The sequence below is a fragment of the Noviherbaspirillum agri genome (genome assembly GCF_054780595.1).
The window spans coordinates 173,015-230,685 of sequence record NZ_BAAGWA010000001.1 but is presented as its reverse complement, the minus strand read 5'-3'; the positions used below and the strand labels follow the sequence as shown (position 1 = coordinate 230,685).

Genomic DNA, 57,671 nt, shown 5'->3' with positions numbered 1-57,671 from the left:
AGATGTTGCCCGCATGGATGACGTCTCCCGCGTCGCGCGGCAGATCATCGACACGCTCGGCGAGCCCTTCACCCTCGGCCGGTCTGCCGGCAACCGCGTCCAGGCCTCGATCGGCATCAGCCTCTACCCGCAGGACGGCGACACCGGCGAAATCCTGCTCAAGCATGCCGACATTGCCATGTACGCTGCCAAGGCCGCCGGCAAGGGCCGCTTTCACTTCTACCACACGCACCTGTCCGACCGGCTGGTGCTGCGCCTCAACCGGGAACAGGCACTGCGCGAAGCCATCGCACGCGACCAGTTCGTGCTGCACTACCAGCCGCGCGTCGACACCCAGACCGGCAAGCTCGCCAGCATGGAAGCGCTGGTGCGCTGGATGCACCCGGAGCGCGGACTGGTGCCGCCGCTGGAATTCATTTCCGTCGCAGAAGAAACCGGCCTGATCGTCGCCCTCGGCCGCATGGTCATCGAAAAGGCCTGCGCGCAGATCGCGCAATGGAAGAAGGAAGGACTGCCCGTGGTGCCGGTCTCGATCAATGTCTCCGCGCTGCAGCTCAACGAAGGCAACGTCAAGGACATCCTCGCCGCCTGCCTGCAGCAGCATCAGGTGGAACCCTCACTCATCGGCGTGGAACTCACCGAATCCTGCATGGCCATGCAGGATGAAACCGTCTCCGGCCAGCTCAACGGCCTGCGCGAGCTCGGCGTGAAGCTGCTGGTCGACGACTTCGGCACCGGCTACTCGTCCTTGTCGCAACTGCAGCGCCTGAACGTCGACATCCTCAAGGTCGACCGCGCCTTCACCGTCATGCTCGGCGAAAGCGACGAAGGCAAAGCCCTGTTCAAGGCCATCGTGTCCATGGCCGACGCGCTTGATATCTGCATCGTCGCCGAAGGCGTGGAGACGCCAAAACAGCTCGGCCTACTGCAATCACTCGCCTGCGACGAAGTCCAGGGCCACCTCGTCTCCGAACCGGTTCCGGCAGAGGCAGTTTCCAACCTGATGCAGAAACGCTTCCTTTTCCCGCCGGCAGTGCAGCGGCATAAGTTGATGCCGATTTGATGCGGGAGTCGTTTTCTGCCCTCAGCCTTACGGGCATGGTCGGCAATAGGAGCTGAAAGAGCGGCTTACACAACGCACCAAACTAGCTCCTTCCCCCTTGTAGAAGGTTGGGATGGGGGTAGAGTGTTGGCGCCATCACCAACATTGCTGCAGCGCTCCCCGAACACGAGGCGTCCTTGCAAGGCGAGGGCGCCGTCAATCCAAATTTTCGACGCAGCACTACTACTTATTCACCACCTCCAGCACCTCCGAATTCGCCGCAGTCTCCGTCGCTACCACCACATCAACATTCGACGCGCGCTGAAAACCCTCACGCTCTTCCGGCACCACACGCGCCGGAAAACCACGATCCACCCGACGGCGTTCGCCATCCCCCGGCAACCAGCGTTCTTCCCAGCGCATCCCAGTGAAGGATCCATCGATAGGAAGCCGCTTGTAAAAGCTGCCATTCAACTGCGTATGTTCAATCACATAACTGCGGAATCGGTGGAACAGCTCTGCATCCACCTTCTCGTTCTCCGCAGCCTGCCAGAAGTCGTCCAGGCGTCCCTGGTACGTCATGCCCTGGATGTCGTAGATGGCGTTACCGCACACCTTCAGCGGCGTCTTGTGAAACAGCGCCGACAGCCCCACCGTGCTATTGATCACCACCGCGCCGCGCGCATGGTCCAGCAAGCTCGGCAAGTGCTGGTCGTGGATATACATCAACCGCTCCCCCAGCTGGAACTCCGCGCGCAGGTCTCGCAAGAAGCGCGTGTAATCGCTATACCCACGGTCCATCGGATGATGCTTGATCACAAGCACCGTCTCCGCCGGCGCGTTGGCGGCAAAGGATGACACCACGCGCCGGATGAACTGCTCCACCGAGTCAAACCGCGAATGCGTATGCACCTGCGCGTCGGTATGAACCTGCAACGGCACAAGGAAGTACTGCTTTGACATTGGGCCGACAAGCATCTCCTGCACGCCACGCTCCCTGAACCTGTACAAAGCCTTGCGCCAGATCGCCCTCACCCACGGCCCAGCTTCAAGCACTGTCAACGGTCGATGATGGCGATAACGAGGAAAGATCGGCCGCAGCAATTGCGCAGCCATGTAATACAGGCATGCCCACAGCACCGCATGCCAGAAGGTATTGCCGACACGGTCGGTACGTACGCCTTTGGACGGCACCCTGTTCAGGTAAAAGAGCGCCTGATCCGGCAACGGCGAAAACCCATTGACCCCATCCCGCTCCAGCGTCACGTAGTCCGGCCGCACATAGCCTTCTTCAAACACCCCGACTTCCAGCCCCCTGGCGCGTGCAACACCGTGTGCGATCCGGTGATACGCACGGCAGTCGCCAAACAGCATCACCACATCAATCCGCTCCCGGTCCAGCAGGTCTTCCATGAAGCCCTGCCATGTGTCGAGGCCGCCCCGAAAGGCAATCGCATTCTTCCGGTAGAAAAGCCAGTCGCCCCCGTTCAAATTGACCTTGAACACCTGTGCCCCTGCAGCCTCCAGATCAAGCGCAAGGCGCCGGAAAAACGGCCCCACCGGCCCCTGCAGGAGCAGGACGCGCTTGTTGCGAAATGCTGAAAGCCCACGGGTGATCATGATTCAATCCTTGCGCAACAGACGGGCAACAATACGCCGCAACAACGGCCGGCGAGCCGGCGCCTCCTGCCGCCACGCGACCAGCTCTTCCAGCGCCCGCTCCGGCGTGGTGAACTTGCCCGTCGTACGGCTCACGTAGGTCGGATACAGGATCAGCGTCGCCGCAACCAGCTCATCCAGCAATAGACGCCGCTGCCTTCTTGGATGCGGCGCCAAGTCCTCGGTCAATCCCCAGCCGCTATAAAACGGCTGTCCGTAGCAAACAACCTTCTTGCCGCGCATAAGCGCCTCGAAGCCGGCGAGCGAGGTCATCACATGCACTTCATCCACGTGCTCAAACAAGCGGTCCAGCGGCACATCGCCCAGCACCTCGTCGCACCAACGGTATGCCTCACCTTCGCCGTCACCAGCGCGACGCAGCGCCGCACGCACATCCGGGTGCGGCTTGTACAGCACATAGGCATCGGGATTGGCTATGCGCACGGCTTTCAGCAGATCGACGTTGCGGCGGATCTCTGCAGCCCCCAGCCGGATCGACGCATCCGTCTCGACCTGACCGGGGACGAGGATCACCTGTGCCGCAGTGGCCGGGCGCGTCCACACCTCGCCTCCAACGTTGTACTTTGTCACGCCGCTCGCACAGATCGCCTCGCGTAAAGCGGCCGCACGCCCAACCAATGCTTCGTCAAACGTTGTCGTCCGCAGCAGTGTCTCCAGCCGAGAAGGCCTGGACGCATCGTAATAAATGCCTTCCGTGTCAATGACCCAAGACAGCGGTCGCACCAGCTCCGCACCGAGACCTACGGAACGCAGGAAACCATCCTCCAGGCGAATCAGCGACACACCATCAGCCAGCTTGCCGGGAATCGTTTTCGTTCCCCACGAGATCAACGATGCGCCTGCGGGCACTGCAGCTGCGTTCCGAACAAACTGCACTGTTGATCCCTGGAAGAAATCACGCACGATCGGTTTCTTCCAGCGCGAGAAACCAATGGCGTACAAGTCAGGTACAAAGCGCTCGCGCATGGCGCGCTGCCGTCCCATCCATTCAACGACGCGCTCCACTTCGCAGCACTTCCCGGTTTCAGGATCGATATAGCGCGGATAGTCCACTAACGCGGCATGCACGAGGTTCTCAAGCGGCACCGGGCATCGACGCTCTGGCACTGGCAGATCATCGACAGTAAGGCCCCATCCTGCATAAAACGGCATGCCGAAGGTGCGGACCGGCTTACCCCATAGCAGTCCTTCGAAACCCATTTGCGATGTGACGACATACACAGCTTTCGCATGTTCGAGCAACGAAACCGGATGCACGTCCTGTCCTAGCACCAGCACGCGTGGATTGCGAGACAAGGCTGCAATGTCGAAATGCCCTTTCTTTCGACCAGCCATTACCTCCGGGTGCACCTTCAAAATGACCTTGCACTCCGGGTTTTCAGCCAACGCAGCATCAAGCATTTTTTGAAAGCTAGACGCACCAGCCAGGCCGTAGCGAATAGACGCGTCCCCCAGAGTCTGATCAATTGCAAGCACATAAGGCTGGACATTGCTCGCAACATGGCCAGGCATATCTGAAAGACCAACATGGCCCCAGTCCACTTCGCGCGTATGGTTGTACTTTGATACTCGGGCACGGCGCCACGAGGCGATCAACTCACGAGCGCGCGCACGGCGCGACTCATCGCACGGCGAAAGAATGCACGACTCCAGCCGTGACGCCGTGGACGCGTCATAGTAAATGCCGACATCATCCAGCACCATAGAGAGCGGATCATCCGTCTCGCCCAAGCCGATAGAACGAAGAAACCCGTCCTCAAGCATGACGAATGGCAGCCGGTGCTCTGCAGCGTAGTGCCGTGCCTTTTCCGAAGTCGGCCGCATGCCCCATCCCGCCACACGATCGCAAGCAGGTGCCGACCGCGCAGACAGTAATGTCCACGACTCACCAAGGAGTTCAGACAGGCCGCCGATGCGCGAAATGCCACGGGAAAGGACACCAATCATGATCGCTGCTTAACTCTGGCGGAGGTAGTTTGAGAACGCCTTGCCGATTTCAGGATGCTTCTCACCAAACCGAACCGTCGCCTTCAGGTAGCCAAGCTTCGAACCGCAGTCGTAGCGGGTACCAGTAAACGGATGCGCCAGTACTGGTTCCTCTTGAAGCAACTCTGCAATACCATCCGTCAGTTGAATCTCGCCACCAACGCCAGGGCGGACCTGTACAAGCTTGTCAAAAATCCGTGGCGTAAAGATGTAGCGCCCAACCACCGCAAGATTCGACGGCGCCACATCAGGATGCGGTTTCTCGACAATTCCGAAAACGCGCTGGCATCCGTCATCCCGCTGTGCCGCCTGCACGATCCCATATGAACCGGTCTCCTCCCGCGCCACCGTTTCCACACCGAGGATGGAGCTCCCTGTCCGTTCGTAGACGTCGACCATTTGCGCCATGGCTCCCGGCTCGCCATCAATCAGGTCATCGGCCAGAATGACGGCAAACGGAGCATCGCCAACCGCAGGACGCGCGCAAAGCACTGCATGTCCCAAACCGAGTGCCTGCGCCTGCCTGATATACAAGCACGACACGTGCGAAGGCAAAATGTCCTTGGCCAACTCAAGCAGCTTGTGCTTGTTGTTCATCTCCAGTTCGGTTTCCAGCTCATATGCCTTGTCGAAATGATCCTCGATACTGCGCTTGTTGCGCCCGGTAACGAAAATCATCTCCGTAATGCCGGCAGCGACTGCCTCCTCCACGGCATATTGAATCAATGGTTTGTCCACGACAGGAAGCATTTCCTTGGGACTGGCTTTTGTCGCAGGGAGAAAGCGCGAGCCCAGGCCAGCAACCGGGAATACTGCTTTGGTGATTTTTTTCTGCATTTTTATTGCTCTCTGATACATAGGAAACGTTCTCAGGCAGCTAGCGGCGCAAGTCGGATGGCCGCCCGCGTATTGGGTCGTAAAGCACCGCATGCATTCAGGCAGGTTTCAATATCCTGGTGCGGAACAACAATCGACTGCGGTGCCGGAAATCTTCTTCCACCGAGGAGATCCACAGGAAGACGAGGCTTGCGACCAGCGCGCAACTCGTCGATATGGAAATGCCCCCAGCTCTCCCAATAGGCCAGTCGCGTTGGAGATATTCCGTTTGGGTTATAACCCGTTGCTGCGGCGTTCATCAGCGAATCCGGCCGGTGAGAGCCGATCGTAAGTGGCAGCGCCACACGATGCATCGCCTTGTTCCCGAAGACCAGCTTCAGCCTTGCCAAAAACTCGCTGTCAGCACCTGTGCGGACGGGATCCCAGCCCCCCGCTTTCTCTAATACCAAGTCTTTCCGGAACAGCGGCGACGCTGGATTCAGGCGTTTGAGCGGATGCACTGGCCGTGCGTAATACAGTCCATCGTCCTGCACGCGAACCCATTCAGAAATGGAGAACACGACCCGCCTGTCTTCAATCAAAGGGCGAACCTGTCGCTCGATCCTTTCAGGATGTGCCCAGTCATCCGAATCATGACAAGTAATGAATTCGCCTGACGCATGCTGCAATCCGATATTCTTCGCTACATAGGTGCCGACGTTACATGGCAAGCGCAGATACCTGACACGCGCGTCCGTTACGGCAATTGCCTGCACTACACTGCCTGTGTCATCACTACTTGCGTCGTCCACAACGATCACTTCAATGTCGCGGTAGGTCTGATCCAGCAGCGACTTGATCGCATGTTGGATACGGCTACCAGCACAGAATGCCGTCATTAATACCGTTACCAATGGCCCACGCATCGCGCGCCCCTTCTCGATAGTCGGCACCATATTAGCTGGGCAAGGTGGCAGCGACGGATCTCGTAGCGCCACCGGTGAAAGCGAATAGCTGGTAAAAAACGTATTCAGATGAGCAAGCTGCTGTTGCGGCACAGGTGCTTCGGCATTACTCAAGAAAAGATTGAGCTCCGGCCTCTTTATCCCTGCTCCAGCAACGATCGCTTCACGCAACACCTCCGTAGCCTCATCGCTCCGCCCCATCCGCAGCAGGAGTGCCGCCCGCAGTCCAGCCGGCGGACCGCAACCATCCAGAAGCGACAGAGCGAAGGCCGGCATAAACGGTGCAAGCGCATCCGCCAATGCGACCTGGTTCTCCCCGAGCATGCGGCGTGCCACCAGATTGCGTGCGATATCGCTCGCTTCCACATGTCGCCCACAGGTAGCCAAAGAAACTGCGCGAGCAAAACCGGCACGCCAGTCGCCATCACGGCACTCGCTGTTAGCGACCGTTTCGTACAGGCCCAGCCGGTACGCCGCATAAAGCTCCTTGGCACTCCGTGGAACGGCGTCCGCATTACACCGGGCCAGCGCCGCAGCAAACCGGTTTCTGGAAAAGAACCAATTGAACTGCAGCTTGCGCATCATGAGTCGTTGCCAAACAGATCCCGGCTATACACCTTGTCCGCCACGTCCTGAATCTCATCGGTAAGGCGGTTCGCAACGATCACGTCCGCCTCCCGTTTGAACGCCCCCAGGTCATTTACGACTCTCGAATGGAAAAACTCCGTCTCCGTCAGCATCGGCTCGTACACGATGACCTCGACACCCTTTGCCTTGATGCGCTTCATGACACCTTGCATGCTGGACGCTCGCAAATTGTCAGAACCGCTCTTCATGATCAAGCGATGAATCCCCACAACCTTTGGCTTGCGCTTGAGGATGCTTTCGGCGATGAAATCTTTGCGCGTCGTGTTGGAATCCACGATAGCGCGAATGAGCGTCTGCGGCACATCCTGGTAGTTGGCCAACAGTTGCTTAGTGTCCTTTGGTAAGCAATAGCCGCCGTAGCCGAATGACGGATTGTTGTAATGGTTGCCAATGCGGGGATCGAGACAAACGCCCTGGACAATATGTTCAGTATCCAACCCGTGGATAGCTGCATAGGTGTCCAACTCATTAAAGTACGCCACCCGCATGGCGAGGTAGGTATTGGCGAACAGCTTGATCGCCTCTGCCTCGGTGGAATCGGTATACAACACCGGAATGTCTTGCTTGATCGCGCCTTGCTTCAGCAAACCTGCAAACACTTCTGCACGCTCCGACCGCTCTCCCACGATGATGCGCGAAGGATGCAGATTGTCGTACAAGGCGCGGCCTTCACGGAGAAACTCGGGCGAGAACATCAAGTTTTCGCAGCCCATTTCCTGTTTTATACGCGCGGTAAACCCCACCGGGACAGTGGACTTAATCACCATTACCGCGTCTGCATTAATGGCCATCACATCGCGTATCACGGACTCGACAGATTTCGTGTTGAAGTAGTTCGTCTCCGGGTCGTAGTCCGTTGGCGTAGCGATGATCACAAAATCTGCCTCTGCATAGGCTTTATGCTTGTCGAGCGTGGCATGAAAATGCAGGGGCTTGTGTGCCAAATAGTCTTCGATTTCGGTGTCCACAATCGGCGAACGTTTCTGGTTGAGCAATGCTACCTTGGCTGCATCAATGTCTAGCGCAACAACCTGATTGTGCTGCGCCAGCAGCATGGCGTTCGACAGACCCACATATCCTGTTCCAGCGATGGCGATCCGTTTCATGTAGAAGAGACTTCCTTATTCAAACAAATCAGCGGCATCAAGAGCTAATCCGAGTTGGTCTTTAGCCGACAAAATCGGCATCCCCTCATATCCCCATTCGATACCGATCGCCGGATCGTTCCATGCAATACAACGCTCGTGCTGTGGCGCATAGTAATCGGTGGTCTTATAGAGAAAATCCGCCGAATCGCTGAGAACCACAAAGCCATGTGCGAAGCCTGCCGGCACCCAAAGCTGCTTGTGGTTTTCTTCGTTAAGCTCGACGCCGACCCATTTTCCGAATGTCGGCGATCTCCTGCGAATGTCGACCGCCACATCAAACACTGCTCCGCGCACAACCCGAACGAGCTTGCCTTGTGGCTGTTGCACCTGGTAATGCAAACCACGCAGCACTCCTTTGGCACTGCGACTGTGGTTATCCTGTACAAAGGACTCATTCAGTCCCGTCAGATCGTTGAATGCCTTCTGATTGAAGCTCTCGAAGAAAAACCCTCGGGTATCACCAAAAACCTTCGGTTCGATCACGAGCACATCAGGTATCGACGTAGCCGTGGCCCTCATGAAAACACCTTCTCATTAAGGATGCGCATCAGGTAACGACCGTAACCATTCTTTCGCAGCGGCTCAGCCAGCGCCTCCAGAGCGGCGGTGTCTATCCAGCCATGGCGCCATGCGATTTCTTCCGGACAGGCGATTTTCAGGCCCTGACGGTGCTCCAGCGTTGCGATGAACTGCCCGGCCTCGAGCAGGCTCTCATGTGTGCCGGTATCCAGCCACGCATAACCACGCTCCATAATCTTGACATTGAGCTGCCCCATATCCAGGTAGGCTTGGTTGACCGTTGTAATTTCGAGCTCGCCCCGTGCGCTCGGTTTCACTGCCTTCGCGATTTCGACGACCTGATTGTCGTAGAAATACAGGCCAGTTACTGCATAGCTGCTCTTGGGATTTGTCGGTTTTTCTTCAATGCTGGTCGCCTTGCCATGCATATCGAACGCAACGACGCCGTAACGCTCCGGATCCTGCACGTGGTAAGCAAACACAGTCGAACCAGACTCCTGTGCATTGGCGTCAGCGAGTAAATGTGTAAAGTCGTGGCCATGGAAAATGTTATCGCCCAATACCAGTGCACTCGGGCAGTTACCTACGAATTTCTCGCCGATGATGAAGGCCTGTGCCAAACCGTCCGGGCTAGGTTGTACCGCATATTGCAGGTTCATGCCCCATTGGCTGCCGTCTCCCAGCAAATGTTCGAAACGCGGCGTGTCCTGCGGTGTGCTGATGATCAAAACATCCCGGATCCCGGCGAGCATCAGGGTACTCAACGGGTAATAAATCATCGGCTTGTCATACACCGGCAAAAGCTGTTTGCTGATGGCCAGGGTGGCAGGATGCAGGCGCGTGCCGGAACCGCCCGCAAGAATAATTCCTTTACGTTGCGTCATAGTCTTAGATTATTGTTGGAGAATTTCTTGCAGCATGCGCGCAACACCACTGCGCCAATCTGGTAGCGCGAGTCCAAACGTGGCTTGCAGCTTACTGGTGTCCAGACGAGAGTTATGAGGACGGATCGCCGGCGTTGGATATGCACTGGTCGGAACCGGAACGATCGCCTCTGGTGATGCCTTGAGCTCCACGCCGGCCAAACGCGCCTGCTCGAGCACGAAGCGCGCATACGCATACCAGGTCGTTTCGCCGCTTGCTGTCAAATGGTAGAGACCAACCTTGGCTGGATCCCGCAAGGTTTCACGTATGGCATGGGCAGTTACATCGGCCAACAGCTCAGCACCAGTAGGTGCACCAAACTGATCATCGATGACTGTAAGACTGTCACGTTCCTTCGCCAACCGCAGCATCGTCTTGGCAAAGTTCCCGCCGCGCGCAGCATAGACCCAGCTGGTACGGAAAATCAGATGCCGTGCGCAATGCTGCGCAACCAATCGCTCACCTTCCAGTTTGGTGCCTCCGTACACGTTCAGGGGGCCGGCGGGATCGCTCTCCCTCCAGCATTTGTCGCCACTGCCATCGAAAACATAATCAGTCGAGTAATGCACCATCAGCGCACCAATTTGCTGCGCAGCGCCAGCAACTGCACCCGGCGTGGTGGCATTCACTTTCCGGGCAAGTTCTGGTTCGCTTTCGGCCTTGTCCACGGCAGTGTGTGCTGCGGCATTGACGATTACGTCAGGTCGCACCTTCAGCACAGTTTCGGCGACCTTTTCCGGATGGCTGAAATCAGCACAAAACGCCGTACTGTCGAAATCAAGCGCCACCAGTTCACCCAGCGGCGCCAGACTGCGCTGTAACTCCCAGCCGACTTGACCGCCCTTGCCCAGCAGAAGCAACTTCATACGACCACCTCAGCCGCTACCGTGTCGTATTGCTTCTTCACCCACTCGCGATACGCACCGCTTTGCACGTTACTCACCCATTCGCTGTTGGCCAGATACCATTCGACTGTCTTGCGAATACCGGTATCAAATGTCTCTGAGGGCTTCCAACCGAGCTCCTTTTCGATCTTGCGCGCATCGATCGCATAACGGCGATCGTGGCCGGGGCGGTCGGCCACGTAGCTGATCTGCTCGCGATAACTCTTTCCATCACACCGTGGGCGCAGCTCGTCCAGTAAAGCGCAAATAGTGTTGACAATCTCGATGTTCGGCTTCTCGTTCCAGCCGCCGATGTTGTAAGTCTCTCCGAGCCGCCCTGCTTCCAGCACGCGGCGAATCGCACTGCAATGGTCTTTCACGTAGAGCCAGTCGCGCACCTGCATGCCGTCGCCATAAACCGGCAACGGCTTGCCTGCCAGCGCATTAACGATCATCAGCGGGATGAGCTTTTCCGGAAAATGGTAGGGCCCGTAATTGTTGCTGCAGTTTGTAGTAAGCACCGGCAGACCGTAAGTGTGATGCCATGCTCGGACCAAGTGGTCGCTTGCAGCTTTGCTGGCGGAATACGGGCTGTTAGGCTCGTAGCGATTGGTTTCGGCAAACGGCGGATCTTCCTTGCTTAACGTTCCATAGACCTCATCGGTACTAACATGCAAAAAGCGGAAGACTGCCTTGTCGGCGTCCGGCAATGCCCCCCAGTAATCACGCACCGATTCGAGCAAGTGAAAGGTACCGACGACGTTGGTCTGGATGAAGTCGCTAGGGCCATGAATGGACCTGTCCACATGGCTTTCGGCAGCAAAGTTGACAACTGCGCGCGGCTGATGTTCTCGCAACAGGCGTTGCATGAGAGTGGCATCTCCAATATCACCCTGCACGAACACGTGTCTCGCATCGCCCTGCAGGCTGCCCAACGTTTCAAGGTTCCCCGCGTAGGTCAGCTTATCGACGTTAATGATCGGCTCATTACCTGATCCAATCCAGTCAAGTACAAAATTGGCACCGATAAAACCAGCACCACCGGTTACTAAAATCATGAAATTCCTTTCAGCTCCTACAATAGGCACTAAGAGTTAGTATGTAAGACAAGGTCGAACATATAGTCACAGTTCAGGTCTGTTGATACACAGTCGCGTAGTTTATCGACGCTCATTGCCTTAGGTAGTGGTTGGTAGGACGGCGTCTCGCATTCAGCGGCAGCAGCTGCAGGCGCACAGAATGCAAACAGCGCCGTGACGCGGATAACTACCAGCGCGCTGTGTAGCCTTAAGTCGGCCCACTTAGGTGACGCTTCATCGCTAGATTGCTGCTGCATGCACATCATGTACTATCCCCGAGCAGGCGGCGCTCGAATACGGCATATGCACTGTCCCAGTCATACTTGGCAATCGTGGCAAACGCTTTCTCGCGTATGCGTGCCATGGCGGCTTCGTCGCTTAGTACGTCCAGAATACGCTGCGCCGCAATCTCAGGAACAGGTTCGACTTGTACTGAGTTGTGCTCGTCGAGCAGCCACCGATTCGCCTCGTTAACGTTGGTCGCCACCAAGCAGCCGCAGGCCATGTATTCAAACGGCTGGTATGACGGATGGGGCGTCACCATGAACACCAAACCAACATCGGAACTGCGGTACAGGTCAGCCACTGCCGTCAGACTGTTAAGAAGCCCCCAGTTGTCGACCACGCCTTCTAGACCGTATTCCTTGACGTCCCACTCGGCGCCGACCGAGATGATTTCTACCCTATCTTTCATCTTGCGCTTTAAGGCCTGCAGTGTCATGACGCCAAGCGAAAAGCAATTTCGGGCGTTGCCTGGTCTGCCGTAGAACACCACCCGGCGCACGGGCTTGAGTTTGACTTCGCGCGACTGCGGATAGAACACGTCCTTGTCGATACCAGGAAAAAAGCTGACCATGTCCGGCGAGTACGCCAGATACCGGTTGCCTACGCCTGGCGTATTGGCAATGCAGCTAAATCCAAACCGATAGGTCTGCTCGATTGCAGCGTACACAGACCCGGCCTCATAAAACAATGGTTCGTAGTCTTGCATGAAATAGAACTTCTTGATGACGCGGTTGTACTTCAGCAGTAGGTAGGCCGTTGTCCACAAGGTGCAAAACGCCACTTCGCTGCGTGGCAGTTCGTTAATCGAGGTCTGTCCGTTGACGAACTTACGCACCACAAACCGCATCCGCGGAAAATGCTGGGAAAGTGACTCAGTGATCTCCCGGACATCGAAATCGACGCCATTGTGCGCATACATTATGAGCATATTGACGGTGCCCCACTTGATGCTCATGCGCTCGGCGAACATGAAAACAGTTCGTACACCGCCCTTTAATGCATGGGTGACAACCGGCAAGAACCATGTCGCCGTATTAACGCTAGACAGCTTTTTGCCCTTGCCCGAGTTGATAGCTGCCTGGTTTGCACGAATGTCGTCAATGGACGCGTGGGCCAAACGGACTAATCCCTTATCTTTCAACATGTGGTTTGCCGCCCTTTTCTTTACACCGATACCATTTTGGAATAGGGAACTTCCAGCGCACTTGGATAGCCACTGTTTTTTCCGTGCCCCAGATACGCGAAGTCAAAGCTGTCGCGTAGCGTGATCTTTTCTTTGAAAAGCGGCAGCCATTTGACACCATGCTTCCAAAGCACATAATTCAAGCTAAGCTGGTCGCGATGGCTTCCAGCCTCGATTTGGGCGGACCACTCAGCAAAGAGGACTGCCGCATCCGGATGACGCAAATTGGCGACGAAGAAATTCGTCTCGATTAAGCCTTGTCCTTTCGGGAATCCTTCCCTGCGATACCGGTTCAGCTGCACGTCAACCTGTTCGCGCGTATCTTTCTTCCCAGCCACCACGGATTCGCCTTCGTCGTACAGACAATTACGCTGGGCATGCGGAATACCGAAAAAGGCCACATTTGGGTGCGCAAGTGCGAAATCGACATACTTGTCGAGCTCGCCCCGAATGACCACATTCGCATCGATCCACACCACGACATCGTACTGCTGCAGGTATTTGTGCGGATTAACTTTGATGTGCCGTGCACGGCGCACGGTACGCTCGTTGGCGTACTCGATCGCACGCACTTCCCAGAAGCCGCGGTCGTTGACCAAAGAGTCGGTATAGAGCAGATAGTCGAAACGTTCATCGAGCTTTTCGTGAAACACGGGCTGGTCATAACCGCCAGTCATGGCGGTGTAGACGGCATAGCGCGCACGCCGGTTCGGTTTCGCGGCCCGATAGTCTTCCACGATCCGTCGCATCTGATCCTGCCCGAAAGGCAGCCGATATGGCCATTTGTGCGGATGGTAAAACATTAGGCTGTGCTGCTTTTCCGCCTTGATCTGCAGGAGCTCATAGCCATGGGCGACAACGATCTCGCCCAGCAGCCGCTCTACTGCGTGCGCGTAGGTGCCGTCGACCTGGCCAGCCTCATCGGGGAAGTCCTCCCATGTGAGTGGCAGATTCAGCAGACATGCGAGCGATTCCTTGCGCGCCCAGAACATCGATCCGGCGGGGAACAAGGCGAGCTCCTCCTTATTGATCTCAATGCCGAGTCGACTAGCAAGCTTTTGGCAGATATCGTAATTGGTTCCCCACGAAATCTGGCCGCGCAGCGAATGATGGTATTCCGGAAAAAGCATGCCGATGTTGGCACTTTCCCCGAGAATATTGATAGCCGCGGCCACTAAGGCGGGTGAGCCCAATAAGTTATGCACGAGTTGACGACGCCAATCGGCCTTGGCATGGTTATGCGGACTGCGCTTCGAGTGGATATGGCAAATGATGTCATGCCTAAGTAGGCGCTTGCCAAAGCCCACTAAAAACGGCGCGATATCCCGGCCGCGATTGCGGTGCACTTCGACGACCACCCGTGCTAACGGCAGGTCCGACATAAAGCGCTTTTCCACGGTGGCGCGGGAGTACTCATCCACCACGGACACATACAACGTAAATGGATACGGTATATTTTTCAGGAAATATGCGAATTCGGTCGCAAGGTCGGCGTAAAACAGGTGCAGATGCACACCTATACTGGGCAACGCCTTTGGTGAAAGCGCCGGTACTGCGTCAGGCATGTCGTACGGCAGCACTAGGCATGGACCGAAGTGAGAAGGATCAACTTCGAAGTCTTTTGTCCCATACGCCGGTGGTGGCAGCAACGTGACCGCCACGCCGTGCATGTCCTTAGTCAGCACGCGAGTAACGTTCGTGCGACTGCACCTTGGCGCGGACTGCGCGGCGCAGGCTGCTCCGGCCTGTACAATCCGGTCGGCTAGTTCGCGGCGGATCGGGTCGAGTTGGAGCGCTTCCTCACCGATACGCTTTAGCAACGAGTTGAACCGGTCTGCGCCATGCTTCTGGCGCAGCAGATCGTTTGCCTTGCGTGACAGCTCTGTCCTGCGCTCATGACCAAAGCTCTTCGATTTAGCATGAAACACATACGCGTCATCGGCCACGGCGAAGGAAAAGCCCGCATCTGCCGCGCGCACGCAGAAGTCGTTTTCCTCGCCATATCCCATAGGGAACGTTGCTTCATCCATGAATCCTATGGCATCCAGCACTTCGCGGCGAATCAAAAAGCAAAAGCCGTTGATGAAGGACAAGCGAGGATAGCGCTTGCTCGAATACTTTCTGACGAACGCTGCGAACTCGTCGGCGGTCATCCCTTGTGGGATATCGTTGATGGCAAAGTTGCCATTGCCGTCGCGCAGGGCCGGTACATTTTGCCAGCTTGCGGCATTCGATAGTGGCCCAACCACGCCCAATCTCGGATCGGATTCGACGCACTGCACGAGGCTGCGCAACCAGCCACTAGTAACTATGGTGTCACTGTTTAAGGTCACGACATACGGCGCTCGACTTGCCCGCAAGCCTGAGTTCACTGCAAACGTATAGCCACGGTTGACGGAATGCTCGATCAGACGAAAGTTCGGGTGCGCGTGGCAGAATTGACGAAGCCATGCCGTTGTGTCCTCTCCCGAACCGTCATTGACTACATAAACGCTAACGGTAAAGCCATCAGTGCGATACGCTACGGCTTCTAGGCAGCGCTTGGTGTCCTCGAGCGCGTTGAACACCGGCACGACGATATCGACCATCCGCGGTCTTGGCACTGGTGACGATGTCAGTGTGCTGTCGTCGTGCAGCAGTGCGCTTAGCAGCATGCATTCGACGGCGTCGCCCTGGGCCTGCTCGCTACGCGTCCGCACCAGCGCACGCATGAGTGCATTAAGCCGGCTGTCAATCTCTTTCCGCGAAAAGGCCGCTTCCACCGCCCCGCGTAGGCGTGGCAAGTTCGCCGCAAAGGAAAATTCACGCAAAAATAAATCACGCGCCGTATGCTGGGCCGACACATTGCCAACCATTGTTCGAAGTGCGATGTCCAATGCTTCAGGCGCATCCGACGACCGTATCAGCTTGAGCGCCGGCTCGTTGGCGAACTCTGTCAATGCGAGCGAATCAGTTGCCAGCACATGGAATCCCATCGCCAGCGCATCCGAAAGCTTGGCAGGCACCTGGAATGCGGTGATTGCAGACTGCTCATCCGAGAACAACAACGCAAGGTCACCCATGGCAAGCAACTCCGGCAATGCGTCAGGACGCTGATTACCGAGAAACTTGAAGTCGACCGCGTGCCGCTTTTGTAATTCTTGCTTAAGTGCCTCGTCCGGGAAATCACCCGCGATAACGAACACCAGGTCCGATCGCCCCAGCGCTGTGATCGCGTCGGCTGCCTCGATTAATCCCTTGTGCTTGCGCGGAGTGCCGCAGAACATGACGACGATCTTATCTTGAGCAATGTCGTGCTTTTCCCGGCTTGCACGACGTAGTTGTGCCGAACCCTTGAATTTTTCCTCATCCCGCGCGTGGCGTATGATCGTGCCGCCATAGCGCTTTTGCAAGGCCGGGTTGGACACAGTGATGCCATCAAAGGCGTCGGCCATACCAACCGCGATTTCGGTCCACACTTTGCCGTCGAGTCCTTCTAGAGCAATCCGGTCGCCGGAGGCGGCCAAGTACTTGTCGAGCGCGACGCCCGATTGCGAACCTACGAAACTGAGCTCTTCGTCGTCGATGTCAACGAGGACCGTCGCTCCCCACAGAAGCTTGTACAGGATGCCGAAAAGGATATTCGGGCCGCGCGGCTTGGACAAATGCACCAGATCGACCGGATGGGAAGCGACCAAGGCGATTGCCTGCTCCAAAAAACGCGCGTGATCCTTCACAATAAAGGCATGGCAAATAAGTCGGTCGTGCCGGAGTGGCTCCCATACCTGGGTACCAAACGATGGAAATATCGCGCCGACCAGCTTGACATCTGCGAATCGCTCATACAGCTTGGCTAGCGTGTATGCGCGCCCGGCAGCGTTATGGGATAGTTCCCAGCCGCATACCGCAACGCGCTGGCGACTATCGGCTTGGCGCTGCAGTCGATAGCGCGCGCGCGCAATCTCGATGTTGCCGGCGAGGATGCTTGCCATGGCAGGCGCGGCATAAACGGCCTGGAGGTAACAGGCAATGGCGCGGTCATATTGCTTGTTGCGCAGTGCCTCATTGCCTTGGGCGACACTGGCGGCGGATGCCGGGCGGGACGAAGCAGCGGAAGTAGGGTTCATACGGGCGAAGTCACTCAATACGGAAGTCGGCCAGCCAGACCGGCGCGATATGTTTGCGGTGATCAAGGTCACCGTCAGGTTGGTGATTGAACTGCAGGAGCATGGTGAGCACCTGTTCGGAACTCCGACGAGTTCGGTCGATGACCGGCTCGGCGAAGCCTACGCCATCCTCCCAAAGCACCGCAGTGGGGAGATCCACCTGGACAGCCAAGTCTGCCGACAGCAGGCGCCTGTTGTGTTTTCTCAATTGCGTAATGCTCATGCGGCCCTGCGTCAGGTCGCCGCGGTAGATCGCGTAGGCATCATCGGTTTTGGTGATGATGATTTCCGGGCGACTAATCGGGATCTGCAGCGTACCGCCGCCCTTGAGCACGAATGTATCGGTGCGACAGGAGAAATACTGGTGCTGCCACGTATGGCCATCAAACCAGATGTGCTGGTATTGAGGCACCCCATTCGCATCGTTCGAATAAAAGGCTATGTGCGGTCGGTTATGACTATCCAGCGCCATGCTTGTCTGGTTAATCAAGTTACTGCCCGGCGACACGGGCCAGACGGTCTCTGCGTTCACCTGCGTGATAGGCAGCTTGTAAGGTTGGCCAAGCGAGGTAAACCAGTTGAGCCCGTTGTCGGGGGACCAGGCGTAGCCAATGTTTACGTTATTGACGAGTTGCCGCTCACCCAGTGTGTCGGTGCGCCATACGAACGAAAGATGTAGTGAACCGTCGCTGCCAATGGCAGGATGATTCCAGTAAGCGTTGCTAGTCCAAGGTTTTTGATCAGCACCTGACAGGATTGGCGTGGGGCGATCGGTCCAGCTTTGTGTGCTTTCGCTGTAGGTTTTTAGGCGCGCGCTGCCTTTGTTGTGTACGCCGTCGCGATACAGCAGTGTCAGCGGGTGACCCGCGCGCGGCAGGATAAACGTAGGATAAGTAACGCGATCTTCATTCACCCCCGTCATGGCCAGCTCCTCAGTCCAACTTTCAATGGCATGCGGTTGGCTGCTACGACGGTATCTGAGCTTGGTGGCGTGGTGATCGTAGGAGATGTGGATATAGCCGTCCCGGTCAATTCCGAGACTGATGCTGTTATGCGCATCGCGCAAGTTATAGTCGCCAGCGATATCGTGCGTCTTGAAGTGATTTGTCCCCAAGTGGCGCTGTACTACACACAGACTTGCCTCATTGCGGTAAAAGGCTGTGTACTGAAAGTCGCCCCACGTCATCACGCCATGGTGTCGAAATATCACCGTATTGACAGTGTTACCGGCCCATCCTTCACCCAGATTGAATGCGGCTAACTGTTGCACATTCAGCCCGTTTGTCTGCTGCTGCGGGAGCTGTCCACAATGATCTGACGAGTCGGATTGCGGTACGTTTAACTGGGCTGCCAATTTGGTGAATTCTGCGTCCGAAAGCTTCACTCCTACTTGCGCGAATTGTTTCTCCGCTCTGGCTAGAGTAATCAGACGTATGTCGCCACCTATAGGAGCCGCCTCAACTGCTTGCCTAAAGTGAAGAAAAGCCCTCGCATGGTCTCCAGCGAGCGCGGCTGCCTTGCCGAGTGAGTTGTGCGTACCGGATATAAGAAATTGATTGATTGCTTTCTGGCTGCTTCCCGCATTTCTGGCTAACAAAAGGCATTTCCGCGCCACGACATCATGCCCGAGCTGCAGGTTTGCGGCTGCCGAGAGTAATGCTAGTTCTGCGCGCTCACATGCCTCCGGCAAAGTATCGAGATTCAGCTGACTCAGGCTTTCCCAGTCGCCGAACTGCCATTGGGTGCGAGCACGTTGATGCAAATCGCTGCCGCCGATGCTGTTTTCGCGGCATGCTTCGGTTCTTTTCTGGAATGTAGATACGTTGCGTTGCTTCTTTCGGCGCATCACAGTTCTTGCTCCGACAAGATCAGTTCTTTTATGAGAGCGATTTGTGTTTCAGCCTTTAGAAGCTCTACTTCCATATGATGCGAGTGCAATTCATTCTCTGCACTTTGGGCCTGCATTTGCAGTAACCGCTGCTCCAATGCGGCAATCTGCGCTTGCTTTTCGCTTAAAAGTCGGTCAACTTTCTCTTTGGCTTGCAGAAGATCTGTCTTTTCTTTTGCCCACGCGGCCTTTTCAGTTTGTGCGCTGAGTACATACTTTTCTATTTGCTGCTTTGCCTCCGATAAGGCGCTTTCCTTTTCGGCTTGGGCTACATGGTGATCCTGCTTCAATGCTTCTAGCTGTGCGGCCCGTTCGGTAGCCAGCTTGTCGGCAATCGCTTTGTCGGAAGTGAGTTGCTCAATCTGCTGTTGGCGCGCATCGGCCAATTTCTCGGCAGCAGCCTGCGCCTCCTTGAACCTTTGTATCTGGACAGAGCACTCATCAGCGTGTTTCGCTATAAGGGCATCACGTGCATTCTTTTCCTGCGCGCTGCGTTGGCTCAGTTGTTCGATTTGTTGCTGGCGTTCAGAGGCCACATTCTCAGCTGCCGCTTTTGCCTCTGTAAGTTCTTTAATTTGAGCGGTACATTTCTCAAGTTGATGCCGGTGCACTTCGTCCTCAACGCTTTGGGCCTGCACTTGCTTAAACTGCTGCTCCAATGCGGTAATCTGCACCTGCTTTTCGCTTAGGATTCGGTCAACCTTCTCTTTGGCTTGCAAGAGGTCCGTCTTTTCTTTCGCCCACGCGGCCTTTTCAGCATGTGCGCTGAGCACGTACTTTTCTAGTTCCTGCTTAGCGTCCAATAAGGCGCGGTCCTTTTCGGCCTGAGCTACATGGTGATCCTGCGTCAATGCTTCTAGCTGTGTGGCACGCTCTGCAGCCAGCCTCTCGGCATTCGCTTTGGCTGAAGTGAGTTGCTCGATCTGTTGCTGGCATTCAGAGGCGAAATTCTCAGCTGCCGCTTTCGCCTCTGTGAGTTCCTTAATTTGATCCGTGGATGCTTCCAGTTCCCTGACGATGGTCGCTTGAAGCGCCAATTGCTCCGCGTACAGTTCGGCGTTGCGCGAATTTGTCGCATTAAGCTGAGCCAACTGCTGTTGGAGTTCCAGCGTCTCCAATTGTCGGTCACGTATGAACACCGCGTGACCTATGCCTGGATGGCGCCCAGGTTGCGCGGCCAAGAAGCGGTAGCCTTGTGCTGCCAAGTACGCCTTTAAAACTGGCAGATCTGCGCCATTGGATATGTGCTCGCTATCACTGAGCAGGACGCGCGCGACAACAACGTCCACTCCGTTCATCGAACCCGCACCTTGAATGATCGGCAGGGCTGGCAGGCAATTCACCAACAGCCAGTTGACAGCGGCACCTTTAAGCAGCTCGGCCAATACGATTGCCTGGCGTGTCTGTTTCTCTTCAGTCTTAATGTTGGGCCAGTGGTTACGCAGAGTCTCTGGCTCCAAGAGGCCACTTTCTGCAGGGTTGCTGGCACGGTGATAAGCGACGGTACCGGTTTCGCTTGCGACAACGTCCCCGCAGATACGCCATCCATCACGCTGCGCGAAGTTGCGCTGAAGGCGCTCAAATTGCGTCTCTTCGGCCTCGACCAAGGTAACGTTTGCTACGTCCCATTGCACCAGTTGCCGTACCCAGTCGCCAGTCCCGCCCCCCGCTCCCACCAGCAAAACGCCAGTTGGTTCGAACAGGACTTGAAGGTGGTCGAACCAAGCATTGATGTCATTGATCATTGCGACAGCCGCCCCTCTTGCTTGCGATGTTGTCTGAATTCCTTGATATCGCGTCGAAACGCAAATGGCAGTTTTGCCCAGCCGATAGGTGATTTTGCGTTTTTGATGAGCGTCGATCCCAGCCGGTAACTGAGGTGCTGCTTGACCTTATCTCCTTCCGCAGCGTCGCGATACTGGTGCAAGGGCGGCAACTTCTTACCCGCCGTTGCCGACTTCGCACGCCGGAATTGCTGCGTCTCGCGCAGCAAAGCCCACGGCAACGTGACTAGTCCGCCGACTGACCGGCTGCGTTGCACCATGAGGTATCCCAAGCGGTAAGATAGTTGTGCCTTAACCCGGTCGGCCGCGCCATAGTAAGCAGGCTTGGAGGCCTTGGCCGGCGTAGCAGCGGCTTTCTTCAGACGCTGGTTCTCGATGTAGTAGCGCTCCAGTTCCTCCTGGACCTGGTGAAGCTGACGCAGAAGGAGATCATTCTCCTGCTGCACTTCTGCACTGACTACTGGCGCAGACGTAGCCTTCTTGAGTCTTGCTTCAAGGGACTGGGCAAGCTCTGTTTGCTTTGCGAGTTGTTTCGTGAGTTCTTCGCTTTTCTTCTCACGCTCCGTTGCAAGCCTTGCGAGGCTATCCTTTTCGCTCGTCAGCTTTGACTTTTCCTGATTAAGCTGCTCGATGCCTTTTTCACGTTCTGTTGCCAGCTTGGCGAAGTTTTCCTTTTCACTGGCCAGTTTTAACTTTTCCTGACTAAGTTGCTCGATGCCTTTTGCACGTTCTGTTGCGACTTTTTCAGCGTCTTGTAATGCCTTGATTTTTTCTTTTTGCTGTTGCGCTTCGAGATAGAACCGCTCGAGCTCTTCCTGTACTTGATGCAATTGAAGGAGTAACAGCTCGTTCTCCTGCTTTTGCTCTCTCGTTGTCTCAGCCAGCTTGCTGCGGCTAGCTACTTGCTTTGCAAGTTCATCTGCCTTGGCTGAAGCCTCCTGGGTCAGGCGCTCTATTTCCTTTGTGTTCCGGTTCAACTCTTCTTGTACGGACTTCAGCCTCTCCTCTGTACCAACCAACTCGTCGCAAAGCAGCTTTTTATCTTCTTCTGCCCGCTGCAGTTTCAGCTGCCCCTGCAGACGCAGAGCAGCAAGGCCGCGCCATGCTGCCAAGGCAGGAATGCCAGTGACCGTGCCGTTTGTGAGAGGAAGGTTTGCCGCAGACTGCAGTTCTGCATAAAGCTGGAGAACCTGCGGCTGCTGGCTAACGATGGCTTGCGCCAGGTGCTGTTCGAGCGCGACCTCATCTGGCAGCGATACAAGTCCGGCTTGGCATTGCTCAAATGTCAAGTTCGTACCGCCACAGACGGTGACGTTAGAAGAGTCGAACGGACACTCGCCGACGATTGAATCTTCCGCAAAGTCTTCATCGCTCAGATCATGTTCAGAAACCGCGATGTTTTCCGTAGACGAGGAATGCGTGAGTTCTGCGAGCGGCGCACCGATACGCGCGCGAACTTGTTGCAAATATTTGTCGGCCGAGTGTTGCACCTGCCGGGCATGTACGAGCAAACAGCGCTCCGTATTACGGTAGTAGAAATGAAGCAACGCGGCATTGTAGGCCTGCCAGGCATGCACGCGTTGCTGCAGTTCTTCTTCGCTGAGAAACCCGTTTTCCTCGCTGCTTCCCAACAGTGTTTCGGGCGAGTTGTAGACAAGGATGAAGGTGATGTTCTGGTCGAGCGTTTTCCAGTAGTCAAGGAGGTACACAGACGAGGGATCGGCCCACCCCCAAAGCTCCTGATCTATGTTCCCCAGCAAAAGATCGAGCGCCATCCCATGCCAGACCGGACTGGTATCAATCTGCGCAATATCGCGACCTGTCGGCAGTTGATGCAATGGTTCTGCCTTGTATGCCTTGCGCAGCATCGTGCCGATTTCTTCGGCTGTGAGGCCTTCACGGCGAGAAGGGCGTGCTCGGCTCATTCCACAGGCATTCAAGAGCGATTCGACTTCCCGATAACCTGATTCCGGGTGCCCCACGATGAGGATCTTGTTCATAGTTTTGTAGTATCTCTTTACAGGCCCAACACCACTTTGGCGCTAACAGCGATCTGATAAATAATCTGCGTCATGTCCTTCCAGATCTGACGCGACTTCACATCCACCTTTGGCAGTACAAGCACTTCGTCCCCTGCTCGTAACGCTGGATTGGAGGTGCCTTCTTCAAAGCTGCCGTCACGGTGAGCAACAACTACGCGCGAGTTGTCTGCGTTTTGCGTGTAGCCCCCTGCGCGGCGAATGTAGTCGTCCAGCGTGAGTTGCCCGTCGTAGGCGATGGCGTTCGGGAACAGCACCTCGCCGCTGACGAGCACGAGACCGTCACGCGTCGGGACCTTGATGACGTCGCCGTTTTCCAGCAGCAGCTCGTCGCGGCTGCTTGCTTGCGCAATCAGCACCTGCCCGCTGGGTTCGATCTTTTTCGCGCGCTCCACCCATTGCAGGATGAGCTCCGCCTCTTCCTTGCGTAGGCGTGCCTCGTCGCTGGTGCCGCTGCGTGCGGTGAGCACGGTCGATTCCAGGCTCTTCATTGAGGTTTGCAGCATGAGCTTCTGGCGCTCGCGCACGCTCTGGCGGTAGAGCTGTACGCTTTGCGCGTCGGATCGGTCCGAGAACTGGATGCGGCTCATCAGCTCGCCGATTCTTGCGCCGTAGGGCAGCACATATTCCTGCGCGCTGAGGTGTTCGCCTTCTACGCGGACGGTGATGGTGCCGGGCTTTTTGTCAGCGGTGAATTCCACTTCGTCGCCGTTGCTAATGCTGACGTTGCCAGCTTCCGCCAGGGTGTAGTAGTCGATATTGCGGACGGTGCCGGTGTTGCGCACTACGCGTACATGCGTTGCCTGGGCACGCGGCTTGGCGAAGTTGGCAAGCTGGGCGATGGACAACGCGCTGTCCTTGAACTCGAAGCGTTTGGCGTTCTCTGCGAGGCCGGACACCTTGACGGTGTGATTGCGCGGTGCGACGAAGATGACGTCGCCGTCGGCAAGCTGCAGCAATGGCAGGCGGCCCTGCAACAGGAAGTCGTACAGGCTGACGCTGGCCCTTACCTGCTCGCCGCGTTTGACTTGCACATCGAGGAAGGTGCCACGCTCGGGATCGATGCCGCCGGCCTGGTCGAGGTAGTGCAGCAGGCTGTCCATGCTGGTGCCGTTGTACAGGCCGGGGCGGTTGACGAAGCCGCCGACAAATATGCGTACCGGCTGGGCGGCGGCAAGGCTGGCGTAGCTGTAGACGTTGGCGCGGAATACCTTGCGCACTGCGGTTTCCACCAGTTGCTGCAAGTCCTGGTTGCGCACGCCAAGCACTTTTACCGGACCAACGTGCGGAAGGAAGATGTTGCCCTGCGGGTCGACGGGGACGACGTTGTCGAAGGTGTAGCCGCCCCACAGGCGGATCTGTACCCCGTCGCCAATGGCAAGCATGTAGTCCGGGTTGAACTGGGTGACGCCGGGCCGTGCGAAGCTGCCGGTGAAAAGTTGTGCGCCGAATACGTCGCTGGCGGCGTTGTTGGAATAGTCAAACTGCTGCGGTGCCTCGGGGCGCACTTCCGCGGGCTTGACGCTCGGTGCGGCGGTGCTCTGCACAGGCTGGCGCGAGGTCTGTGCTTGCGTGGCTGGCATTGCAGGTACCGCGCTGCCCGGTGCGAAGTTCAGGCCAAGCGCGGCCTCAGCGGCGAAGGCGCTTGTGCTGCCCGCGAGCAGGATGAAGGCAAAGGAAGTGATACGGCGCATGGCTTAGTCCTTGTGGTCGCGGATGATGGCGGCGAGCAGATGCACGATGCCGGCCAGCAGCAGCGTGACCAGAATGAAGACGACGATGTTGTAGAGGCGGCTTGGCTCCAGCGGGTACTGGGGCAGCGTAGGCGCCTGCAATACGGAGACCTTCTTGATGGTGCGGGTGGCTTCTACCCGGCCCTTTTCCAGTGCGACGAGTGCGGTCTTGTAGACGTCTTCCGCAAAGCGGGCTGCCATTTCCAGGCGCTGGTATTCCTCGACGGTGCTGTTAAGCGTCTTGCCGGTGGGCGCGGTCAGGCGGGATTGTTCCTGCGTGATCTGCTTGTCGATGGCGGCGAGTTGCAGGTCCACTTCCACCACGCCTGGTGCCTGCGGCGCTAGGTAACCGAGCAGCGCGGTGCGTTTGGCCTGCAGCTCCGTGCGTTGCGCTTCGAGGCGGTTGATGGCGGCGGCGATGTTTTCTGCGGTGCTTTGCGGGGAAACCAGTCCCTTCTGGTTCTGGAACGTGATGACCGCATGCCTTGCTTGTTGCAGGCGATCTGCATGCTGTGCGACTTGCTTTTCGACGAAGGCAACCTGTTCCTGCGCGAGCTGGTGCGCCATGGCATTCATGGTGCGCTCACCCTCCTCGACCAGCATGGCGGCGATGGCGTGGGCGGTTTTGGCATCGTAGCCTTGTGCACGGATGACGAGCACGCCGGCGTAGTCGTCGTATTCGATGCTGGTGCGGGACAGGTAGTGGCGGTGGAAACGTTCCTGCGGTGTGTCCTTGCTCCACATGCGCGAGAGCGGATCGCGGCCTGTGTCGCTGTAGTGCGCACGCAAGTCCAGCTTTGCGTCGAGCTTGTTGAGCATGTCCACCGACAGCAGGTGGTCGCGCAGCAGGAGCTGATCGGTACGGCTGCCGGCTCCTGCACCGGCGAGCAGACTGCCAAAGTCCATGGACTGGCCGCCGGCCATGTCGGTGCGCTGGATGATGACGCGGGCTTCGGACACATACCGGTCGGACGCGAGCAGGCCCCAATAGAGTGTTGCCAGCACGCATGCCACCAGTGCGAGAGAAAAGGTGCGCTGGCGCAGGAAGGCCGGTGCCAGCAGTCGCTGCATGCGGTCCGGCCCTTGGGTCAACGTTTTGACAACGGGGTTGTTCTTGATGAAGCCAATCATGCGGCGATGCTTTCCTTGTAGTGTTTCAGTGCCTCGCCAATGTCGTCGAACCAGTGAGCCTGCCCTTCGTGCAGCCAGATACCAGCCTTGCAGAAGCGGCGCAGCGTGCTCTCGCTATGGGCGACCATGATCAAGCCTGCATGGTCGGCAACGCGCTGGAATGCCGCGGCGGCCTTGTCCTTGAATGCTGCGTCGCCAGCCGCGGTCACTTCGTCGGATATATAGACGTCGAAGTCGAATGCCATCGACAGTGCAAACTGCAGGCGCGACTTCATGCCGGAGGAATAGGTTTTGACGGGCTCGTCGAAGTATTCGCCGAGTTCGGCAAAGTCTTCGATGAAACGGATGCGGTCTGCCATGTCGTCGATATCGCCATGGCCATGGATGCGGCAGACGAACTTGGCGTTCTGCCGGCCGGTGAGCGACCCCTGCAGCCCGCCGCCAAAGCCCATCGGCCAGGAGACGCGGCACTGCCGCTCGACGCGTCCGCGCGTCGGAATGTCGATGCCGCCGATGATGCGTAACAGCGTGGACTTGCCTGCGCCATTGCGGCCGACGAGGCCGACATTGACCTTGGGCGGAATGGTGAACGACACACCCCGCAGCACCCATCGGCCGGGGCCGTGGTCGGTGCGGTAGCGCTTGTGGACGTCGTCAACGATGATCATTGCGCCACCAGACGATTGGCAAACCGCACATGCAGCGCGAGGCCGAAGAAGATGGTGACCAGCGCAAAGCCATAGAGGTAGGCCCAGCTTGCCCCGGGCGCCGGGTGAAACTGCGGGAAGTATCCGGCGCGCAGGATTTCCAGACCATGGAGGAAAGGATTGAGCAACATCCACTCGCGGTAGGGCTGCGGGATGGCCATGGCGGGGAACATCACGCCGGAAATGAAATACAGCGGGCGGAACAAGAGATTGGCGACCTTGCCCAGTTCGGGCACCAGTTCCGCGCCGACGGACAAGATGAGGCCGATGCCCATGCCGCACAGCCATAGGCCCACAACGGCCACAAGGACGAGCAACACATCATGCGGAACGACATGGAAGCCGAATAGGCCGGCACCTGCGAGCAATACCAGCGCGGTAATCAGCATAAGAAACCCTTCCAGTCCTGCGCGGACTAGCACCGTATCGACCGGCTGTACCTGACGGTAGGCGAAGAGTGCCGAGTTGGCGCTGATGCCCCCCATGCAGCGGGTCGCGGTATTCTGCGCGAGGAAAAACCCGAGCAAGCCGGTCACGACGAACATCCCGCCGTCGATGCCGTAGGTAACGCGATGGAGAACGAAGCCGAACAACGCCATCAGGAAGATGAGATGCGCGACCGGCTCCAGCAGGATCCAGAGCCATGCGGCGCGCCCGGCGGAAAGCCGATTGACGGCCTCGCGCAGGAATAATGCAGAGATCACTGCCCGTTGAATTTGCCAACTACTTCTCATGGTGCCTTCTACTTGCTGCTTTATGGCAACGGGATCGATCCCGTACTACATTGCTCTAAGAATGTCAACCCACGCAACTATCTAGTGCGTAACGCTCTGTTACACCACCAAACCTTCCCATAAGAAATATTTATTCCAAAAAATAGATCGATTGAGTAAGACAAAATCCGACTTAAGCTTCTGATATTCCTCAAATTTTATTCATTCCAGCCGTTCAAAGAAATCACCTTCTTCAGTATCCAAATCGCTCAAAAAGTGATGGCAGGAAAGCTTAAAAGGCGGTTATCCTGTAATCCTTTGTTACATTGCTGTTGGGAAATATTGCAGTGAGAAGAATCACGCGCCACCTGCCATGGCTGATTTTTGGGATTGGCGGGCTATTGAGCGGCTGGGCCAGCTGGAAGATCAGCGAAAAAATCGAGTCGGAAGCGCGCAGTGCTTTCATGCTCCGGGCTTATGAGCTCCAGTCCTCGCTGGCGATGCAGTTCCAGCGGTACGAGGACCTCCTGTTTGGCGCGGCCGGTCTCTATCGGGCGGACCACGCGGTATCGCGTGCGGAGTTTGCTGCGTATGCCGCAGCACTGAATATCGGCGCCCGATTCCGGGCGTTGTCTTCCTTTAATTACGCGGAGTACTTCGACCGTTCGCAGCGCGAACAGTTTGCGCGGGCGTTTCCGGGAAGTGTAGGTTCGGTGGAGAGCGCATCGCTCAAACTGGCTTCAGACCGTGATGAGCATATGGTGATCACACGTACGTTCCCCGACGACGCTCCTGGGCTTGGTTACGACCTGATGAACAACGGACATCGCCTGGGAAAGCATGTCAGTTTTCAGTTATCCGGCAGTCTGTACCGTCGCAATATTCCTGTCAGCTCCGGCTTGCCGCTGCTTGCACCGGGCGCGACACGCCCTGCACTGGCGCTGCGCCTGGGTGTATTTACATTGAACGGGACGGACATTCCCCGCCTGGTAGGGACCGTTGGCCTGGCCTTCCGGATTGCGGATTTCTTTCAGGAGGCGGCGCCCGCGTTTGCGGATGGCCGGCTGTTCTATCGGGTGGAGAATATCGGCCGGGTCGATGGAACCGCATACAACCCGCCGGTCGAGATCTATACCAACGCCGGCCAACAGCACCTGACAGGCACGCCCGGTGATCTCTACAAGACTTCCTTCATCCAGCCTTTTGGCGGTGCGCTGCTGCGCGTGGAGCTCATTAAAGACCAGGCGAGTCTTGTTGGCAATCGGGTTACGACACTGCCGTTTTTTGTGTTTGCAACGGGTCTTCTTTTCTTCGGACTGATCGCGACGATTGTGCGGGTTCTCGTCCATCGCAAATTTGAGCTCGCGGCAGCCGTCAACAAGAAGACCATGGAGCTGGAAAAGGAAATCCTGCGGGCCAAACAGCTGGAGCGTGAACTGGCAAACAGCGTGGAAGAGGAGCGGCGGCGCATTGGGCACGAGTTGCATGATGAAATCGGGCAGCGCCTGACCGGGTTGAGCCTGAGCTTCAAGGCGCTGTCTGAAAAACTCAGGCCGACTTCCCACGAGCTGTCCGCGCATGCGGCAAACCTTGAAGAGAACACGAGGGAAACCATCGCCAGCGTGCGCGCGCTGACACACGGGCTGGTGCCGGTACCGCAAGAGCCAGACGGACTCCGGATCGCGCTGGAGCAGCTGGCCACCGCAGCATCAACCCCTGCAACGCAATGCACCTTCGATTTTGATGACCCGGTCGATATCGATGACGCGAACGTTGCGGCGAACCTGTATCGCATTGCGCAGGAGGCGACCAATAATGCGCTCAAGCATGCGAAGGCAACGCAGGTGACGATTCGCCTCGACGAGGTGGACGGAAAAGTCACGCTCTCCATTACGGACAATGGTGTCGGCTTTGAGCGCGATAGCCATGGCGTCATGTGGAGAAACAGCACTGCGGGCGCCGGCCTGCGAATCATGAGGCACCGGGCGTCGGTCATCAATTACACGCTGCATGTCGATTCGTGTCTCGACCGCGGCACCACAATCAGAGTACAGGAATGCTGAACCCTACCCAATCTGCAACGCCCAGCGTGCTGCTGGTCGACGACCACCCTGTTGTCCGTATGGGGTTCCAGACACTATTGAAGATGGACAATGCCGCCTATGTCTTTTATGAGGCAGAGAACAGTGCCGATGCACGGGCGATGGCGGCCAGGCATGCGCCGCAGGTGATCCTGCTGGATCTGAGTCTGGCTGGCGCGGTGGATGTTTCATTGATCGCCGAACTAAAAGCGGCGTCTCCTGCAAGTCGCGTCCTGATCGCGTCCATGCACGAAGAGCGGCTGTATGCGGAGCGCGCCATCCGGGCGGGCGCGCATGGTTACCTCATGAAGAACCATGCAGCCCATCAGATTGCAAAGGCGGTCAGTACCGTGCTGGAGGGCGGCACCTGGCTTTCTGCCGCCATGCAAAAGCAGCTGATGGCGCGGCTGTTCAACACGGACCGCTCCAATGAGTGGGAAAAGATGGCGTCGCTCTCGGACCGCGAACTGGAGATCCTGCGGCTTTTGGGCATGGGTTACAAAAAGTCCGAGCTGGCATCCCGACTGGGACTATCCCCCAACACAATCGAAACCTATCGCACGAATCTCAAGCGCAAGCTGTCGATCAATACCGGGGCGGAGCTGTACCGTTTTGCTTTCCTGCATTTTCAGAGCGAAGCGGCGTCGAAGTGACATGGAGGCTGGAGGAATGGGCGTTATTGATCCGGCTGTGGTTCGTTGAATTAACTCCTCTCCCCTGCCCATCTCCCACAAGCGGGAGAGGAAGTCAGAGTGCGGCCTGACATGACGCCTTCCGCTTCATGCCTGTCATCAGCTGGCCCGATCCTGCGTGTTCGGCGTTTTTTCTGTTTTGCAATCGCTGCGGCGTCAGCGGCCTCGTCGTAACTGTTATCGAATCGACGACGACATGCGACTTCTTGCTGACACCTCTTGGCGTGCGACCACATTTCTCTGAGCAAATCTGCTTGAAGAGTATCAACTTTCGTTTTCCTTTTACGATGATCTGCCCATCGTTGGCGATCATGTTTGCTACGGATTAACAACAGCAGGTCGCTTATCGGAAAAAGTTCTCTTTGTCAGTTACAGGGAGAACAACATGCCGACCTTCAAGACAAATGCTGAATGGCGGGCATTGCAGCTTCTTTGCATCGCCTTTCTCTGCTGGGCTTTTTACAGCCCAGCGCATTCGCAGCAACCCGATGATTCTTCATGGTGGGACAACACCAAAGAAACGCTTCACGACATTACCGAACATGGCGAGTGGGATGTATATCTGTCCGGTTACAGTCATCACAGCCGCAGCACGTATGAGGAGCGGAGAATTCGCAAGCTGAACGAGAAGGCGTGGGGCGGCGGATTCGGCAAGACCATTCGCAATGCGAAGGGGAACGACGAATCGCTCTACGGACTGGTCATTCGCGACTCCCGCGAGAACCTGCAGTGGTCCGTCGGTTACGCGTACCAATGGGTCTACCCTCTGTTTGGCAGCAGGTTCGAGGCTGGCGCGGGCATCAGCGCGATGTTGATACGAAGAGAGGACTGGTTCGACGGCGTGCCCTTTCCTGCGTTATTGCCCGTGGCTTCGCTCGGCATCAAAGAGGCCAAACTGATGGCGACCTATGTTCCGCGCATGTCGACACGCAAGGGAAAGGGGAACGTGCTCTTGCTGTTTACGAAGTTCCAGTTTTAGCAGGCTGTTGAAAAACTACTGCGCGGCCGATCCCGAGGGCTGCGGTGCTCGGCGTACTACACGTACGTGCGCTACATGCTCTCAGTCTCAGCGCGCTCGCTACGTCTTCAACAGCCTGTTAAGGCGCCTTCCACATCAATTGGCGAAGTGATGCAAGGTCGTGCGGTACATGCTCAAGCCGGATCCGCATACCCAAGCCATAGACGAGTATCCTGCGCGTGCAAGCGACCTTCATTCAGCTGCAACCTGCATGCGGCAGCCAACAGGCTCGCCGCCTATCACGGCACAGGAATCACAATCTAGGAGCGGCGGGCGCAAGGCCTGCCCGCCCCGCTACAAATCATCCGGATCAGGCCAGAACTCCTTGAAAAGATCACCCTGATTCGGATTCAGTCCTGGCCTTCTGCGCTTGCCGCGCCTGGGTGCTGCGTCCTTCGCGGCGCTGTCGGTGCGCGCGGGTAGCTGCGCGCCCTCTGTTGCGCCTACTTCGATCGGATCGTCATCAAGCCCGGCCAGCGGCTCGCTTGACGGCACTTGCCGCCTGCCGCTGCCGGTGTTTTTTGCCTTGTTCAATGCCACTGCAACCTCCAACGCCGGCGGTCTTTACGCCTTAAAAGATCAGGTTGAAGACGCCGAATACGACCAACAGGCCGATGATAAAAATGATCGCAACAATCCACAGGAGTATTTTCATTTTTTGCTCCTTTCAATGGACATCTTTAATGGACACCTTCAATGAACACTTTCAATGAACACTTTCGATAGGCACGTTCGCTAGTCATCTGCACGGACTCTTATCCTGCTTCGGCACCTTCTGCGCCATGAAACCAAACTGTGCAACCGTGCTGCTTTCACAGCTCCCCGCACTGTCCAGGGAGCACGCTGACATTGGCAACAAGTTGGGCCGGTGAACGATCGTTAAGTTCCGGTCGCAGCGCGCGCCGGTGGCAGAACAAGTGCGCGTGTGCGGGAAAACGCTTGCCGCATGGGATGGGAAAACAGGGTTGCTAATGCGTTGTGCAGTGCGGCAGGCAGCTGTCCCTGTGCACGTCACTGCCTTTGCAAGCTGATTTATCGGTATGCCGAAGCGAACTAATGCTGATAGCAGACTTCTAACTACCCGTGTTTCCCATGCTGCACTGTCTAATGAGGACAGGGATGGCGATAGCATTCCGACGTATCGCCTCCTCCGCAGCGACCCAGCATAGATGGAGGGATTTCAATGGCAGATATCGATACAGGCCGGACGCCGTCCGGCAAAGGAAGTCCGCCCGCTTCAGGCAACACGGGCGGTAATGATCCACGCAGCGCTTCCGCTGATACCAGCGCAGCAAAGCAGACACTGGACGAAACGAAGCAGGCAGCCAAGGATCTGGCAGGTCGTGCGAAGGAGCAAAGCCGTTCTGCCCTCGAGCAGCAGAAAGGCACTGCTGCGGAGCAAGTGGATTCGGTGGCGCATGCATTCCGGCGTGCGGCAAGCCAGCTCCACGAGGATCAGCAGTCAGGCGCAGGCCAGTATGTGGATTCCGCCGCAGAGCGGCTTGAATCGTTTGCCCAGCAACTGCGGCAGAAGGATCTGGATACTATCATCCGCGATGTCACCGACCTTGGCCGCCGTTCGCCGGCGACCTTGTTTGCGGGCTCGCTGGCGGCTGGTTTCCTGCTCTCGCGCTTCCTGAAGAGTTCTCGCCAGTCACCGCATGAGCAAAGGTCAGCGGGCAGCATGATGGACGAGGATGAAGACGAGCGCGTGCTGGCCAGTTACCGCGATGCGCCGGACGGTGCCTTTTACGGCGAGTATGTTGCAGACGAGTGGTCGGCCGGCGAAGACAACAGTGCGAGCGAGCTCGGCCTGGCCGGCAGCGCATTGCCAGAGGCTGGCACCGGCAGCAGCTCCACGACGGTGGTGCAAGGTGGACAAGGCGGCAACAACTCCACCAGCGTGGTACGCGGAGGCGACAACACCAAGGCCACTCCTTCTTCCCTGAACGAATCCAAACCTGGAGGAAACAATTATGGAAACCGATAAGACCAGCAAGTCACTGGGTGCCCTGTTCTCGGAACTGACCCGCGAGACAGTCGACCTGATCCGCAAGGAAATTGCATTGGCACGGGCAGAGATGTCCGAGAAGGTATCGAGCGCGCAGACCGGCGTGACGTCGGTGGCGATAGGTGCGGCGGTGCTGCTCGCCGGACTCTTCCTCATCCTGCAGGCGATCGTCAATGGCCTGGCCATGGTCCTGCCGCCGGAAATGGCGCCGTGGCTCGCGCCGCTGATCGTCGGGCTGGTGGTGGCCGTCATCGGCTACATGATGCTCAAGGGCGGCTCGTCGAAGCTGCATGCAGACAAGCTTCTGCCGCACCGGACGATGGATTCCCTCAGCCGTAACAAGAATGTTGCGCGGGAGGCCACGCGATGAGAAATGACAGCAACCACTACGAAGACAACCGCCGCCCGGAAGAAATCGAAAGCGATATCGAGCGCACCCGTGCCGAGGTCAGCTCGACGATCGATGCGATCCAGAGCAAGCTCACGCCGGGCCAGATGATGGACCAGGCGGTCGCCTACGCGCGCACCAGCCTGCCTGCCGACTTCGGCGCCAACCTCGGCAATGCGGTGCGTGACAATCCGCTTCCCGTGGCACTGATTGGCGTGGGACTCGCCTGGCTGATGGCATCGGGGCGCAATGCGGATGGGCAGGCACGCCAGCGCCGCGCTGCTGCAGCGCGATACGACGAGTACGACGACTATGGCAGCTATGCGGAATCCGGTGCGGGCGTGGATCTGGGACATCAGGACCAGGAAGGCGCGATGAAGCGCGCAGCCGGAAAGCTGAGCGAGACGGGACGCGGCTTGAAGGACAAGGCGAGCGAAACGAGTCGCGGCATCAAGGACAAGACGAGCGAACTCGGCCACCGCATCAGTGACCGCACGTCGGCAGTGACGGGGCGTGCGCGCGAGATGGGGCATGGCGCACGCGAACGGCTCGGCGCGATCGGGGAACGTTCGCAGCAGAGCTATTACCGCACCCGCGACAACGTGAGCCACATGGTCGAGGAGCAACCGCTCGTGCTCGGCGCAGTCGGGCTCGCCGTCGGCGCACTCCTTGGCGCCATGCTGCCCGGCACGCGCCGCGAAGACGAAATGATGGGCGACAAGCGGGACCAGCTCGTCGGTCGTGCAAAAGAAACCTTGCGCGAACAAGCCGCCAGCGCAAAGGACACGATGCAACGCGCGATGGAGGAGCGCACCCGGGAAACGAGCCAGCAAGGCAAGCCTGATGGCGCCGCCATGCAACCGGGTAGCGACAGCGCATCGGCACCGCCGCCGTCCTCCGTGCAGCCAGGCGGGCAGCAGGTTGGCAGCACGTCGCTTGGTGGCGCGGAGAAGAGTCCTTACGGTCCGCACTGACTCTTCTTACGCACACACGCTTTAGGCTGTGTTTGACAAGTGTGGCGAGCGGTTCGGAGTGGTGTCGAGGAGCGCGCGCGTACGACTGGTACGCCGCGCACCGCAGACATCAATCCGGGCCGCGCACTAGCTTGTCAAACACCGCCTAGCACGACAATCGGAGGCCGCCATGCGCTATGCATGGCGGCCTCTTTTCATGAACAGGCTGCCAGCTGTTAAAGCGATGTTTGCCGGACCGCGATGTTGCTCAGGCAAGTCAGCCTGATGAATGAGAATTGCTAACAAAATGCAAGCGGAGACTTGACCATACTCTGGCCACATGCAACGCTAGCTCCCTTGCAAATCAACCAAGGAGCAAGCATGAAAGGCGATAGCGGGATCATCGACATCCTGAACGGCCTGTTGGCCGGCGAGTTGACCGCCGTCGATCAGTATCTGATTCACGGCGAAATGTATGCCAACTTCGGCTTTCCCCGGCTGGCTGAACATACCCTTCATGAATCCGAACATGAGCGCCAGCATGCGCGCGCATTGATTCAGCGCATTCTCTTTCTCGACGGCAGGCCTGACCTCAGCAAGCGGCATGCATTAAAGGTCGGCAATACCGTGCCAGAGATGCTGCAAGCTGACCTCGACGTGGAATACAGCGTGGTAGCCGAACTGAAAAAAGCGATCGCCGCCTGCGAGGTCGCGAAAGACTACGTGACGCGCGACATGCTGGTCAGCCAACTGGAAGACACGGAGATGGACCACGCCGACTGGCTGGAGAAACAGCTTCGCCTGATCGGTTTCGTCGGCCTGCAGAATTATCAGCAAAGCCAGATGGATCCGTCCTCTTCCACTTGACACCCAACACCTGACTTCGAGGAAACGAAAAATGAAAGGCGATCCGCAAATCCTGACTCTCCTCAACAAGGTGTTGAGAAACGAACTCACGGCGATCAATCAGTATTTCCTTCATGCCCGCATGTTCAAGAACTGGGGCCTCAGCCAGCTTGACCGCTACGAATACAAGCAGTCCATCCGCGTGATGAAAGAAGCGGACGAACTGATCGAGCGCATTCTTTTCCTGGAAGGCCTGCCGAACTTGCAGGACCTCGGCAAGCTACTGATCGGTGAAGACGCGGCCGAATGCATCGACTGCGACCTGCGCTACGAGCTGAGCCATCGCCAGCTGCTGATGCAGGCGATCGCCAGCTGCGAAACCGCACAGGACTACGTCAGCCGCGACATGCTGGAAGACCTGCTGGAGCACTGCGAAGAGTCGATTGACTGGCTGGAAACCCAACAGAGCCTGATCAAGGACGTTGGCCTGCAGAACTACCTGCAAGCGCAGATGAAGACAGAAAGCGACTAGGCCGTGTTTGACAAGCTACTGCGCGGCCCGGATTGATGTCTGCGGTGCTCGGCGTACCAGTCGTACGCGTGCGCTCCTCGACACCACTCCGAACCGCTCGCCACACTTGTCAAACACAGCCTAGAAACGCTTGCGCGCCGGGAGGCGGACACTCCGCTTTCCGGCCATTCTCTTCGTTACTTCCGGCCCAGCTTCGGGCACATACACGATCCAAGCATTCGTCGTCTGGTAAGCCATCCCGGATTATTCCATTGCACTCACCTGATGTTGACGGTGCTCGTGACGTACTCGGTCTTCGCTCCCTTCTCATTGCCGCTTCCATCGTCGGTTTGCCGGCGTCGGTAATGACGGTCACGTCGCGTCAGGTTCAACCACTTGAGACTTGAACAGCAGGTACGGCGCGCGAGATTGCCCGTTGCTGGCGGGACGGCCAAAGCCTTAGCTAAATGCCGTTCAGCTCCTAACTGAACGGCATTAGCGCAATACACGGATGTTTTCTTGACAGAAATTCATCCCTGTACTGTAATACCTTGCCTAAACGGCAAGACCCGCCTGCAGCCACGCTGCAAGCACACCGCCGCCGATCCAGCGTCAGGTCGGCGGCACCCCAAGTCGCACAAGCACCAGAAGGAAAATGAAGTGACAACCAGCGCAAGCGCCTTCGCCGCAAAAGATCAACATCAGGACCATGGAACCGGCGAAGCCTACTGGCGCCAGTTCACGACAGCCCGCACCGCCGATGCGTTTTGCCAGGCATGGCTGGGCCTCCTCTGCGACAAGCTGGAAGGCGTTTCCGCCGGCGTCGTGCTTCTGGAGTCGGGCGAGGAACAACGCACCTTCGTCCCGATCGCGGTCTGGCCCAAACCAACGTTGGACCTCTCCCGCCTCGGGAAAGTCGCCGAACGCGCGCTGGTGGAAAGACGCGGCATCGTGCAAAGCGTGGCGGATGCCGCGCCCGCAGCGGTCCAGGTCAGCTACCCGATCCAGGTCGGAGATCGAATTGTCGGCGCAGTCGCTCTGGAAACCTCCTCTTCCGAACAGACCGGCATCAACCACGCCCTGCGCGAAATCCACTGGGGTATCGCATGGCTTGCCGACATCTTCAACCGTCGTGAACTGCAGATGGCGGATGCCAAAGCCACGCGCATCGCGTCGGTCATGGAAGCCTTGGCCACCTCGCTGCGTTCAACGAAACTCCAGCAGACCCTGTTCGAGGTCGCCAACAGCATCGCACGCCAGCTCAAGTGCTCGCGTACCGCCATCGGGCTCGTGCACCGCGAGGCAGTCAAGGTGACCGCCCTGTCCGATGCGGCATGGATTGAAAAGAATACAAACCTCGTGAAACGCTATGCGGCCGTCATGGACGAAGCGGTCGACAAGAGAGCGCCGCTTGGCTACACCCGCCCGACGGACAACACCGCACCGGCGACCTCCCCGATCTCCACGCTTGAAGAACTCGCGCAGGAAACGGCGGCCACCGACATCCTTGCCGTTCCGCTGATGGCGGGCGTGAGTTGCGTCGGCGTGCTCACCCTCGAGCGAAGCAACGCCGAGCCCTTTTCGACGGAAGACAAGGCATGGGTGGATGCATTTGTCTCCCTGTTGCCCGCCGTGATCGACCAGAAGAAACGTGCGGAATCCGGTTACATTGCCCGTATACGTGAAGACCTCGAAAAACTCTTCGCCCGCCTGTTCGGCCCCCGCTACCTGTTGTGGAAATGCAGTGCCGCACTCCTGACAATCAGCTTCGCCGTACTGGCCCTTGTTGAAATCGATTACCGCGTTTCGGCCAAGACCGTCATTGAAGGCGAGATCCAGCGCGTCGCTGCTGCACCCTTCGAAGGATTTCTTGCCGCCGCCCATGTCCGTGCCGGCGATACCGTGCGCGCCGGGCAGATCCTGTGCGAGCTCGATGACCGCGACCTGAAGATCGAACAGGCCAAATGGGCGTATGAGCGCGATCAACACGAAGGCAAACTGCGCGAAGCGATGGCCAATAGCGATCTCACTTCCATCCAGGTCATCAGCGCACAGGTAAAACAGGCCGAAGCGCAGCTGGCGCTGGCCAACGAACGCATCAAGCGTTCCAAGATCACCGCGCCCTTTGACGGCATCGTGGTGTCCGGCGATCTCAGCCAGCAGATCGGCGCACCGCTGGAGCACGGAAAGAAGCTGTTCGAGATTGCCCCGCTGGCCAGCTATCGCGTGATCCTGCAGGTGGATGAAAGGGAGATTCGTCATCTTGAGGCGGGACAGACCGGCAAGCTGGTGATCGCCGGCATCGCCGGAGATGCCATGCCGTTCAAGGTCAGCAGCGTAACCCCGGTTGCAACGGCGCAGGATGGCCGCAACTTCTTCCGCGTCGAGGCACGCCTGCAGCAGGCTTCGGCACGCCTGCGCCCCGGCATGGAAGGCATCGGAAAAGTGGAAACAGGGCCGCGCGGGCTGTGGTGGATTCTTACTCACAGCTTCACCGACTGGCTGCGCCTGAACCTGTGGTCCTGGTTGCCTTGAGGACATATCATGGGCAGATCACTCTTCAGCCAGTCCTGGCATAGCGTCGCCGAGCTCAAGCCGCGGCTTCTTCCGAATACCCGCCTGCAGCGCCACGTCTACCGCGGGCGCGTGTGGTACGTCATACAGGACAAGGCCGGCGGCAAGTACCACCGGCTGTCTCCCTCCGCCCATGCCATGATCATGCGCATGGATGGCTCCGCGACCGTCCAGGAACTGTGGGATGACGCTTGCCGCCATTCCGAAGGCGACATCCCGACACAGGAAGAAGTCGTCGACCTGCTGATGCAGCTGAATGCGGCGGACCTGCTGCAATCCGACGTCACGCCCGACTCTGCCGCCCTGTTCAGCCGCTACAAGAAGCGCCGCAGCCAGACCTGGAAACAATGGCTGATGAATCCGATGAGCCTGAAGATTCCCCTGATCGACCCAGACGCCTTCCTCGATCGATGGGTGGCTCGGCTCGCCTGGCTGTTCGGCATCAAGGGCGGCTTGCTGTGGCTGGCCGTCGTCATTCCCGCCTTGATGCTGGCGGCCCGGCACTGGCATGAGCTGACCGGCAACATCTCGGACCAGATCCTCTCCTCGGGCAATCTGATGATCATGGCGGTGGTCTTCCCCTTCGTGAAAGCCCTGCACGAGCTGGGACACGGGTTTGCCGCCAAGGCTTATGGCGGACGCGTACATGAAATGGGGTTGATGTTCCTGGTCTTCGCACCCGCGCCGTACGTCGACGCATCCTCTTCAGCCGCGCTGCCTTCGAAATACCAGCGAGCTGTGGTTGGCGCCGCCGGCATGCTGGTCGAGGTTTTCCTGTCCGCGATTGCGATGTTTGTCTGGGTGTTGGTCGAGCCTGGCATCGTGCGCGCCCTGGCCTTCAACGTGATGGTGATTGCAGGTATCTCCACGGTGGTCGTCAATGGCAATCCCCTGCTCCGCTACGACGGCTACTACATTCTTTCCGACCTGATCGAAATGCCCAACCTTGCGCAACGCGGCCAGCGCTACCTGACTTACCTGTGCGACCGCTATCTCTTCGGCGTACATGAAGCAGAAGAGCCGGACGAGTCGAAATCGGAAAAGCGATGGCTGGCCGGCTACACCATCACGTCCTGGCTCTACAGGTTTTTCGTGACGATTTCCATTGCCCTGTTCGTCGCACAGGAGTTTTTCATCTTTGGCGTATTGCTGGCCATCTGGAGCGTCTTCGGCCTGATTGTGGTGCCACTCTGGAAAGCCGCCAAGCATGTGCTGCACAGTCCGGTATTGCAGCGCCGGCGCCAGCAGGCAATCCGGATTTCGACCGGCTTGATCGCCGCAGTCGTTATCCTCGTCGGCATCGTGCCACTGCCGATGTACACCCAAGCGGAAGGCGTCGTCTGGCTGCCGGACCAGGCTTTGCTGCGCGCCGGCGGCAACGGCAGCTTCCAGCGCTGGCTGGTCGATCCGGGTACCCGGATCACGGCCGGCACCCCGGTCCTGATGCTGGAAGATCCCTTGCTCGCAGCAGAGCTGGAAGTCGCCCGCGCCAAAGTCGATGAAGCCGCTGCACGTTACCGCGCCGACCAGTTCAGCGATCCGGTCAAGGCAGAAATGTCGAAACAGAAGCTTGCGCATGAAGAATACGTCTTGCAGCGCACCGAGGAACGCTACGGCAAACTCATCGGCCGCGCCGGCATGGACGGGACATTGATCGCGACCAAGCCGCAAGACATGGCAGGCCAGTATTTCAAGAAAGGCGAACTGCTTGCCTATGCGTTGGAGGGAACCCACTTCATTGCACGCGTCGTCGTGCAACAGCAGGACATCGACTTGGTGCGCACACGATTCAAATCGGCCGAACTGCGGCTGGCCGACAGCATCCCGCAGGTCCATCAGGCCAGCATCATCCGGGAAATGCCTGGCGGCATCGACGAGCTGCCGACTGCCGCCCTCGGAGCAAATGGTGGTGGATCGATTCCTGTCGACCCGAAGGACGGGAACGGCCTGAAGACGATTGAACGCGTGTTTGTCTTCGACCTGCGCCTGCCTCCCGGAGTCGAGCCGAGCGCATTCGGACAACGCGTCCATGTTCGCTTCTACCACGGCATGGAGCCCATCCTAGGCCAGGGCTACCGGCGCCTGCGCCAGCTTTTCCTGAGCCGCTTCAATGTCTAACGTCGCCGCCCTGCTCGCCGGCCGGCCGGCCGAGGTCAATGACGGCATCTACATCGAACGTGCCGATACGAAAGAGCCGGCACTGGAGGAACAGCTGCGCGCAATCTTCGCGCGCTTTCCCCGGCTCGTGCCGCTCAAGAAGCGCTGGAAGGCCATGCTCGACCAGGCTGGCGCGCACGAGCCGGCAATGCAGCAGCGCGACGACGCGGAACTCGCCGCCCATTTCCGCTCGGTCTGCGTACGCATGCAACGCAAAGGCTTCAGTACGGAGCTGGTGGCGGAAGCCTTCGCTGCGGTACGCGAGGCGTCCACACGCACGCTCGGCATGCGTCACCATGATGTGCAGCTGATCGGGGGCTGGACGCTCCTGCAAGGCAAGATCTCCGAAATGGAAACCGGCGAAGGCAAAACCCTGGTGGCGACCCTCGCCGCCTGCACAGCCGCCGCCGCTGGTGCCGCCGTGCACGTCATTACCGTCAACGATTACCTGTCCACCCGCGATGCGCGGCAAAACCTGCCGCTCTACCAGTTCATGGGCCTGAGCGTGGGCATCATCGAAGCCGACATGTCCCTCCCCGACCGTCGCGCACAATACGCCTGCGACATCGTCTATGTATCGAACAAGGAACTTGTCTTCGACTACCTCAAGGACCGCATCGCGGCAGGCGACATGCTGGGCTCACACATGAAGCTGCGTCAGCTCCACGGCACGGGACGTCAGCCCGGCGTCCTCCTGCGCGGGCTGCACATGGCGATCGTTGACGAAGCCGACAGCGTGCTGATCGACGAAGCCCGGACGCCGCTGATCATCTCGGAAACCCAGCCGGACGACATGGGCGAAGAGCTCTACCACACCGCCATCACGCTCGCCGGACGCATGGTCAGGGGAAAGCACTACGACATCACCAAGGACAATCAGGTCTGGCTGATGCCTGCGGCCGAGCAAGGCATGGAAGAGCTCGCCACCGGCCTCGAGGGTGTCTGGAAATCCGCCGTGTGGCGGCGCGAACTGTTGCAGAAGGCACTGAGCGCGCTCCACTGCTTCCTGCCGGACCAACACTACATCGTGGTCGAGAACAAGGTGCAGATCGTCGATGAATTTACCGGCCGCGTCATGCCTGACCGTTCCTGGGAACGCGGACTGCATCAGATGATCGAGGCCAAGGAAGGCTGCGAGATCACCGGCCAGCGCAAGACGCTGTCGCGCATGACCTACCAGCGCTTCTTCCGGCGCTACCTGCTGCTTGCCGGAATGACCGGCACGGCGGCGGAAATCGCTCCCGAACTGCGCCGCGTCTACGACCTCGACGTGGTCCGCATCCCGACGCATAAACCCAGCCGCAGGCGGCGCCTTGCCGACGCCTGCTGGCACACCCACGACGAACGCTGGAATGCGGTCGTAAAGCGTGCTGTCGAACTCAGCGAAGCCGGCCGCGCGGTGCTGATCGGCACGCGTTCGGTCGAAGCGTCGGAACGCTTGAGCGCCCTCCTCACCGAACGCAGCGTCACGCACGCCGTGCTCAATGCGCGCCAGGACAAGGCCGAAGCCGAAGCAGTCGCCCAAGGCGGCCGGCAGGGCGCGATTACCGTCGCCACCAACATGGCCGGACGCGGAACCGACATCAAGCTTTCAAAGGAAGTCTCGGCCAGCGGCGGCCTGCACGTCATCCTCACCGAGTTCCACGAAAGCGCCCGCATCGACCGCCAGCTCTTCGGCCGCTGCGCCCGCCAGGGCGAAGCCGGCACTGTCGAAGCCATGGTGAGCCTGGAAGACGAGCTGTTCGAGCGTTTTGCGCCGCTAATGCTCGCCGTATGCAAACGAGTTACGCCACGTGGCGGCAAGGTTCCCGACCGCCTGCTCAACATGCTGGTCAGCTCCGTCCAGAACACCGCCGAACGGCACAACCGCAAGATCCGCCTCGAAACGACGAAGCAGGACAAGAAGATGCAGGAAATGATGGGGTTTGCGGGGGTGGAGCGGTGAGGCGGCGCATATAGCCAGATGTGCTTTATGCCTCTACATCAAGCTTGGTCGACATGCAGCGCTTCAAAGCACTGGTTCAAATAAGCTGCTACAGATTCGTAATCTATTCGCGACTTTGTCCAAACAGGCCTATATGGATTGGACGCAGACCCTAATCAAAAATTCACAACCATCCCGGCCCCTCCTTCAATTTGCCTTACCAGGCTGTTGAAAAACGTAGCGAGCGGGTCGAGATTGGCGTCGAGAAGCGCAAGCGTACGAGTAGTACGCTGAGCATCGCAGGCGCCAAGATCGGACCGCGCAGTAGTTTTCCAACAGCCTGTTACAGCCTCTTCGCCGCCGCGCCCTTATCACCCGCTTCCTTCCTCGGCACATCCACCCGCAACCCGATCTCGGCCTTGCACTTCACGCCGGCCGGCACCACCAGTTGCGGGTTCTGCATTTCGAGGAAGGCGACAAAGGTGCCGCTCGCGGCGTCGATCAGCTTGTCGATGGTCTTGACCTTGGCGGCATACTTGCCGCCGATGGGCGCCTCGGGCATCACGTCCACCTGCATGCCGGGCGTCAGCTTGCCGAATGCCGCCATGGGGAGAATGACGTGGACCCGCAGGGGGTCGAGCTGGGCCAGCTTCAGGATGGCCTTCTTCGCGCCGCTGGGCTCCACCACTTCGCCGGGATAAAGCAGCTGATTCACCACGACGCCATCGAAGGGGCTGCGCAGGGTGCGCAGGTTAAGCAAGGCGTTCTGTTGCTGGTATTCGAGGCGGGCAATCTGACGGTTTTCCTTTGCTAACAGCAATTCGGCCTTGGCGAGTTCGAATTCGGCTTCGGCGTCGTCGCGGTCTTGTACTGACATGAGCTTTTCGGCAGTCATCTCCTTGCGGCGTGTGAGCTTGCGCTTGGAAAACTCGATCTTGCTTTCCGCTGTCGTCGTCGCGCCAGTGGCTTCGGACTTTAGGCGTGCCAGTTCCGTCGTTGCCTGCTCGGCGCGCGATTCCAGCGTCGCCAGCACTTGCCCCTTCCTGACACGGTCGCCGCGCCGGACATGCACCTTGTCCAGCAGGCCGGTGACGGGGCTACTGACTTCGATCGATTGCGTGGGCTCGACGAGGCAGTCGAACGCAGCGCCACTTGCGGTATTGCAAGTGATAACGGCGGCAATGCCGCAGAGCGCGGCGAAGGTTTGATTTCTGGTGTTCATGGCATTCTGCAAAAGCTCTTCTGTTTTTCCATTATTCGTCCGGTGCTCTTCAATTTTCTGATCGCCGGCATGTGCGGGCATATGTCTCTGAGACGTCGCCGACCTTTTCCTCGTCGTCCACGCTGCGATTACCTTGCCGTCTGTTCCTGGTTGAGTACCACGTTGCCGTACCCGCCGTATTCCGGGCTCATCTGCATGTTCAGGCGCTGGAAATCCTCATCCTCAATGAGTCCGGCTGCAGCCTTCAGCTTCACCATCGAGACAATCGCGTCGTAACGCGCCTTGTTCAGGTCGCGCAGTGCGGCGTCGGACAGGCGCTTCGCATCCAGCAGCTCGGCCTCGGTCTTGACCCCGGTGGCACTTCCCTTCTCGGCAACGCGCACGCCGGCCAGTGCCGCCTTACGCGATTGCAGCGAGGCCGCTTGCCGTGCTTCCGCCGCGCGCCATCCGAACCATGCCTGTTTCACGTTCAGGCGCACGGTGCGGCGTGTCGCTTCGAGGTCCTGGCGGGCCTTTTCCTGCATGCCTAGCGCCTCTTTCACCTTGCCGTTCTGCGCTCCGCCGGAGTAGATCGGGATGTTGAGCTGGAGGCCGACTGCATGCTGCTTGATGTCGTAACCGTTCTGTCCTGGAAAGTTGCCTGCGGACTGGCCGTTGCGGCCGTAATTGGCGACGACATCGATCGTGGGCCAATGACCGGCGCGCTGCTTGTCCACTTCCTGGGACGCGGCTTCCAGTGCTTTTTCCGCCGCAAGTATCGCGGGGTTGTCCTGCTCGGCGGCGGCGAGCCAGCGATCAAGGGATTCGATCTTCATGTCGATTCGCTGCATGCTCGGGGACAGGAATGGCGCCCGGAATCCGGCAAGCGGACCAACCAGCTGTTCGAGCGCGGCGATCTTGACCTGGAGTTCCGTCTCGGCAGTCAGGGATTCCGCCATGGCCTGTTCGTACTTGGCTTGCGCTTCCTCGGCGGCCGGCATGGAAAACACGCCGATCGCCGCGCCCTTCTGCTGAACCATCATCAGTGCGTTTGCTGCGGCGACCTGGCTGCTCGCGGCGTAGACGGCGTCCCGGGCTGACATGACGTCGTACCACGCGCTCATCAGTTTCACCAGCAGCTCGACTTCCGCCGCTTGCAGTTGAAGCTGCGCCTGCAGCACGCTGGTATCGGCCTGCCGGTAGGCGATGAGATTGGATCGGCGCCAGAGCGGCGCAGTGATGTTCAGTTGACCGCCATTGCTGTTATAGCCGTCCTTCGCAGGCGGAATGGGAGAATCGCGTGTGACGTAGTTGCGGTCATTGGCATTGCTGTTCAGGCTCATCGTAACCTGCGGAAGCAGCCCGCCCAGGGCCTGCTGTAGCTTGCCCTCGGAAGCAATAACGTTTGCCTTCGCCGACAGGTAGCCGGGTTCGTGCTCGCGCGCGCGCTGCACGGCCTGCAGGAGGGACAGACTCGGCGCGGCCGGTTCCGACATGCCTGATTCCGACATGCTCGGTTCCAGATGCAGGAAGTAGGCAGCGGGAATGGTCGTGGCCAGTCGCGGCGCCGTTCCCTCGCCAGCCTCGGGATTGCCGGCGACGGCCATGGTGGCCGCCATGGCAAGGAAGCCGGCCACCAGCCTTTGATGCATTCCGCGCCTGGAAGCGGACTTCTTTTCGGGCGCACGCATGCCGCCGGCCTGAGACTTGAAAACCATACTTGGAATGATCTTTACAGAGACAACCACATCGCAATAATGCATTTGCGACAAGTTAATTGATTTTCATCATTATTGGCAAGAAACAAGATCGATATTCCTCGAATCAACGCGGAAGATGTTGCGGCCATGGCGGAAGAACGTCGTCTCGCGCAGGCTCGCTCCGCGCTGCGGATCGCAGAAACGGAAGGGGCCGGTCAACTGCGTGACCGGTCCCTTCCTTCCTGCTCCCTTGTCATGAGGTGTGACAGGCAACACCTTGCATCACACGGCATCCTCCCTGCACAAGCCGGGACGATGCCGCCACAAGGGCTGGTCTCAGCAGTCGCCGGCACCTCCCCTCAGGGTGACCTTCAGGCCGGTCAGCGCCGCCAGGCTGGACGACTCGCTCTTGCCGCCGCCCAGAAGGCTGGCAACCCAGTCGTCATCACTGAACTTGACCGGCATTGCGCCAAGGGAAGCACTGCCGTTCCAGTCGATGGCAAGGCCCTTGTGGTCGCCGTACACGCTGGAGCCGCCGAGACCGACGACCACGATCTGGTCTTTGCTGCTTGCCTGCGGCAGGCCCGCGACCGACTCGATCACCAAGGAAGCGGAGCTCTTCACTCCGTATCCATATCCATGACCGTGACCATGGCCGCAATTGTCATCGTCGTGGTCCTTGCGGACTGTGAGGAAGACCGTTCCCGTGATGACCGCCTTGCCGTCAGTGACCGTGTATGTGAAGCTGTCGGTACCGGTATAGCCCCTCGCCGGACGATAGGTGTAGGTGCCATCCTTCTTCAGCGACAAGCTGCCGTGCGCCGGATTGCCTGCGGTGATGGTCAGACGATCGCCGTCGGCATCGCTCACCAGCTTGCAGAGGTCGATCTTGACGCTGCCATCCTTGTTGACCGACAGGCTGAGGTCCCTGGCGACCGGGTCGGCATTGGCGATGCCAACGGTCAGCGTGAATTCCTGCTCGGTCATACCGCCCTGCCCGTCATCCGCCAGCAGGCGGAAGGTATGGTTACCAAGGGTTGCCGCATCCCACACCAGCTTGCCGGTGGACGCATCGATATAGGCGCCTGCCGGACCTTCCAGCAAGCGATACGTGATGCGGTCGCCGTCCGGATCAATCGCTTCGCTGTCGTACACGAAGCGTCCGGCGCTGGTCGAACGCAGGCCCTTGGCGACAATGATGGCGTCGTCATAGTCCTTGTCGCCGCCCTGCGGCAGGTCTTCCCAGCGCAGTGTGAAGTTGCCGCTCTCGTCCCACGAACCGCGCAAGTGGTCGACGCAATCCGCATTCGCGCTCGCGATGGAGAAGTAGGCCGGCGGCGCCTTGGTCAAGGGTGCACCGAGCGGATGGCGGTTGCGCCATTCGCTCGTGGAACCATTGGCCACGAGGTAGAAGCCGACGTACTGTCCGGCGGCCACCTGCAGGGTGTTGCTGGCGCCTTCCGTCTCACCCGACCTGAAGATGATCCGTGCACGGTCGGCTGACATGGCCGCTTGTGCATAGCCCCTGTCACCAGGGCGCAGGTTGCCGATACGGCCGCTCGCGTCATCGACCAGGAACAGGCCGATTTCGTTCTTGAACGAACCGTTGCGCTCTAGCCAGCTGAAGTCCAGCGTGGTCATGGTTCCCGGCTGCCCCGGCACCACGGCGACAGAATCCCCCCACTTCTGCGGATCGAGCAGGTCGAAACGGGCCGGCGGCGTGGTGGTCCAGACCGGCGCGTCATTGAGCGACTCGACCGTGATGACGAGTGTTGCCAGGTTCGACTCCAGCACGCCATCGCTGATACGGTAGGTGACCTGGTCGCTGCCGGCAAAGCCAGTATTCGGCACATAGGTAAAGCTGCCATCTGCATTGGCGACCAGGCTTCCGTGCAACGGGCCATCCACGATCGTCACAGTCAGGTTGCTGCTGTCGATGTCGCTGCCATTGGCGGCCAGCGAAAGTGTCAGCGGTACATCCTTGGTGGTCAGCGCACGCGCATCGGTCGCGACAGGTGCATCGTTCACCGGATCAACGGTGAGGAGCACCGTTGCTACGTTGGAATCGAGCTGGCCGTCGTTGAGCCTGTAGGTGAAGCTGTCGCTGCCGAAGAAGTTGGCCGCAGGCACGTAGGTGAAGGTGCCGTCGGCATTCACCATCAGCGTGCCGTGTGCCGGACCGCTTACGATCTGCGCCGAGAGCGGTGCAGCTTCAGCGTCACTGCCCTGCGCACGCAAGTCGATACGCAGCGAACCATCCTCAAACAGGCCGAGTGCAACATCGCCAGCCACCGGCGCATCATTCACTGGTGTAACCGTGAGGATCACGGTCGCAACAGCGGAGTCCGCCTGACCATCGTTCACCCTGTAGGTGAAGCTGTCGGTGCCAAAGAAGTTGGCGTTCGGCGTGTAGGTGAAGGTGCCGTCGGCATTGATCACCACTGCGCCGTTCTGCGGACCGGCTACCAGCTGCAGCGTCAATGCGTCGCCATCCACATCGCTGGCCATCGCGAGGACCGGAATCGTGGCTTCGCTGTCTTCCGGCAGCGTGACCGCGTGGTCAGCGACTACCGGTACATCGTTGACCGGCGTTACGTTCAACACCACTGTCGCCACGTTCGACTCCAGCTCGCCATCGCCGATGACGAAGCTGAAGCTGTCGCTGCCATGGTAGTTGGTGGCAGGCACGTAATTGAACGTGCCGTCACCGTTCGCGGTCAGCGTGCCATGGACCGGCGCATTGACGATGCGTACCGTCAGGTTCGCACTATCGATGTCCGTTGCCAGACCCAGGAGGTCGATTCGCACTGCCGAGTCTTCTGCTGTAGTAACCACAGCATCGGCAGCCAACGGTGCATCATTCACTGGTGCAACCGTGAAAGTCACGGTCGCGACAGCGGAGTCCGCCTGACCATCGTTCACCTTGTAAGTGAAGCTGTCGGTGCCGAAGAAGTTGGCATTTGGCGTGTAAGTGAACGTACCATCGGCATTCAGCACAACCTGGCCATGCGCTGCGGCAGCAACCAGCGCAACCGTCAACACATCTCCATCGATATCGCCGTCATTGCCCAGCACATTGATGCGAGTTGCCACATCTTCGCTGGTCGTGACCGCATCGTCCGCCGCGACCGGAGCATCGTTGACAGCCGCAACAACCAGGCTGACAACCGCCGTGGTGGTCTCGCGGCCATCGGTGACCGTGAAGCTGACGCTGTCGGCGCCGAAGTAGTTCGCATCCGGCGTATAGGTGAAGCTGCCGTCGGCGTTGACAACCACTGTTCCATGCTGCGGCTGGCCGACCGTGATGACGAGAGCATCGCCATCGACGTCGGACGCCTGCGGCTGCAGGCTGAAGGTAACAGGCTGGTCTTCATCCAGCAGCAGCTGCACGTCGCGTGCCACCGGTGCGTCGTTCACCGGAGTGACGCTCAGCCTGACCGTCGCCACGTTGGAATCCAGTTCACCGTCGTTGACACGATAGGTGAAGCTGTCTTCGCCGTGGTAGTTGGCGTTCGGCGTGTACAGCACGCTGCCATCGGGATTGATCGTCAGCGTGCCGTGCGCCGGGCCGTCGATGATGCTGACCGTCAGCACAGCACTGTCGACGTCGCTGCCGCTCGGCAGGAGATCGATGCGTGCAGCCGTATCTTCCGCTGTGGCGGCAGCAATATCGGCCGCCACCGGAGCATCGTTGACCGGATTGACAGTGATCGTGACCACCGCCACGCCCGACTCGGCGCTGCCATCATTGACCCGATACGTGAAGCTGTCGGTGCCAAAAGCGTTCGTCGCCGGCACATAGGTAAAGGTGCCGTCGGCATTGAGCGTGACGCTGCCATGCTGCGGACCATCGACCAATGCAACAGTCAGCGTGTCGCCATCAACATCGGCGATCGCACCGCGTAAGTCGACGCTTGCCGCCTGGTCTTCGTCAACCGTGACGCTGACGTTACCCGCAACCGGCGCGTCGTTGACCGGAGTGACGGTAATCACGACTGTCGCCGGTTCCGAATCCAGAGAGTCGTCGTTCACTACGTAAGTGAACTGGTCGGCACCGTGGAAATCGGCGTTCGGCACATAGGTGAACGTGCCGTCCGCGTTGACAGTTAGCGTACCGTGCTGCGGGCCGGTGACGATGCTCTGCGTCAGCGTGGTGCTGTCCACATCGCTTGCCAGCGGTGCCAGGTCGAGCACTAGCGGCATATCTTCCGCCACGGTGAACTGTCCCTGCTGCGCTACCGGGGCATCGTTGACAGGCGCGACCGTGATCGTGACCGTGGCGACGTTCGAATCGAGTGCACCATCGCTCAGCATGTAAGTGAAGCTGTCGGTACCGAAGAAGTCCTTGTTCGGCACATAGGCAAAGCTGCCATCGGCGTTCACCACTACCGTGCCGTTCGCCGGTGCAGCCACCACCACCGGATGGAATCCTTGCAGGTCCGCATCCAGGTCGTTGGCAAGTGCCGCCACCTGCAGAGGCAAGTCTTCCTGCGTAGCGACCGCATCGTCCACTGCGACCGGCAGGTTGCTCAGTCGTACGTTGCGTACGCTGACCTCGCTGTCGGCAGCGCCGAAACCGATCAGGTCGAGCGAGAAGTTGACCGCCGTACCCGCAGGAACCGATGCCAGGTCGATGCGATAAGTCCTGCTGCCATCGGCATTGTCCCTGCGCGTCACGCCTTGGGCTGCAAACTGGTTTCCGTTTGCCTGCAGGTTCAGGAGCGAGTCGGTACGCGACAAGCCGATATCGGAGAACAGCGACGCGCCGGTTGCTGCGTTCAGCAATGCCGCTTCGAATGCATCATCCGGGCCGCCTTCGCGATCCGTCAGCGCCACTCCGCTCACCGTGAAGCTCAGGTAGCGGTCGTTCGGACCGACCAGGAAGACTTGGCTCAGGCGGGTCTGTCCTTCAACTGCCTCCTTCAGGACCGCCGTGCCGTTGTCGATAGTGACGCTGCCGCTGCTGGTCCAGCCCTCGGCAGCCTCGAAGCTGCCGTTGGTCAGGGTGGCATTTGGTGTGCCGTGGTACTCGATGGCGCCAAACTCCACATTGCCGGAAACCGCTCCGTTCGACACGCTGGTCGTGCCCGGCTGCTGTACGGCGCCGTCCAGATAGGCGCTGGACAAGGCAGGTCCGGAGGTCGCCTGCAAGTCTGCCATTTCATTGATGGACGGCAGGCGGCGCATGCCCTGGACGAGTTGCATGTTCATCAGGCCGGGCTGGCCGCTGGCGCTTGCAACATCCTCCAGGCCGAGCACGTGGCCCATCTCATGCATCAGCACGGTCAGCAGGTCATAGCGCCCTGCCGCTGCGCCACCTTCCAGCGCCCCGAGTGCGGACGGCGTTCCCGAGAACTCCTCGTTGCCATACGGTGTCGCATCAACGAACCAGCCCTTGCCTGCTGCATCGAGGTCGATCTCGATCCTGGAATTGCCGCTGCCATCGGTGCCGGTGTAGCCCAGGGCATTCGCCGGCAGGTTCTTGAAGACGATTTCCGTCGCCTGCAGGCGTGCGCGCTGCTCGTCGGTCAGGCCGAGCGCATTCCAGTAGCTGCGTGCCACGTCAACCAGCGCCGCTGCCTGCGCCACGCTGAAACCGGCGCCTTGCACTGCGGTGCTGGCGGTGGAACCGGCTTCTTCCGGCGTTCCGGCCAGCGTCTCCATGACGGTGCCGTCGCTGCGCCGCTGGAAGACCACGGTCGGCTCGCCATTCGTGACCTGGATCACGGCGTAGAAGGAATCCTTGCCGCCGTCATCGTCTTTGACAACCACCATGACAGTGTGTTGCCCGTTTTCCAGGTCGGCCTCGAGTGTCAGGCCGTCGGTTTCCATCGTCTCGGTACCGCCGAAATACCACTCCGCGGTGAACGTGTCGTTCACACCCGGATCTTCGACAGCGAGCGTCAGCAGGACCTTCCCGTCCCCTTTGGTTGCCGCCAGGCTCTGGATGGCCGGAGGCGCGTTGCTTACGGCAATGGTTCTCGTGCCGGTTGCCAGCACGGTTTCGCCTCCGCTCACCGATACCAGCTTGAACGTCACGAGCATGACCCCTTCGGTCATATCCGCTACGCCGTCGTCCGGGATCTGCAGCTGCACCGAGTACACGCCGTAACCCTTGCTGCTGTCGAGCGTGACCGGGACACGCTGGACGACGCCATTCCACGAAACATCCATGAACAGGTTGCCGTAGGACGGACCCATCACGGTGCCGGACAGGGTAATGGTGTCACCTTCCGTAAATACCTCGCGGGCCGTTCCGTGCTGGTAAGAGAACACGGTCGGCGGTGTGGGCTCGTAGTCCGGCGTAGTGATTTCCGGACCGGCAGGCGGTGTCTCCGGGTCGTACACGGCAAAACCGATGACCTGGGTGGCTTCGCCCCTGTCGTCGTCCATTACCTTGATGACGGCGCGATAGGTGCCCGCCGTCGTCACGCTCACCGCCGGACCGGTGATGCTGCCCCCGCCGGTACCCAGCGTGCCTTCGCTGAAGGCGACTTGCGCGCCGGTCGGCCCGTAGATCGTCCAGGTGTAGGTAAACGTATCTTCCACGCCTTCGTCGGCGACAGTCACCGAGGGCGCGAAGGTGCTGCCTATCGGCCCGCTCTGCCATGCCGACGGCGTTACCGTCGGCAGTACGTTACGGATGGTGATGTCGGCGCTCGTTTCAACGTGGCGGTCCGCACCCTCCATGTCGTCGTCGCGTACCCTGACCTTGACCTTCTTGATGTCTTGCGGTGTGCCGGTCGGATCGTCGTCCTTGTACAGGTGCTTCAGTTCCACGACCCGGGTCGACGTGGTGATTTCCTCCGGCGCCTGGCCGTCGCCCCAGTCGACCAAGATCGTGTAGGTATCGGCCAGCGAAGGATCGGTCAGGCGGATGGTCAGGTGGGCTTCCTCGCCTTCGTGCAGCGTGGTGCTCTTGAACACCAGCTCCGGCACCGGATCGAGGTTGCTGATCGTCAGCGGCAGGTCACGTACCGATTGCCCTCCTTCCGCATTGGTCGCAGTGATGGTCACCGGATAAGTGTCCTCCGCCGTGCCGGTAGGATCATCATCGGCGAACTTGTGCGTGAAGCTGAAGGAACCGCCCGCCTTGGGCAACAGCAGTACCGTGGCCGGTTCCGTCGGGCTCCACTTGATATGCAGCTCGATCGGGCCGTCAACCTGGCTCAAGGCATTGGTCACCGTACCCGAAATCGTGACGCTGTCACCTTCGATGATCTGGCTGCGGCTGAGGGTGGCGTTGATCACCGGTGCCGGAGCATTGCTCAGGCGCACGTTGTCGATGGCGACTGATTGCAGAAGGTTCAGGCCCGGAACGCTGGTTCCGGTGTACTTGAATCCGATCTGGCCGATCTTGCCTTTCAGGGCACCAAGCAGTGCGCTGACCCTGATCGGCGTGCGTGGATCGGTATCGGAAGTGATCGCAACAGTCCTCAGCGTGATCTCGTTGCCGTTTTCGTCGATGCCGAACACTGTCAGCGTACCCGGCAGGGTCTTCAGGACGTCATTGACGATGGACGATGTCGAGTTGTTGATCGGGATGTTGCCAGGTAGCAGGATGCCGCTGGCCATCGCCTTTTCGACGTACGAACTTGGCGTGAACTCGAAGCTGATGCTGTCGTACTCCGGCGCAAACAGCATCCGGTTGTGCACCAGCTTGCTGCCGCTGCTCAGGTTGTAGGAGTAATCACAGAACTCGGACGCGAACTTCAGGACCATACCGAGGTACTCGTCCCAGCCGTCCTTGCCCAATCCGGCAATGGTTCCCTTGGTGATATCGACAGCTCCCTTCAGGCCCAGCTTGGCCATCAGTGCGGCCAGCTCGACAAAACTCTCCTGGAAGCGCTTGTCCCTGGCAAGCTGGACAAGGGCCTCGACCGTTCCGCCTAACGCAGTGGCAATGTTCTCGATGGTCAGGTTCTTGATGATCAGGAAGTCGAACTGCTTCTTGATTTCATCCTTCACCTTGCTGATTGCCCACTGGATCTTTTCCACAGCCTGTGCTTCCAGCTGGAAGCCGCTGGCAGCCGCCGCGATCTTGTCGATGCTGAGGGTCATGTTCAGGTTGAGGCCCTGGAATGCACCGCCGCTGCCGCCCTGCATCGACCAACCCGGGATTTCGAACCATGCGGCCGCGGACGGATTCGGGAAGCGGCCCAGGATCGCGTTCTGGCTTTCCTCGAAATTGCCGTTGAAGACCGTCGGAATCACCTTGTCATGGACGCCGGCCTCGTTGTCGGCATCGCTGCTGACCGGGGTCGTGTCGGTGACCGGGATCCATGAGGATGGGTTGGCGCCGCCCTGCACGGAATGGGCCCATCCACTGAGGATCCCTTCCCAGGTCGCGTAGTAATCGGTCTCGATCGCCGGCGGATTTTCCTTGCCGTCGAACTCGCCGCGATACCACGGCAGGCCTGCGACGCTGTCGGTCCAATCCGCCGGTCCGAGCAGCGACAGCCAGCCGGCGGTCGGTTCCACCTTCTCGGCTTTCACGTCCGACATCTTGCGCCATGCAAAGTTGACGGCCCCACCCATAAGGTCGCCATAACGCGAGGTGTTGAGGTCCACCGTACCCATGTACCAGTTCTGCACGCGGGAATGCGGAAGCGCCATGCCGCCAAGCAGCCAGGTGGTCTGGTCGCGTTCGAACAGCGCTCTGCCGTCCAGCTTGAGGTTGATGCTGGCATTGGTGATATGGCGCCCGTTCGGCGTCATGGTCATGCCCTTGAAACCGCCGCCGTCATAACCGCCGGTCGGCGTCTCGCGTGCCGAACCGACGTCCTTCCCGTATTCCCTGAAATCACCGCCGGTACCCAGGGTCTGGTAGTAGTTGTCGGCAAACTTGACGTTCTGCCAGACCGTCACATCCGGATCCTTGAAATCACCGAAGTTAATCTTGTTGAGGCCGAAGATATTGGATGCGATCTTGCCGCCGGTTGCCAATGCGGAGAGCGAGCCGAAGAACGCGGCGCCGGCCGGGCCCGACATGGCGGTGAAGGTCTTGAAGATCGCCGAGGTGTAGTCCAGCAAGTCCGCCAGCGGAACATTCAGCGAATCCTGCACGAAGTCGTGCGGGTCGAGGCTGGTCATGTGGACATTGCTGATGTCCGACTTGAACGTGCCCAGGCGCTGGACGATTTCACTGTTGACCGCGGTTCCCCGGCTGTGACCGATGAAGTGCAGCGGCGAATTAAACACCTTGCCGCCGGACTTCTGGTCCAGACTCCACAGGCCGGCGAAAATCGCGTCCGCTGCCGCTTCGCCGAAGCCGCTGTCGCTCAGGGACGACTCACCCTCCCAGTTTGGCACGATGATCAGGGGTTTGCCGACAAATGCATTCAGGTTCGCCTCAGCAGTGAGGATCTTCCAGTTTGTCTTGTCGATCTGTACTGCCTGCAGGAACTTGCCTGTCTGCGGGTCCTGCACGACGATCACACCGCCGTTCTTCGACGCGATCTGGGTCGCAATCTGGAAGGACGCGGTTTCAATGATCTTTTCCGCGCTGCCGAAGGGCTGGAAGCCGTGCGTCACCACGGTCACCGACGAGAAGTTTTGCTGGGAACTCACCGGATTGACCTTGAAGCTGCTGGTTTCGCGCTGCACGCGGCCATCCTTCGTCACCGCCTGCACACCCCAGTAATAGGTCTGACCGGCCGTCAGGCGACGGTTGTCCGGCAACTGGAAGCGGATCGTTTCGGTGCCCAGATTTTCGCCAAAGACCTTGGTCAGAATACGGTTACGGTTGACGTCGAAGTCCTCCAGCTCGACGTTCCAGAGCAGGTAGTCCTCGGTATCCCTGATGACACGGCCCGGATTCAGCGGGTCCTGCAGCGGATCGTCCGGGAACAGGCCCTCGCCCGGCGGCAGGATGCTGACGAACAGCTGCATGCTTTCCACCGCGGTGCCGTTCAGGCCCCAGGTGAACTCAGGCAGGCCGTTCTCGGCGCGCAGGTTAGGCGTCAGCAACTCCAGGAAGCTGGTGTTGGGCGCCATGTCGTAGATCGTTTCGTCCTCACCCAGCTCGTACTTGTTCGGCAAGACGACCAACGGCGCACTGATCCCGCCAAAGCTGCGGTCAAACGGAGTCGGTGCGACCGCCGTCGACTGCTTGCTGATGGCGCGCAGTTCGGCAGCATCGAGCAGTTCGCCCAGATTCCATTCCAGCCGGCCATCGGGAATATCGAAGCCGTTGCCACTGACCGAGGCCCACAGTGTCTGGCCGCTGTTGACTACCTGCAGGTTATAGATGGAGCTTTCAGTGAGTGGCGAGGTGGTGCCCAGGAATTCCGGCTTGTCGCCGAATGGATCCTTGATGACGCCGACCTTGCCGCCCCACAGTTCCTTGGCCGCATAGCTCGGGGTATCCGAGCCCTGCTTGGTCACCCACAGGTTGTAAGGCATCCAGTCCGCCACCAGTGCGTACTCAACGCCCTTGTACCTCACGGTCACCACGTCGACCGGGATGGTGACGTTGGTATCGAAAATGACGTGCGTCTGGACGAACCGGGTATCGGTCGGACGCGAGGACGACATGCGAATCGTCTTCGCATCGACGCCGGTCAGCTTGCCATCATCATCGATGTCCACTTCGACAGTGAACAGGCCGAAGCGCTGGTGGTAGCTGTCGACGCCGGTAAAGCGCAGCTTGTTGTCGATCCTGCCGACAGCGGTGATATGGCGTACCGCCTTGAAGTCGATGGTATTGCTGGTCATGCCCGGGACATTGGCTACGCCCGAAGTGCGGGTGACCGAAATGTAGCTGTCGCCCTCGGTCGCCACCAGCATGCCGTGGTTTTCCGGATTCTCGATGCGGTCCAGGTTGATGATGCCAACGCGATCGCGGCCAGTCACCGCGAGGTAGCTCTCGCTGCTCGTTTCAATCACGGCAACCGAGCTGTAGCCATCCGCCGGTGCCGGATCGGGCAAGCCGATGGTCTTCGCTTTCAGGAAGTCCGGATCGCGCGCATCGATGTTGATGCGCCACAGGTGCGCCGTGCCGCCGGCGGTCATGTCATAGGACTGCTCGGCCGCATACAGGTACTTGCCCGAGACCGCGAGATGCAGGCGCTCCGCCGCCCGTTCGGGCAGGGTGATGGCATTCACCATCTTCAGGGAAGCGCCGTCCATGACGTAGATCGTTCCCGCAGGGCCGGCCACGAACATGAGGCGATGACCTTCGCTGAACACCATGCCGGTGGTGGTCCAGTCGTAGTCATTCTGGCTGGTCGTTTCGCCGGACGGTCCACGGTATTCCAGTTCCTGGATGACCGTGCCTTGGCGAATCAGCTCGATCTTGTCGGTCTTGGCAACCGCGCTGAAATCGCTGCGGCCCTTCATCTCGAGCGAGGCCACGTCACCGTTGGCAACCCACTTTACTTCGGGTTCTGTCGTAAGGACCATGCGCTGCACCACGACATTGTGCAGGCTGTATGCCACGCCTTCCGGCACGTCGATGTCGACGCTGCTGGTCGAACCGCTCACACTGACATCGACATACTTCCAGAGCAGCATACCTTGCTGCTGCTGTGTCCTGCCGTCCCAGCGTTCAGTCGCTGTGCTTTCGCCATTGGAGTCGATACCAAGGTCGTCGGCGTTCTCCGGCGCGATCCAGATGCGCAGCTTGGTCTGAATGTTCGGTGTGACCGGGTTGACGGCATTCTCAATGTCCAGGTGGAGCTTGCCGTTGAGGAACTCCATTCCGGTAATGGTCGGACTGAGGGCGGCCGACGGATTGCTGCTCGGCGGCGCCGGCGGAACATCCAGCGTGACATTGCCGTTCGGATCAATGTTCTTCGTGATTTCCTGTACCTGGTAAACCCCGGGCAACGTGACTTCATACGAGAAGAACGGGCTGGCCAGCGAAGCGAGCGCGGCGTTCAGCGAGACGCCAACCATGATACCGGCCAGGCTGGCACCTCCCCGCATCGCCATCTGGGCGTTGATCCACGCCATGTTGCCGATGGCCATGATGGCCGGATCGACACCGCTGATCCGCATCGTGCCGCCGCCGGTCTGGCGGTTGAGCTTGGCCACGGTGTAGGTGCCGGCCTTGACGCCGAAGTAAGGCGGGCTTGCGGTACGCGCGACGCCATCAGTGCCGACAAAACCATTGTCCATCACCAGCCAGACATCCTTGGGATTGCCATTGATGTCGGGCAGCGTGCCGCGCCGCAGGAACAGCACTTCTTCGCCTGCAGTGACGCCGGCCATGTCCTGCACCGGAATCGCCAGCTGCACCGGTGCCTCGTTGTTACCGCCACCGAAATCGAGCTTGAAGGCACCGATCGTGCGCATCACGTCGGGCAGTGCCGTT

35 protein-coding genes (2 of these 35 running past the window's edge) are annotated in these 57,671 nt (G+C 59.0%); 13 read left to right on the top strand and 22 right to left on the bottom strand.

Annotated elements, in window-relative coordinates; all coding sequences use genetic code 11:
• Positions 1-1,063: the final stretch of a bifunctional diguanylate cyclase/phosphodiesterase gene (locus tag ACYVIA_RS00890; protein WP_460836978.1), read on the top strand. The gene continues 1,709 nt to the left of window position 1, outside the view; 1,063 of the gene's 2,772 nt are visible here — the last part of the coding sequence; its start codon lies off the left edge, out of view; its stop codon occupies positions 1,061-1,063.
• A 222-nt stretch (positions 1,064-1,285) separates the two neighbouring features.
• Here the strand turns inward: ACYVIA_RS00890 and ACYVIA_RS00885 are convergent, their stop codons facing one another.
• The 18 genes from ACYVIA_RS00885 to ACYVIA_RS00800 form a co-directional block, all read right to left on the bottom strand.
• Positions 1,286-2,662, bottom strand: a complete 1,377-nt coding sequence (locus ACYVIA_RS00885) for a capsule biosynthesis protein (RefSeq protein WP_460836976.1) — start codon at positions 2,660-2,662, stop codon at positions 1,286-1,288.
• A 3-nt stretch (positions 2,663-2,665) separates the two neighbouring features.
• Positions 2,666-4,669 carry a capsular polysaccharide biosynthesis protein gene (locus ACYVIA_RS00880; RefSeq protein ID WP_460836975.1) on the bottom strand — a complete coding sequence of 668 codons (2,004 nt, stop codon included), beginning with the start codon at positions 4,667-4,669 and terminating at the stop codon, positions 2,666-2,668.
• A gap of 9 nt (positions 4,670-4,678) precedes the next feature.
• Positions 4,679-5,545, bottom strand: a complete 867-nt coding sequence (galU, locus tag ACYVIA_RS00875) for a UTP--glucose-1-phosphate uridylyltransferase GalU (protein WP_460836973.1) — start codon at positions 5,543-5,545, stop codon at positions 4,679-4,681.
• 32 nt (positions 5,546-5,577) lie between these two features.
• Entirely contained in the window at positions 5,578-7,074 is a 1,497-nt protein-coding gene (locus ACYVIA_RS00870) for a glycosyltransferase family 2 protein (protein ID WP_460836972.1), read from the bottom strand.
• Entirely contained in the window at positions 7,071-8,243 is a 1,173-nt protein-coding gene (locus ACYVIA_RS00865) for a nucleotide sugar dehydrogenase (protein ID WP_460836971.1), read from the bottom strand. Before ACYVIA_RS00865 ends, ACYVIA_RS00870 begins: the two co-directional genes overlap by 4 nt.
• Positions 8,244-8,258: 15 nt before the next feature.
• Positions 8,259-8,804, bottom strand: a complete 546-nt coding sequence (rfbC, locus tag ACYVIA_RS00860; protein WP_460836969.1) for a dTDP-4-dehydrorhamnose 3,5-epimerase — start codon at positions 8,802-8,804, stop codon at positions 8,259-8,261.
• The gene (rfbA, locus tag ACYVIA_RS00855) at positions 8,801-9,688 is read right to left on the bottom strand and encodes a glucose-1-phosphate thymidylyltransferase RfbA (RefSeq protein ID WP_460836968.1); all 888 of its coding nucleotides are present in this window, start codon (positions 9,686-9,688) and stop codon (positions 8,801-8,803) included. Before rfbA ends, rfbC begins: the two co-directional genes overlap by 4 nt.
• A gap of 9 nt (positions 9,689-9,697) precedes the next feature.
• The gene (rfbD, locus tag ACYVIA_RS00850; RefSeq protein WP_460836966.1) at positions 9,698-10,594 is read right to left on the bottom strand and encodes a dTDP-4-dehydrorhamnose reductase; all 897 of its coding nucleotides are present in this window, start codon (positions 10,592-10,594) and stop codon (positions 9,698-9,700) included.
• The gene (gene rfbB, locus ACYVIA_RS00845) at positions 10,591-11,670 is read right to left on the bottom strand and encodes a dTDP-glucose 4,6-dehydratase (RefSeq protein ID WP_460836965.1); all 1,080 of its coding nucleotides are present in this window, start codon (positions 11,668-11,670) and stop codon (positions 10,591-10,593) included. Before rfbB ends, rfbD begins: the two co-directional genes overlap by 4 nt.
• Positions 11,671-11,953: 283 nt before the next feature.
• A complete protein-coding gene (locus ACYVIA_RS00840) occupies positions 11,954-13,120 on the bottom strand; it encodes a rhamnosyltransferase WsaF family glycosyltransferase (protein ID WP_460836963.1) in 1,167 nt (388 codons plus the stop codon).
• A gap of 20 nt (positions 13,121-13,140) precedes the next feature.
• Positions 13,141-17,265: a rhamnan synthesis F family protein gene (locus tag ACYVIA_RS00835; RefSeq protein ID WP_460836962.1), complete on the bottom strand. Its 4,125-nt coding sequence runs from the start codon at positions 17,263-17,265 to the stop codon at positions 13,141-13,143.
• Positions 17,266-17,275: 10 nt separating this feature from the next.
• The gene (locus ACYVIA_RS00830; protein ID WP_460836960.1) at positions 17,276-19,150 is read right to left on the bottom strand and encodes a BNR repeat-containing protein; all 1,875 of its coding nucleotides are present in this window, start codon (positions 19,148-19,150) and stop codon (positions 17,276-17,278) included.
• Positions 19,150-20,937 carry a hypothetical protein gene (locus tag ACYVIA_RS00825; protein ID WP_460836959.1) on the bottom strand — a complete coding sequence of 596 codons (1,788 nt, stop codon included), beginning with the start codon at positions 20,935-20,937 and terminating at the stop codon, positions 19,150-19,152. Before ACYVIA_RS00825 ends, ACYVIA_RS00830 begins: the two co-directional genes overlap by 1 nt.
• Positions 20,934-22,976, bottom strand: a complete 2,043-nt coding sequence (locus tag ACYVIA_RS00820; RefSeq protein WP_460836958.1) for a hypothetical protein — start codon at positions 22,974-22,976, stop codon at positions 20,934-20,936. The genes ACYVIA_RS00825 and ACYVIA_RS00820 overlap by 4 nt, the downstream gene beginning before the upstream one ends.
• Positions 22,977-22,993: 17 nt before the next feature.
• Positions 22,994-24,709 (bottom strand): polysaccharide biosynthesis/export family protein, encoded by a 1,716-nt coding sequence (locus ACYVIA_RS00815; protein WP_460836956.1) that lies wholly within the window; start codon positions 24,707-24,709, stop codon positions 22,994-22,996.
• A 3-nt stretch (positions 24,710-24,712) separates the two neighbouring features.
• The gene (locus tag ACYVIA_RS00810; protein ID WP_460836955.1) at positions 24,713-25,879 is read right to left on the bottom strand and encodes a chain-length determining protein; all 1,167 of its coding nucleotides are present in this window, start codon (positions 25,877-25,879) and stop codon (positions 24,713-24,715) included.
• Positions 25,876-26,547, bottom strand: a complete 672-nt coding sequence (locus ACYVIA_RS00805; RefSeq protein ID WP_460836953.1) for an ABC transporter ATP-binding protein — start codon at positions 26,545-26,547, stop codon at positions 25,876-25,878. Before ACYVIA_RS00805 ends, ACYVIA_RS00810 begins: the two co-directional genes overlap by 4 nt.
• Positions 26,544-27,320, bottom strand: coding sequence for an ABC transporter permease (locus tag ACYVIA_RS00800; protein ID WP_460836950.1), 777 nt, complete (start codon positions 27,318-27,320; stop codon positions 26,544-26,546). The genes ACYVIA_RS00805 and ACYVIA_RS00800 overlap by 4 nt, the downstream gene beginning before the upstream one ends.
• Positions 27,321-27,646: 326 nt before the next feature.
• Here ACYVIA_RS00800 and ACYVIA_RS00795 point away from each other — a divergent pair, with 326 nt between their 5' ends.
• Entirely contained in the window at positions 27,647-29,362 is a 1,716-nt protein-coding gene (locus ACYVIA_RS00795) for an ATP-binding protein (RefSeq protein ID WP_460836948.1), read from the top strand.
• Positions 29,356-30,033 (top strand): response regulator transcription factor, encoded by a 678-nt coding sequence (locus ACYVIA_RS00790; protein WP_460836947.1) that lies wholly within the window; start codon positions 29,356-29,358, stop codon positions 30,031-30,033. Before ACYVIA_RS00795 ends, ACYVIA_RS00790 begins: the two co-directional genes overlap by 7 nt.
• A 94-nt stretch (positions 30,034-30,127) precedes the next feature.
• Here ACYVIA_RS00790 and ACYVIA_RS00785 read toward each other — a convergent pair whose 3' ends face one another.
• Positions 30,128-30,385, bottom strand: a complete 258-nt coding sequence (locus tag ACYVIA_RS00785; protein WP_460836945.1) for a hypothetical protein — start codon at positions 30,383-30,385, stop codon at positions 30,128-30,130.
• Between the two features lie 72 nt (positions 30,386-30,457).
• On the opposite strand from ACYVIA_RS00785, the gene ACYVIA_RS00780 reads away from it, so the two are divergent.
• From ACYVIA_RS00780 to ACYVIA_RS00735, 10 genes are all read left to right on the top strand, one after another.
• A complete protein-coding gene (locus tag ACYVIA_RS00780) occupies positions 30,458-31,051 on the top strand; it encodes a hypothetical protein (RefSeq protein WP_460836943.1) in 594 nt (197 codons plus the stop codon).
• A gap of 409 nt (positions 31,052-31,460) precedes the next feature.
• Positions 31,461-31,790 (top strand): hypothetical protein, encoded by a 330-nt coding sequence (locus ACYVIA_RS00775; RefSeq protein ID WP_460836942.1) that lies wholly within the window; start codon positions 31,461-31,463, stop codon positions 31,788-31,790.
• 483 nt (positions 31,791-32,273) lie between these two features.
• Positions 32,274-33,080 carry a hypothetical protein gene (locus tag ACYVIA_RS00770; RefSeq protein WP_460836941.1) on the top strand — a complete coding sequence of 269 codons (807 nt, stop codon included), beginning with the start codon at positions 32,274-32,276 and terminating at the stop codon, positions 33,078-33,080.
• A complete protein-coding gene (locus tag ACYVIA_RS00765; RefSeq protein WP_460836939.1) occupies positions 33,067-33,471 on the top strand; it encodes a phage holin family protein in 405 nt (134 codons plus the stop codon). Before ACYVIA_RS00770 ends, ACYVIA_RS00765 begins: the two co-directional genes overlap by 14 nt.
• Positions 33,468-34,463: a DUF3618 domain-containing protein gene (locus ACYVIA_RS00760; RefSeq protein ID WP_460836938.1), complete on the top strand. Its 996-nt coding sequence runs from the start codon at positions 33,468-33,470 to the stop codon at positions 34,461-34,463. Before ACYVIA_RS00765 ends, ACYVIA_RS00760 begins: the two co-directional genes overlap by 4 nt.
• Positions 34,464-34,823: 360 nt before the next feature.
• Positions 34,824-35,309 carry a bacterioferritin gene (bfr, locus tag ACYVIA_RS00755; RefSeq protein ID WP_460836936.1) on the top strand — a complete coding sequence of 162 codons (486 nt, stop codon included), beginning with the start codon at positions 34,824-34,826 and terminating at the stop codon, positions 35,307-35,309.
• A gap of 31 nt (positions 35,310-35,340) precedes the next feature.
• Positions 35,341-35,820, top strand: a complete 480-nt coding sequence (bfr, locus tag ACYVIA_RS00750; RefSeq protein WP_460836934.1) for a bacterioferritin — start codon at positions 35,341-35,343, stop codon at positions 35,818-35,820.
• Positions 35,821-36,459: 639 nt separating this feature from the next.
• Positions 36,460-38,334, top strand: coding sequence for an efflux RND transporter periplasmic adaptor subunit (locus tag ACYVIA_RS00745; protein WP_460836932.1), 1,875 nt, complete (start codon positions 36,460-36,462; stop codon positions 38,332-38,334).
• Between the two features lie 9 nt (positions 38,335-38,343).
• Positions 38,344-40,491, top strand: a complete 2,148-nt coding sequence (locus tag ACYVIA_RS00740; protein WP_460836929.1) for a PqqD family peptide modification chaperone — start codon at positions 38,344-38,346, stop codon at positions 40,489-40,491.
• On the top strand, positions 40,484-42,475 hold the full coding sequence (locus ACYVIA_RS00735; RefSeq protein WP_460836927.1) for a preprotein translocase subunit SecA: 1,992 nt from the start codon (positions 40,484-40,486) through the stop codon (positions 42,473-42,475). Before ACYVIA_RS00740 ends, ACYVIA_RS00735 begins: the two co-directional genes overlap by 8 nt.
• 322 nt (positions 42,476-42,797) lie before the next feature.
• Here ACYVIA_RS00735 and ACYVIA_RS00730 read toward each other — a convergent pair whose 3' ends face one another.
• From ACYVIA_RS00730 to ACYVIA_RS00720, 3 genes are all read right to left on the bottom strand, one after another.
• Positions 42,798-43,676, bottom strand: a complete 879-nt coding sequence (locus tag ACYVIA_RS00730) for an efflux RND transporter periplasmic adaptor subunit (protein WP_460836925.1) — start codon at positions 43,674-43,676, stop codon at positions 42,798-42,800.
• 128 nt (positions 43,677-43,804) lie between these two features.
• Positions 43,805-45,307, bottom strand: coding sequence for a TolC family outer membrane protein (locus ACYVIA_RS00725; RefSeq protein WP_460836923.1), 1,503 nt, complete (start codon positions 45,305-45,307; stop codon positions 43,805-43,807).
• 384 nt (positions 45,308-45,691) lie between these two features.
• Positions 45,692-57,671, bottom strand: the 3' portion of a protein-coding gene (locus ACYVIA_RS00720) for a tandem-95 repeat protein (protein ID WP_460836921.1). It continues 26,339 nt past the right edge of the window; the window shows 11,980 of its 38,319 coding nt (coding positions 26,340-38,319); its start codon lies beyond the right edge, outside the window — the gene reads right to left on this strand; the stop codon is at positions 45,692-45,694.

Coding starts and splice junctions, on each gene's coding strand:
- ACYVIA_RS00810 (WP_460836955.1), bottom strand. CDS start 25,879: ATGATTGGCTTCATCAAGAACAACCCCGTTGTCAAAACGTTGACCCAA.
- ACYVIA_RS00880 (WP_460836975.1), bottom strand. CDS start 4,669: ATGATTGGTGTCCTTTCCCGTGGCATTTCGCGCATCGGCGGCCTGTCT.
- ACYVIA_RS00765 (WP_460836939.1), top strand. CDS start 33,067: ATGGAAACCGATAAGACCAGCAAGTCACTGGGTGCCCTGTTCTCGGAA.
- ACYVIA_RS00835 (WP_460836962.1), bottom strand. CDS start 17,265: ATGAACCCTACTTCCGCTGCTTCGTCCCGCCCGGCATCCGCCGCCAGT.
- ACYVIA_RS00740 (WP_460836929.1), top strand. CDS start 38,344: ATGGGCAGATCACTCTTCAGCCAGTCCTGGCATAGCGTCGCCGAGCTC.
- ACYVIA_RS00780 (WP_460836943.1), top strand. CDS start 30,458: ATGCCGACCTTCAAGACAAATGCTGAATGGCGGGCATTGCAGCTTCTT.
- ACYVIA_RS00830 (WP_460836960.1), bottom strand. CDS start 19,150: ATGCGCCGAAAGAAGCAACGCAACGTATCTACATTCCAGAAAAGAACC.
- bfr (WP_460836936.1), top strand. CDS start 34,824: ATGAAAGGCGATAGCGGGATCATCGACATCCTGAACGGCCTGTTGGCC.
- rfbA (WP_460836968.1), bottom strand. CDS start 9,688: ATGACGCAACGTAAAGGAATTATTCTTGCGGGCGGTTCCGGCACGCGC.
- ACYVIA_RS00725 (WP_460836923.1), bottom strand. CDS start 45,307: ATGCATCAAAGGCTGGTGGCCGGCTTCCTTGCCATGGCGGCCACCATG.
- rfbD (WP_460836966.1), bottom strand. CDS start 10,594: ATGAAGTTGCTTCTGCTGGGCAAGGGCGGTCAAGTCGGCTGGGAGTTA.
- ACYVIA_RS00760 (WP_460836938.1), top strand. CDS start 33,468: ATGAGAAATGACAGCAACCACTACGAAGACAACCGCCGCCCGGAAGAA.
- ACYVIA_RS00735 (WP_460836927.1), top strand. CDS start 40,484: ATGTCTAACGTCGCCGCCCTGCTCGCCGGCCGGCCGGCCGAGGTCAAT.
- ACYVIA_RS00800 (WP_460836950.1), bottom strand. CDS start 27,320: ATGAGAAGTAGTTGGCAAATTCAACGGGCAGTGATCTCTGCATTATTC.
- ACYVIA_RS00840 (WP_460836963.1), bottom strand. CDS start 13,120: ATGTTGAAAGATAAGGGATTAGTCCGTTTGGCCCACGCGTCCATTGAC.
- galU (WP_460836973.1), bottom strand. CDS start 5,545: ATGCAGAAAAAAATCACCAAAGCAGTATTCCCGGTTGCTGGCCTGGGC.
- ACYVIA_RS00885 (WP_460836976.1), bottom strand. CDS start 2,662: ATGATCACCCGTGGGCTTTCAGCATTTCGCAACAAGCGCGTCCTGCTC.
- ACYVIA_RS00730 (WP_460836925.1), bottom strand. CDS start 43,676: ATGAACACCAGAAATCAAACCTTCGCCGCGCTCTGCGGCATTGCCGCC.
- ACYVIA_RS00865 (WP_460836971.1), bottom strand. CDS start 8,243: ATGAAACGGATCGCCATCGCTGGAACAGGATATGTGGGTCTGTCGAAC.
- ACYVIA_RS00870 (WP_460836972.1), bottom strand. CDS start 7,074: ATGATGCGCAAGCTGCAGTTCAATTGGTTCTTTTCCAGAAACCGGTTT.
- ACYVIA_RS00825 (WP_460836959.1), bottom strand. CDS start 20,937: ATGATCAATGACATCAATGCTTGGTTCGACCACCTTCAAGTCCTGTTC.
- ACYVIA_RS00815 (WP_460836956.1), bottom strand. CDS start 24,709: ATGCGCCGTATCACTTCCTTTGCCTTCATCCTGCTCGCGGGCAGCACA.
- ACYVIA_RS00770 (WP_460836941.1), top strand. CDS start 32,274: ATGGCAGATATCGATACAGGCCGGACGCCGTCCGGCAAAGGAAGTCCG.
- rfbC (WP_460836969.1), bottom strand. CDS start 8,804: ATGAGGGCCACGGCTACGTCGATACCTGATGTGCTCGTGATCGAACCG.
- ACYVIA_RS00790 (WP_460836947.1), top strand. CDS start 29,356: ATGCTGAACCCTACCCAATCTGCAACGCCCAGCGTGCTGCTGGTCGAC.
- ACYVIA_RS00785 (WP_460836945.1), bottom strand. CDS start 30,385: ATGATCGCCAACGATGGGCAGATCATCGTAAAAGGAAAACGAAAGTTG.
- bfr (WP_460836934.1), top strand. CDS start 35,341: ATGAAAGGCGATCCGCAAATCCTGACTCTCCTCAACAAGGTGTTGAGA.
- ACYVIA_RS00805 (WP_460836953.1), bottom strand. CDS start 26,547: ATGATCATCGTTGACGACGTCCACAAGCGCTACCGCACCGACCACGGC.
- rfbB (WP_460836965.1), bottom strand. CDS start 11,670: ATGATTTTAGTAACCGGTGGTGCTGGTTTTATCGGTGCCAATTTTGTA.
- ACYVIA_RS00820 (WP_460836958.1), bottom strand. CDS start 22,976: ATGAACAAGATCCTCATCGTGGGGCACCCGGAATCAGGTTATCGGGAA.